Annotated in this window: 49 protein-coding genes, 1 other RNA gene and 3 pseudogenes (2 of these 53 only partly in view); 18 read left to right on the top strand and 35 right to left on the bottom strand. The window is 34.8% G+C overall.

What is annotated here, in order from left to right; genetic code table 11:
• The 6 genes in view from AAGE00_RS01290 to AAGE00_RS01265 are tightly spaced (at most 20 nt apart) and all read right to left on the bottom strand, a layout consistent with a single transcriptional unit that may run on beyond the window.
• Positions 1 to 437, bottom strand: the 5' portion of a protein-coding gene (locus AAGE00_RS01290; RefSeq protein WP_265034253.1) for a hypothetical protein. It extends 1,003 nt beyond the left edge of the window; the window shows 437 of its 1,440 coding nt (coding positions 1-437); the start codon lies at positions 435 to 437; its stop codon lies off the left edge, out of view.
• Entirely contained in the window at positions 424 to 627 is a 204-nt protein-coding gene (locus AAGE00_RS01285; RefSeq protein ID WP_264687101.1) for a hypothetical protein, read from the bottom strand. Before AAGE00_RS01285 ends, AAGE00_RS01290 begins: the two co-directional genes overlap by 14 nt.
• A 7-nt stretch (positions 628 to 634) precedes the next feature.
• The gene (locus AAGE00_RS01280) at positions 635 to 1,825 is read right to left on the bottom strand and encodes a hypothetical protein (protein WP_265034254.1); all 1,191 of its coding nucleotides are present in this window, start codon (positions 1,823 to 1,825) and stop codon (positions 635 to 637) included.
• A gap of 7 nt (positions 1,826 to 1,832) precedes the next feature.
• Positions 1,833 to 3,761, bottom strand: coding sequence for a DUF4815 domain-containing protein (locus AAGE00_RS01275; protein ID WP_265034255.1), 1,929 nt, complete (start codon positions 3,759 to 3,761; stop codon positions 1,833 to 1,835).
• A 6-nt stretch (positions 3,762 to 3,767) separates the two neighbouring features.
• The gene (locus AAGE00_RS01270) at positions 3,768 to 4,454 is read right to left on the bottom strand and encodes a hypothetical protein (protein WP_264378050.1); all 687 of its coding nucleotides are present in this window, start codon (positions 4,452 to 4,454) and stop codon (positions 3,768 to 3,770) included.
• Between the two features lie 20 nt (positions 4,455 to 4,474).
• Positions 4,475 to 4,678 carry a hypothetical protein gene (locus tag AAGE00_RS01265; RefSeq protein WP_341815292.1) on the bottom strand — a complete coding sequence of 68 codons (204 nt, stop codon included), beginning with the start codon at positions 4,676 to 4,678 and terminating at the stop codon, positions 4,475 to 4,477.
• A gap of 424 nt (positions 4,679 to 5,102) precedes the next feature.
• On the opposite strand from AAGE00_RS01265, the pseudogene AAGE00_RS01260 reads away from it, so the two are divergent.
• A pseudogene (locus AAGE00_RS01260) lies at positions 5,103 to 6,047 on the top strand (IS110 family transposase).
• Positions 6,048 to 6,293: 246 nt separating this feature from the next.
• Here AAGE00_RS01260 and AAGE00_RS01255 read toward each other — a convergent pair.
• The 7 genes and pseudogenes from AAGE00_RS01255 to AAGE00_RS01225 form a co-directional block, all read right to left on the bottom strand.
• A pseudogene (locus tag AAGE00_RS01255) lies at positions 6,294 to 7,208 on the bottom strand (phage portal protein); the annotation flags it as partial.
• Positions 7,208 to 8,239, bottom strand: coding sequence for a YhcG family protein (locus AAGE00_RS01250; RefSeq protein WP_012482036.1), 1,032 nt, complete (start codon positions 8,237 to 8,239; stop codon positions 7,208 to 7,210). The gene AAGE00_RS01250 and the pseudogene AAGE00_RS01255, both read right to left, overlap by 1 nt.
• A 26-nt stretch (positions 8,240 to 8,265) precedes the next feature.
• Positions 8,266 to 8,490, bottom strand: a complete 225-nt coding sequence (locus AAGE00_RS01245) for a hypothetical protein (RefSeq protein WP_211908700.1) — start codon at positions 8,488 to 8,490, stop codon at positions 8,266 to 8,268.
• Position 8,491: 1 nt separating this feature from the next.
• Positions 8,492 to 10,324, bottom strand: coding sequence for a phage terminase large subunit family protein (locus tag AAGE00_RS01240; RefSeq protein ID WP_264376791.1), 1,833 nt, complete (start codon positions 10,322 to 10,324; stop codon positions 8,492 to 8,494).
• A complete protein-coding gene (locus tag AAGE00_RS01235) occupies positions 10,324 to 11,832 on the bottom strand; it encodes an ankyrin repeat domain-containing protein (protein ID WP_341815291.1) in 1,509 nt (502 codons plus the stop codon). The genes AAGE00_RS01240 and AAGE00_RS01235 overlap by 1 nt, the downstream gene beginning before the upstream one ends.
• 18 nt (positions 11,833 to 11,850) lie before the next feature.
• A complete protein-coding gene (locus AAGE00_RS01230) occupies positions 11,851 to 12,321 on the bottom strand; it encodes a hypothetical protein (protein ID WP_264376886.1) in 471 nt (156 codons plus the stop codon).
• A 131-nt stretch (positions 12,322 to 12,452) separates the two neighbouring features.
• Positions 12,453 to 12,923: a Holliday junction resolvase gene (locus AAGE00_RS01225; RefSeq protein WP_265015122.1), complete on the bottom strand. Its 471-nt coding sequence runs from the start codon at positions 12,921 to 12,923 to the stop codon at positions 12,453 to 12,455.
• A 762-nt stretch (positions 12,924 to 13,685) separates the two neighbouring features.
• Here AAGE00_RS01225 and AAGE00_RS01220 point away from each other — a divergent pair.
• The 5 genes from AAGE00_RS01220 to AAGE00_RS01200 are packed head-to-tail and all read left to right on the top strand — an operon-like array spanning position 13,686 to position 18,803.
• The gene (locus AAGE00_RS01220) at positions 13,686 to 14,177 is read left to right on the top strand and encodes a sigma-70 family RNA polymerase sigma factor (protein ID WP_341815290.1); all 492 of its coding nucleotides are present in this window, start codon (positions 13,686 to 13,688) and stop codon (positions 14,175 to 14,177) included.
• Positions 14,178 to 14,226: 49 nt separating this feature from the next.
• On the top strand, positions 14,227 to 15,024 hold the full coding sequence (locus AAGE00_RS01215; RefSeq protein WP_265015120.1) for an ATP-binding protein: 798 nt from the start codon (positions 14,227 to 14,229) through the stop codon (positions 15,022 to 15,024).
• 23 nt (positions 15,025 to 15,047) lie between these two features.
• Positions 15,048 to 15,536 (top strand): hypothetical protein, encoded by a 489-nt coding sequence (locus tag AAGE00_RS01210; protein ID WP_265015119.1) that lies wholly within the window; start codon positions 15,048 to 15,050, stop codon positions 15,534 to 15,536.
• Positions 15,533 to 16,765 (top strand): AAA family ATPase, encoded by a 1,233-nt coding sequence (locus AAGE00_RS01205; RefSeq protein ID WP_341815289.1) that lies wholly within the window; start codon positions 15,533 to 15,535, stop codon positions 16,763 to 16,765. The genes AAGE00_RS01210 and AAGE00_RS01205 overlap by 4 nt, the downstream gene beginning before the upstream one ends.
• Positions 16,766 to 16,787: 22 nt before the next feature.
• Entirely contained in the window at positions 16,788 to 18,803 is a 2,016-nt protein-coding gene (locus AAGE00_RS01200; RefSeq protein WP_341815288.1) for an AAA family ATPase, read from the top strand.
• A 12-nt stretch (positions 18,804 to 18,815) separates the two neighbouring features.
• Here the strand turns inward: AAGE00_RS01200 and AAGE00_RS01195 are convergent, their stop codons facing one another.
• Positions 18,816 to 19,925 carry a hypothetical protein gene (locus AAGE00_RS01195; protein WP_341815287.1) on the bottom strand — a complete coding sequence of 370 codons (1,110 nt, stop codon included), beginning with the start codon at positions 19,923 to 19,925 and terminating at the stop codon, positions 18,816 to 18,818.
• Positions 19,891 to 21,087 carry a hypothetical protein gene (locus AAGE00_RS01190; RefSeq protein ID WP_264377181.1) on the bottom strand — a complete coding sequence of 399 codons (1,197 nt, stop codon included), beginning with the start codon at positions 21,085 to 21,087 and terminating at the stop codon, positions 19,891 to 19,893. The genes AAGE00_RS01195 and AAGE00_RS01190 overlap by 35 nt, the downstream gene beginning before the upstream one ends.
• Positions 21,088 to 21,431: 344 nt before the next feature.
• Here AAGE00_RS01190 and AAGE00_RS01185 point away from each other — a divergent pair, with 344 nt between their 5' ends.
• The 7 genes from AAGE00_RS01185 to AAGE00_RS01155 all read left to right on the top strand — a co-directional run bounded on the left by AAGE00_RS01185 (position 21,432) and on the right by AAGE00_RS01155 (position 28,137).
• Positions 21,432 to 23,063, top strand: a complete 1,632-nt coding sequence (locus AAGE00_RS01185) for a recombinase family protein (protein ID WP_341815286.1) — start codon at positions 21,432 to 21,434, stop codon at positions 23,061 to 23,063.
• On the top strand, positions 22,993 to 24,450 hold the full coding sequence (locus AAGE00_RS01180) for a YifB family Mg chelatase-like AAA ATPase (protein WP_250147236.1): 1,458 nt from the start codon (positions 22,993 to 22,995) through the stop codon (positions 24,448 to 24,450). The genes AAGE00_RS01185 and AAGE00_RS01180 overlap by 71 nt, the downstream gene beginning before the upstream one ends.
• 76 nt (positions 24,451 to 24,526) lie before the next feature.
• A complete protein-coding gene (locus AAGE00_RS01175) occupies positions 24,527 to 25,015 on the top strand; it encodes a hypothetical protein (protein ID WP_341815285.1) in 489 nt (162 codons plus the stop codon).
• 244 nt (positions 25,016 to 25,259) lie between these two features.
• Positions 25,260 to 26,444 carry a cell division protein FtsZ gene (gene ftsZ, locus AAGE00_RS01170; RefSeq protein ID WP_213863995.1) on the top strand — a complete coding sequence of 395 codons (1,185 nt, stop codon included), beginning with the start codon at positions 25,260 to 25,262 and terminating at the stop codon, positions 26,442 to 26,444.
• Complete coding sequence (locus AAGE00_RS01165) at positions 26,444 to 26,842, top strand: EVE domain-containing protein (protein ID WP_007302007.1); 399 nt, start codon at positions 26,444 to 26,446, stop codon at positions 26,840 to 26,842. Before ftsZ ends, AAGE00_RS01165 begins: the two co-directional genes overlap by 1 nt.
• On the top strand, positions 26,836 to 27,294 hold the full coding sequence (gene ybeY / locus AAGE00_RS01160) for an rRNA maturation RNase YbeY (protein ID WP_007302008.1): 459 nt from the start codon (positions 26,836 to 26,838) through the stop codon (positions 27,292 to 27,294). Before AAGE00_RS01165 ends, ybeY begins: the two co-directional genes overlap by 7 nt.
• A 54-nt stretch (positions 27,295 to 27,348) precedes the next feature.
• Complete coding sequence (locus AAGE00_RS01155) at positions 27,349 to 28,137, top strand: succinate dehydrogenase iron-sulfur subunit (RefSeq protein WP_213863994.1); 789 nt, start codon at positions 27,349 to 27,351, stop codon at positions 28,135 to 28,137.
• Between the two features lie 3 nt (positions 28,138 to 28,140).
• Here the strand turns inward: AAGE00_RS01155 and AAGE00_RS01150 are convergent, their stop codons facing one another.
• From AAGE00_RS01150 to AAGE00_RS01135, 4 genes are read right to left on the bottom strand one after another with little or no spacing between them, the layout of a single operon-like run.
• On the bottom strand, positions 28,141 to 29,277 hold the full coding sequence (locus tag AAGE00_RS01150; protein ID WP_213863993.1) for a hypothetical protein: 1,137 nt from the start codon (positions 29,275 to 29,277) through the stop codon (positions 28,141 to 28,143).
• A 35-nt stretch (positions 29,278 to 29,312) separates the two neighbouring features.
• The gene (locus AAGE00_RS01145; RefSeq protein WP_019236659.1) at positions 29,313 to 30,104 is read right to left on the bottom strand and encodes a GNAT family N-acetyltransferase; all 792 of its coding nucleotides are present in this window, start codon (positions 30,102 to 30,104) and stop codon (positions 29,313 to 29,315) included.
• A complete protein-coding gene (locus AAGE00_RS01140; RefSeq protein WP_012481861.1) occupies positions 30,094 to 30,576 on the bottom strand; it encodes a phosphatidylglycerophosphatase A in 483 nt (160 codons plus the stop codon). Before AAGE00_RS01140 ends, AAGE00_RS01145 begins: the two co-directional genes overlap by 11 nt.
• Before the next feature lie 19 nt (positions 30,577 to 30,595).
• Entirely contained in the window at positions 30,596 to 31,573 is a 978-nt protein-coding gene (locus tag AAGE00_RS01135; protein WP_007302013.1) for an NAD(P)H-dependent glycerol-3-phosphate dehydrogenase, read from the bottom strand.
• A 323-nt stretch (positions 31,574 to 31,896) separates the two neighbouring features.
• Here AAGE00_RS01135 and AAGE00_RS01130 point away from each other — a divergent pair, with 323 nt between their 5' ends.
• Positions 31,897 to 32,667, top strand: a complete 771-nt coding sequence (locus AAGE00_RS01130) for a response regulator transcription factor (RefSeq protein WP_007302014.1) — start codon at positions 31,897 to 31,899, stop codon at positions 32,665 to 32,667.
• Between the two features lie 293 nt (positions 32,668 to 32,960).
• On the opposite strand, the pseudogene tnpA reads toward AAGE00_RS01130, so the two are convergent.
• The 6 genes and pseudogenes from tnpA to AAGE00_RS01100 form a co-directional block, all read right to left on the bottom strand.
• Positions 32,961 to 33,379, bottom strand: a pseudogene (tnpA, locus tag AAGE00_RS01125) (IS200/IS605 family transposase).
• Between the two features lie 194 nt (positions 33,380 to 33,573).
• An RNA gene (gene rnpB / locus AAGE00_RS01120) (RNase P RNA component class A) lies at positions 33,574 to 33,922 on the bottom strand.
• 157 nt (positions 33,923 to 34,079) lie between these two features.
• Positions 34,080 to 35,645 (bottom strand): hypothetical protein, encoded by a 1,566-nt coding sequence (locus AAGE00_RS01115; RefSeq protein WP_341815284.1) that lies wholly within the window; start codon positions 35,643 to 35,645, stop codon positions 34,080 to 34,082.
• Between the two features lie 398 nt (positions 35,646 to 36,043).
• The gene (locus AAGE00_RS01110; RefSeq protein ID WP_265015457.1) at positions 36,044 to 36,526 is read right to left on the bottom strand and encodes an IS630 family transposase; all 483 of its coding nucleotides are present in this window, start codon (positions 36,524 to 36,526) and stop codon (positions 36,044 to 36,046) included.
• Positions 36,527 to 36,554: 28 nt separating this feature from the next.
• On the bottom strand, positions 36,555 to 36,890 hold the full coding sequence (locus AAGE00_RS01105; RefSeq protein ID WP_341813349.1) for an IS630 transposase-related protein: 336 nt from the start codon (positions 36,888 to 36,890) through the stop codon (positions 36,555 to 36,557).
• A gap of 60 nt (positions 36,891 to 36,950) precedes the next feature.
• The gene (locus tag AAGE00_RS01100) at positions 36,951 to 37,229 is read right to left on the bottom strand and encodes a hypothetical protein (RefSeq protein ID WP_341815283.1); all 279 of its coding nucleotides are present in this window, start codon (positions 37,227 to 37,229) and stop codon (positions 36,951 to 36,953) included.
• A 255-nt stretch (positions 37,230 to 37,484) separates the two neighbouring features.
• On the opposite strand from AAGE00_RS01100, the gene nuoE reads away from it, so the two are divergent.
• The 3 genes from nuoE to AAGE00_RS01085 all read left to right on the top strand — a co-directional run bounded on the left by nuoE (position 37,485) and on the right by AAGE00_RS01085 (position 39,618).
• Positions 37,485 to 37,985, top strand: coding sequence for an NADH-quinone oxidoreductase subunit NuoE (nuoE, locus tag AAGE00_RS01095; protein ID WP_007302017.1), 501 nt, complete (start codon positions 37,485 to 37,487; stop codon positions 37,983 to 37,985).
• Positions 37,986 to 39,197: a tRNA guanosine(34) transglycosylase Tgt gene (gene tgt, locus AAGE00_RS01090; RefSeq protein ID WP_213863991.1), complete on the top strand. Its 1,212-nt coding sequence runs from the start codon at positions 37,986 to 37,988 to the stop codon at positions 39,195 to 39,197.
• 103 nt (positions 39,198 to 39,300) lie between these two features.
• Positions 39,301 to 39,618: a hypothetical protein gene (locus tag AAGE00_RS01085; protein ID WP_019236662.1), complete on the top strand. Its 318-nt coding sequence runs from the start codon at positions 39,301 to 39,303 to the stop codon at positions 39,616 to 39,618.
• Here the strand turns inward: AAGE00_RS01085 and AAGE00_RS01080 are convergent.
• Together AAGE00_RS01080 and AAGE00_RS01075 are read right to left on the bottom strand one after the other, a co-directional pair.
• Positions 39,615 to 40,889 carry a M16 family metallopeptidase gene (locus AAGE00_RS01080; RefSeq protein WP_213863990.1) on the bottom strand — a complete coding sequence of 425 codons (1,275 nt, stop codon included), beginning with the start codon at positions 40,887 to 40,889 and terminating at the stop codon, positions 39,615 to 39,617. The two genes, AAGE00_RS01085 and AAGE00_RS01080, sit on opposite strands and share 4 nt — an antisense overlap.
• Position 40,890: 1 nt before the next feature.
• A complete protein-coding gene (locus AAGE00_RS01075) occupies positions 40,891 to 41,499 on the bottom strand; it encodes a superoxide dismutase (RefSeq protein ID WP_213863989.1) in 609 nt (202 codons plus the stop codon).
• A 135-nt stretch (positions 41,500 to 41,634) separates the two neighbouring features.
• Between AAGE00_RS01075 and AAGE00_RS01070 the strand changes: the two genes are divergently transcribed.
• Positions 41,635 to 42,165 carry a hypothetical protein gene (locus AAGE00_RS01070; protein WP_213863988.1) on the top strand — a complete coding sequence of 177 codons (531 nt, stop codon included), beginning with the start codon at positions 41,635 to 41,637 and terminating at the stop codon, positions 42,163 to 42,165.
• Positions 42,166 to 42,649: 484 nt separating this feature from the next.
• Here AAGE00_RS01070 and AAGE00_RS01065 read toward each other — a convergent pair whose 3' ends face one another.
• The 8 genes from AAGE00_RS01065 to AAGE00_RS01030 all read right to left on the bottom strand — a co-directional run.
• Positions 42,650 to 42,796: a hypothetical protein gene (locus AAGE00_RS01065; protein WP_164819305.1), complete on the bottom strand. Its 147-nt coding sequence runs from the start codon at positions 42,794 to 42,796 to the stop codon at positions 42,650 to 42,652.
• An 87-nt stretch (positions 42,797 to 42,883) separates the two neighbouring features.
• Complete coding sequence (gene rsmD / locus AAGE00_RS01060) at positions 42,884 to 43,432, bottom strand: 16S rRNA (guanine(966)-N(2))-methyltransferase RsmD (RefSeq protein ID WP_007302024.1); 549 nt, start codon at positions 43,430 to 43,432, stop codon at positions 42,884 to 42,886.
• A gap of 104 nt (positions 43,433 to 43,536) precedes the next feature.
• On the bottom strand, positions 43,537 to 44,166 hold the full coding sequence (locus AAGE00_RS01055) for a hypothetical protein (RefSeq protein WP_019236666.1): 630 nt from the start codon (positions 44,164 to 44,166) through the stop codon (positions 43,537 to 43,539).
• Positions 44,150 to 47,836 carry a type IV secretion system protein gene (locus AAGE00_RS01050; protein WP_213863987.1) on the bottom strand — a complete coding sequence of 1,229 codons (3,687 nt, stop codon included), beginning with the start codon at positions 47,834 to 47,836 and terminating at the stop codon, positions 44,150 to 44,152. Before AAGE00_RS01050 ends, AAGE00_RS01055 begins: the two co-directional genes overlap by 17 nt.
• Before the next feature lie 81 nt (positions 47,837 to 47,917).
• The gene (locus AAGE00_RS01045; RefSeq protein ID WP_341815282.1) at positions 47,918 to 50,818 is read right to left on the bottom strand and encodes a type IV secretion system protein; all 2,901 of its coding nucleotides are present in this window, start codon (positions 50,816 to 50,818) and stop codon (positions 47,918 to 47,920) included.
• Positions 50,815 to 53,187, bottom strand: coding sequence for a type IV secretion system protein (locus AAGE00_RS01040; RefSeq protein WP_213863985.1), 2,373 nt, complete (start codon positions 53,185 to 53,187; stop codon positions 50,815 to 50,817). Before AAGE00_RS01040 ends, AAGE00_RS01045 begins: the two co-directional genes overlap by 4 nt.
• A gap of 17 nt (positions 53,188 to 53,204) precedes the next feature.
• Positions 53,205 to 55,781: a type IV secretion system protein gene (locus tag AAGE00_RS01035; RefSeq protein ID WP_007302029.1), complete on the bottom strand. Its 2,577-nt coding sequence runs from the start codon at positions 55,779 to 55,781 to the stop codon at positions 53,205 to 53,207.
• Positions 55,774 to 57,671, bottom strand: partial view of a VirB4 family type IV secretion/conjugal transfer ATPase gene (locus tag AAGE00_RS01030; protein ID WP_007302030.1) — the 3' portion only. The gene runs 508 nt beyond the window's last position; the window shows 1,898 of its 2,406 coding nt (coding positions 509-2,406); its start codon lies beyond the right edge, outside the window; its stop codon occupies positions 55,774 to 55,776. Before AAGE00_RS01030 ends, AAGE00_RS01035 begins: the two co-directional genes overlap by 8 nt.

The following is a 57,671-nucleotide window of genomic DNA, read 5'->3' as shown; positions in this document are numbered from 1 at the left end:
AAATTTGTTGTTCCTTTTTCATCAATTCTCTTTAATAACTGCTTCTCTGATTCAGAGATCACTGCTAAAGAACTAGCTTTTTTATTATCCAGATCAGTTAAGTGTTTTTTTGCACTATCAAGAAGTTCTTTTAGCTTACCATCTGTCATCTGCACAATTTCAGAAACCGCACTTTTGTCGATTATTGATTCCAGTGCTTTAGCAAGATATGCTAATTGATCTGGTGTACTATTTGCTGCTAAATCCTTAAGCCTTTCTTGTAGTGCATCAATTATTTCTTTTACTTTAGTCATTTGCGCAATATCAGAAATAGCTTTTTTACCTATCATCGATTCCAATGATTTAGCAAGGTACGCTAATTGATCAGGTGTGCTATTTGCTGCTAAATCTTTAATTCTTTGATGCAATGCATCTATGGCTTCGTTAGCAATGGTCATTCCAAAAATTCAAAAAAGTCTCAAAATTCAGTCGTTCAAATGCTTTTTTAAGCTGATTGTGCTCATTTTCTCTTTTAGCGATATCTTCATCTATTTTCTTAATTGTGGTACGGATACGAACAACATCTTCTACTGCAATATTTTCTGGATGTGGCAATGGATATCCTCGTTTGGTTTGATCAAAAGTCATTTAAATTTTATGTTACTATTACTCTGAGATTTTTGACTTTAGGACGATAAACAACCGTTCCACTTAAAACTAATTTTACTCTAGTCTCATTAGCATTAAAATTTGATAGCACATGAGTTCTCTCCACCCAATTTTCCCCTATTGGTTTTCCTGATGTTAAATTGACTAATTGCCATTCTCCCATGTTTTTCTCTACATAAGTTTTAATGTCTGCAGTGCCAGGTATCAGCGCATCATAGGTAATTGTTATCTTAGTGTTAGAACCTGCTGTAATACTTCTTGTAACATAATCTCCGAACTCTGAAAGATTACCCATAACTAGCTGTAACCCAGGATAGAGAACAGGACTTTTTTCTCGCCCTCCTTTTAGGCTTGCTTTTACCGTTAGCTCTCCAGATAATCTTTCACGCAATGCAAGTGGCAAATTATCAGACAAAAAGTTTTCTCTTCCCTCTTCATCTGTTAAGATAAATTCTACATTAGTATCAAATGCTACTTTTTCGACGTTCGTCAAAACAATTAAATCTGAAGTATTGGTTGCTGTAACTTTGCCAAGATCAATAACATGAGAATTTTCGCTAAATTTTGCAGCTAGTAGTCGAAACGTTAAATCTAAATTTTGATGTGGAGTCCACGTACTTGCATTGCTTGATGACAGTAATACTCCTACTTGATATGGCTGGCTTGTTACCCAACGGCTATTTACCGCATCATATTTGCCAAGTTCTGCTATTTTTACTGCAGTACCAGGATCATCAGTAAGTAGCACTATTGCATACTCTTGTTCTGCATGGCAAAACACTGGTGACCACTCTATACGTGTTGCTGTGCCATCTACTTTTATATCTTTCGGCTCAATATAGCTTTCAGCAATAACAGTCTGCGATGGCATTCCCACTGCTGTTTCTCTAATCTGCACAACAACACGTTTTTTGCCTTTATTTATGAACCATAGCTCTACACCTCCTATGTGTCTGCTTTCATTTAGAGTAAATGTTTGGGCTAAAGGGTCAACTCGTCTTGCTGCGATAACTCTTCTTCTTTCTTCTATGGTAATTGTTTTTTTACCAGTATAAGTTGCTTCTCCATAGCTTCCTTTATTCCCATAAAATTGCACTAATTTAGTACCGGCTGGAATGTTTGCTGGTACTTTCACCTTTCCCTTTAATTTTCCCTGGTTGTTAGCTCTTTTTTCCACTTGCCTTCTATGCTATTGGTTGAATACTTAGGCCATCAAATTTTACTTCCTTAAGCTTTTCATCTGGTTCAAAACCTTCGATCTCAAAATTCTGTATTGCTTCTCTCATAAATTCAGTTTCGTATGAAGTACTTGACAGCAGCTCTGTCGTTTCTTTAACATTAAATACTCTTGTTACTGGACTTTTCCAATTCGTGGTAACCTCTGTCCAGTGGTCAATGTTTTTATTTAGAGTAATTTGTGCCGGTACTGGATCAAAAGCTTGGTATGGATTGATCTTTTCTCCTTTAGTCTGTAAAAGCTGCTCCAGTACCGGTTCAAGTTCATACGGCAAAAGATATCTTTCCCCACCTTTTTCAATATCTGCAACTTCTACATCTATTGGCAGAACTAGCTCTCTATTTACTATTGCTGCAGACTGCGAAATTCCTTGATCACGCATATCATCATCAAAGAATGGGTCAACAAATACTCCTTTTTTGGTAGTAGGTTCTCTTGAATTTGCATCACTGCGTAGACGTTCCTCTGCAATAAGTAGCATAAGATCATTTATTCCCCTTTTCATTGCTTCAAGCTCATTCATTGGTACAGCATGAATAGCATTATTCACTATTTTCACCCCTTCTCCGTTTTTCCATGTTTGGTGAATGTAGCAGAGCAAAAGTTGTCCAGAGGGTGCTTTAGGCATTGACGGTCTCCAGGGATGGGCAATTCCCTTGATTCTTCTCACCACTCCTTTTGCATCTATAGTGATTAAATCATAGCGGGGCATTTTCCAGGTGTAATCAACCAGAACCAAGCTATTATCAACTGCTCCTTTTACTTTGCATCCCTCTTCACTTATATCTTCAGGGCTTACGTGGGTACGGCAACGATAGGTTATTTGATAACTACTTCCAGGAGCTGGCTCTTTACCTGGTAACGACCAATCAACATTTCCTGCGTTTAGTTTGTAATCTGTACTATTTTCATAGATAACATTACCTTGTTTAACTTGAATAATCTCAAGTACCGCAGAGTCAGGTATTGGATCAACAGCTCCTGAATATGAACCATGAGTAATGGTAACGGTTTTTTGAACAGTTATATCTACTTTTTTGATTTCACTTATTGGAAAATCATTAACCTTCAGTTCCATTACCCTTTGGCTATTTGGCTGAAAAGTATGTGGTTCTGATTCAACTGATTTTATATCCGGATCTTCATCAAAAGAAACACGAATACTGTGAGGAAGTTCAATCTCATAGCCATCAACATGAGCTTTGCCCTCATTAATCACAAATATTTTTTTTCCTCTTTCTCCCTCTTCCTTTTGCAGGAACATTACTTCAAGACCATTTACGACGTAGGAACCATTTGCTTCTTTGTCATAACGAGCAAGAGCAGTAGTTACTATATTTGCTTGTGGTGGCGGTGAATGTTCTATCAATACTCCATTTTCAATATGGTAAATTGGGTAAAATTCGCCATTTGTAGAGTTAACAGTAACACTTTCTATTTGGTATCCCCAAATGGTGGAAACTTTAAGCCTTGCAGCCCCTACTTCTTGATAATTTCTTGTACCAACAGCAGGATCACGAAGATCCTCATCCTCAAGTTCTGTAATAGTAGATAGGGTGAAAAAAACACCTATACGAACTGTGGTACTCAGTGGAATAATAAATTCTTCTTTTTCGACTTTTCTAACTGCTCCACGAAGATAGATTTTTCCTGATTCAAGCGTAACTTTACCAGTTTCTCTATCTATAATACAATTGCTTCCTGTTATAACATCACCATCACGAAATATTGCATCACCTATGTCTTTAAGCTTAGAAAGAGCATACTCCTGAGTCTCGTTTAATTCTGCAGATTGCAAACCTCTTCCTGCAAGAAATAAGCTTTTCTCATATTCTTTGTCAGGATTAAAGCGGTTATAATAACTATTTAAGGTCATTTTGTTTCAAAAAGTTACAACAAATGAAAAAGTTTCCCGAGTTGCAGATGTTCTGATAAGTGGCACGGTGTGTTCTAAAACTAACAAAATTCCAGGATTTTCCACGTCTTTTGGCTCAAAATATCTCTGCCCAGATGACACTTTTTCCTTTACCTTTGTACCAACCATAACCCCGAGCTCCCTTATTACTTGATTTGCTGCGTCCGTGAAATCGAAAGTAAATTTAAGATAGAGATTATTAGTTGGTACATTAGAGGGTTTAAACCTACCTGTGGGAGTTAGAAGCTCTCCATCATCATCACCAGTACAAAAGAGTATCTCATCAACAACACGACGTCCAACTTCCTTAATTAATGTTGCAGAAGTAATTAGTTCCGGTGGTGTGTCTTGAGTGTACTCTATAGTGATTACGCTATCTGCTATAATTGCACCATTTTCTACACGCTCAATAGTGCCTGAGCTACTATCAACTATATAATCTATGCTTGACTGATAAATTGTTTGCCCTGTATAAACTTTTACATCTTTAATAGTGTGGTGATCTAAACTTATCTTGCCGCCTGCTGCAAAAGTTTTTTCAACTTTGTAGCTGCTTTCCCAGGTAGAATCTCCAGATCCCCAAGCAAGATGTATCGGTTGCTCTTTTATGCTCGCAGCAATAGCTGCTCTGCCTGATTGTGTGAGTACTGACATAGTTGATTGTGCAGTTGATATTATGTATATACAAGATCCGTAGAAAAAACGTCCAATTTTTTTGCAATAATAGGATCAAAATCTTTCCAAGGGCGATTTAAGTGGCGATGTTCATGCCAAGTAACCATACCTAGATAGAATGCTGCTACGTAATTTTCTAGCTCATGAATGGGATCTTTCTGTTTTGAATCTGAATCATTTTTACAATCAACGTGATATTCCACTAAATTAGACTCTATTATTTTTTGATCAGTAAAATTCTTCGCTTCATAGTAATAAGTTATACTAAATCGCTCTAAAATTGGTGTACGTTGAAAATTCCAAATCTGCTCAGAAAGTTTATCTTCACTTAAGTGAAGTGTATGCTCTATTTCTTCATAAGTAGTTGATGCAAAACAAGCATTTATATCCCCTAAGTTCCAACTATTGTAAGTTAAAAATATGATATAAAGGAGATAAGAGGGAGATAACCCTACTCACTATAGGAATAGAGTTATCACGGGCGTGTGCGACCGACCAACTGTTGGTATTATAACCGTTCGGATCAAGGTACACTAGCCCATCTCTCGATACGTTTGAATAGTTGCATGGGACATATGTATGCACCCGTTTACAATCTTAAATTAATTAAAACTAATCGAGGTTATTATGATTACATCTTATCAAAATTTTATTGGCATTGATATTGGAAAATTTAAAAATGTTGTTGCAGTTCACAAACAGAAGAACGCTGTCGAATTCGACAATGATACTGCTGGCTGGCAACAATTGTTTCAAGATTTTTCAAATATCTTACCTAATTCTTTAGTAACTCTGGAAAACACTGGAAAATATGAGCTTGGCTTAGCACATTTTCTTGTTGATAAAGATATTGCTGTACATCGAGCTAATACTCGCAAAGTAAAAAGCTTTGTTCTATCTCATGGAACTTTAGCAAAGTCTGATCAATCAGATGCAAGAGCCCTTGCTCAGTAAGGGTTTGAACGCTATAGTACTCTATCTCTATTTGCACCTATGTCAAAAGAACAAACAACCTTAGTTGCACTTTGTCAACGTCGTGATGACATTACAAAAATGAGAGCTCAAGAGAAATCTAGGCTTGCAGCACCTGAAAACGACCATATAAAAGAAAGCTGTCAGAAAACTATTGAATTCTTTAATAGCCAGATAGATGAGCTCAACAATACCATACAAAAAATTATTGATGAGAATCCAGAGTTACAAAAGCGCCAAAAAATCCTTAAAACAGTTCCAGGAATAGGTGCAAAATTATCTCAAGATTTTCTGTGTCTAATGCCAGAACTTGGTTATGTAAGTAGGGGAGAAATTGCAAGTCTTGCTGGAGTTGCACCTCATCCGAAAGAAAGTGGTAAAACTATTGGTTATCGCAGAATAAGTGGTGGCAGAAGCAACGTTCGTGAAAAGCTTTTTACAGCTGCGATGTCTGCTTCAAGGTCTAAGTCTGCGCTTGGTGCCTTCTATTCAAGGCTTGTTGGTAAAGGTAAAAAGAAGATGGTGGCTATGACAGCTCTAATGCGTAAAATCATAGTAATTTCCAATGCGAGGCTTAAAGAAGCAGTCAATGTGAATTAAAAAAATCTGCATAGAAAATAGGTTAACGAATATGTGGATAAATACGTCTACACACATTTAAAGTATTTATACACATATTCGTTAACCATAAGATCTAAGCAGTAACTGTTGTTTGATACAAAATTTTTCTATGATTAAGTTAGGGTTTTTATTGTCAAAAATGCACTTTTTACTCGAATAAAAAACAAAATTACAAACAAAAGTTGTAATGAAACTAAATTCAAAAAATTTTAAAAAACATAGTTGATCTGACGGTTCTGAAAATTTTATGTCTTCTCCTGGGTCTAAAAGCTGCATTGTTCCTGGCTCTAAACCTGATAGTGCCACTCCTTGCTCATTACTTTCACTTTCTCCCATGATATTTGCTTCTGGATCGAGTCTCGTAATAAATCCAGCAAACATTGCTGCAGTTTTCTTTCTCACCAGCTCTGCATCATCATATTGATCAAGTTCGTAGAGCTTTAGCAGTATATTAGAAAGCCAAGGCTCCCCTCTGATTTGCCCAGGTCTTAATGGTCTATAAATATGTAAAACATCATTTGCTGGCACTCTCACTGATTCTCCAAACATACTTTCACCAGGGTGTTCTTTAAATAGGTAGTATGCTTCTCTTTGCCCAAGCCTGTTAAACTCAATCCCGTTTCTTATTACATTACCATTTCCTAAAGTTTGATTTGTTTTATTATCTAAATGTTCAGACTCAAGTACTTGTAGTTGTAATGGTACAGAAAATCTATCTTCCAGCTTTCTCGTTCTTAAACGTACAAAACATTCTCCTCCCTCTATCATACTTCTGCACACTAGAGCTTGTAATCCATAAAAATCACTTACTCCGTTACTGTCTGCTTCATCTGTCCATTTTAGCCATAATTCTTGCACCTTCTTTCGAAATTCTCCATCTCTTGCTTTTGATTGTGGTTTTATTCCTGTTCCAATAGAGTTACTTACTATCGTATCAATTATATTTGCAGCGTAAGGATTTTTTCTCACCATATCACGTGATCTACTACGTAAAGTTTCAAGGCTTTGAGACAGCAAATTGTTTATACTTCCTAACTCTGGTTGAAAGTGAAAAAATCTTCTTCCTGATCCTGCTGCATCCCAGGCTGAGCTTTTGATTTTTGGCTTACTAAATAGTTGTTTGAATGATTTGAGTAGCATTACTTCTCTTTATCTGAAACTTTAGATAACTCAGCTTCTAATTCCTCTATCGTTGGTAAAGCTGTCTTTATATTCTCTGGTAGACTTTCAGTTATTCGATATTCTGCTAGTCCTATTGGTTTTGTCATATCTTTTAGAGTGTATTTTGCTAGTACATCATTTTTAGATTTACATAAAATCAACCCTACAGATGGTTGATCTGTCTCGTGTTTTAGCAAGTCATCTACTGCTGAAAGGTAGAAATTCATTTTACCGGCGTATTCTGGTTTAAACTTATTATCTTTCAATTCAATTACTATAAAACAACGTAATTTTAGATGGTAGAATAATAGATCGACAAAGAAGTCTTCATCACCAACATCTAAATGAAATTGTCTACCTACAAATGCAAAGCCTTCACCAAGTTCTAACAAAAACTTCTCCATATGTCCTACAAGACCTTTTTCTACTTCTCTTTCATGAGCATCCTTTCCTATACTTAAAAAATCAAAAATATATGGATCTTTTAACGTGTAATGCGCTAGATCTGATTGAGGTGAAGGTAACTTCTCTTTAAAATTAGTGATAGCCTTTCCTTGACGTTTATGTAACCCAAGTTCAATCTGCATTACCATGATGTTTCTTGACCAGCCATGTTCTATAGCTTCTTTTATGTAGAATAGCCTCGCTTCTTTGTCCCGAACTAAGTCCATCAGAAATACATTATGTCCCCATGGCAATTGGGCAACAAGTTGTTGCACAAATTCAATATCTTGATATTCCCCTGCAAACTGCCTCATATATTTTAGATTTCTTGTGCTAAAACCTTTCATTTCTGGAAACTCAGCCTTTAAGTCTCTACTTAACTGCTCAATTACTTTGGATCCCCAACCTTGGCTCTTTTGTTTTTCTAGAATCTGTGTTCCAATATAATGATAAAGTAGTAGTAGCTCTTTATTTACTGTTCTTGCTGCTTTATAACGACTAATAGCAATCTGTTCTTTCAGCTGCTCTAAAAATTCTGTATATTCTTTTGCTATAATTTTTGTCATACGGTTCCTTTCAACGATTTTCATCATTATATGATCCCCTTACTCGTTGAAAAAACAATTTTCCTCTTTGGCTTCATGCCCGCAACTTTTAACCCCGCTTTTATTCGTTGCCTGAGCTCCAATAAATCCTTTATTTGAACTTCCCCGTACCGTACAATATGGTCACCATATGCAATTGATACTACTCTCTCTCCATTTTGTAGTTTCTTTATCGCTTCTTCGACTTGAATTAAATATTCTTCGTTATACATTTCACTTCTCATTCAACCATTGGCTTTGCCTTACTTTTTTAGGCTTTTTGCTTTCCATTTTTCCACTCAAACTATTCCATTTACTCTCTGGCCAACGATCGATTCCAAGCGCAATAGATGCTGCTCTCGCATAAATTCGGCAATCTAGTACTTCATTTCTTTCTCTTACCTTTTGCCACTCTTGTTTGGTGTATCCTTTTACTACTTTGCTGACTAATTGCTCTGCTGTTAGCTGCTTAAAATACTCAGGTGCATACTCGGGAAAATGACAATACCCTGCTGGCACTTCTTCTTTTTCCCCGTTTTTTAAAACATTAAGTAGCTGAAAAAGCTCTGATTTTAATATCGATACTCCCACTGGCCAGAGCTTTATTCCTCTTTTCAGCTTTTGACCACCAACTGTTATATCTACTCTGCTTGGACTGCTAAGTGGTACTAGAGCTTTATTTACACCTTTGACTGCCATTACTCTTCCACAGCCTTGATGACCTCTTATCCAATTGTATACTTCTTGCGTTGCATATCCAGCATCTACTGCCATCATACTTATCATATATTCAAGCCCATTTTCACCGATAAAATGATGATTTAACAGCTCTGAAAGCTTTTTCCATACTTCTCCACTTCCTGTATCTCCTTCAAATACTCGGTAGTCTATTGACCAATTTTCTCTGCCTTTTCCCCAGGCTACAACTTCTACTTCCAAGCGATCTTTTTGAACATCTACTCCTGCTGTGAGAACTACTTCGCCTTTTGGTACTGTGCCAATCTGAAAAAATTCTCTCCTGTTAAATAATTGCTTCCAGTCCGGTACTTCTCCTTTATCTACCCAGGTTTCTCCAAGCGTGGTATTTATCCAAACTTTCAGTAATTGTTCACTTTCCTTTGCATGGAGAAAGTCCTCTACTGCTTGTTGCCAACTATACCAGCCAACTGGACTATAAAGACTTGAAAGATGAAATCCTTTTTTCTCACCTTCTTTTGCCTCTGTAGCTCTCCATTCTCCACGTTCTAGCATCTCTGTCTTTTGATGATTTTCTATTTTGCCGCTACATTCAGTGCAGACATAATGTGCTGTTCTTGAGTCGTTATTTTCCCATTTTATTTGTGACCATTTTAGAACTTGATAGTAATTACAATGCGGACATGGTACAAAAAAATATCTCTTATCTGTTGCTTCAAACTCCTTCTCAATTCTGCTTATTCCATGAATCGTTGGTGTTGATACTAAAAAAATCTTTCGACGTGCAAATGTATTAGTTCGAGCAATACTGAGCAGTACTGGATCACCTTCTCCTCCTGAATCTCCTGGATAGGCATCTATTTCATCAAGAAAGAGATATTTTACTGGCATGGATCTAAGTCCTACACTGCTGTTTGCTCCGGTTATTACTACTATTCCACCTGGAAATTCCTTACTTTGTACAGTATTGCCTGAATCTCTTGATCTTGGGTCTTTTACTTTACTTTTTAAACATGGTGTACTTTCAATCAGTGGCGCAAATCTTCCTTTTGACCAACGCTTTCCCATTTCAACTGTTGGCTGTACTACTAGCATTGGTCCTGGTGTTTGATCGATGATATAGCCAATCCAATTGTTGCCAGCTTCTGTTCCTCCAATCTGCGCTCCCTTCATAAATACTACTTTTTCTGCTGGTGAGGACGGAGAAAGTGAATCCATGATTTCTTTTAAATAAGGAGTTCTTTCCGTTCTCCACTTTCCTGGCTCTGATGCTGCAGTTGGTGCTAGAACTCGATACTCATTCGCCCACTCTGATACTTTAAGCTGGGGATCTGGCTTTAATCCTGAACAAAAACTGGCACTGTAGATCATTATGCTCCACTCAAACAACTGTTGTGTAAACTTTCTACTTCAACACTATCAATTTCTGATCTGACACTTTCTGTGCCTCTTTGCCCTTCTAATTCCATAAACATCTTTTTCTGAAATTCCTTTTCTATATATCTTTTGCTCATCTCACTTATAATTATTGCTACAACAAGCGCAAATATCCCTGTTATTGTTGCAAAAATGATCGCACTGCTTATTGTTGTTGTTATCAACCCTATATATACTGCTACTGCTATTGCGCTGACTGTAGTATAGATGCAGATAATATTATTATGTTTTTTCGTCCTTTTGTCTGCTATTTCTCTTTGTGCTATATATTTATTATGAAGGATTGGAAAATTAACAACGGTATCTCTGCAGAGCAATGCCCCATTTTTTTCAGTAAATAAAACTTTAAGTAACTCCAAATTATTTGATTTGATTGCTAAGTGCAAAACAGGTGTATAATTTGCTCCTTTTTTCAGCAATAACTTTACTACATGTAAATGCCCTTTTTCCGCAGCAAGGTAAATCGGTGATAAACCTTTATTATTTACAATATCAATATCGATTTCTTCCTTTAAAATTGCATCTACAAGCTCAATTTCTCCCGTTTGTGCAGCTAAATGGAGTAGACTATTCTTTTCAGAACCGTATTTATTACTCATCAAAGCCTTCTTTATCTCAGGTTTAGCGTAATCAAATGGTGTCTTGCCGCTATCGTCTCTTACCAGAGGGTCTATATCTTCTCGCGTTAGTAAAACTTCTATTGTTTTCAGTCTTTCAGCATAATGTAGTGGTGTTTTATTTTCATAGTCTTGCAAATTGACTTGAGCATTAGGCTCCTTTATTAAGGATTTGAGGATATCAAGACATAAGTCTCTTTCATCGTAATTAGTATTACTTACAGCTATATGCACAGGTGACAATTTCATTGAGTTTTGTCCCATGCGTGCACTATTCACATCTGCTCCAAGCTTCAGCAGTAACTTTACTATCTCCAACTTTTTATTATTAACTGCATAGTGCATTGGTGTCTGATTTCGTGCATCAAAGACATCTATTTCAGCTTTTCCTTCTCTTATCAAAATCTTTACAACTTCTGCATGTCCTATCCCTGCCGCTAGATGTAATGGAGTATGATGCAAAGCATTTCGTACATTAACGTCAATACCTTTTCTGATCAAATATCTCACTGCATTAATTTCACCTATCATTGCAGCTAAATGAAGTAAACTATCTTGTTCTGACCCGTATTTGTTATTAATTAGCGCTTGTAATATCTCTGCTTTTTTCCCTTCTTTGGCGTAATCAAGAGATGTTTTACCATCATTATCTTCTACAAAAGGATTGATATTCTTTTTTGTGAGTAGCAGATCTACCATGCTTAATTCGTCAAACTCTATAGCGCAATGTAGTGGTGTCTTTCCATTTAATCCTCTAACATTAACATCTAATCCAGGTTGATTGATGAGACACTTTATTAACTCTAAACTTAAGTTATCAGTCATTTTATATTCAAAATCTTTTTATATTTGAAATTTAGTGTTAGATAATTCTTCGAGTGAGTTTGTAATCTCTTCAGTTAGCGCCATATGAATCTTTTCAGTGTCACTCAGTGATGCAAGCAGCGCTGAAACTCTATTTGGAATATTAAGCAAATTATTACGAACAACTCTAGCGACGTTAAATGCTTCAGTTTTTACCTCTTCAATTGACACAAATTTGCCTACTTCAGCTTTCACTTTAGCTTCCAAAAGTTTACCACGCTCGGTTTCATTTTTTATTCGCGTTTTTAGCAATATCGTTGAAAGTGTTTCTCCGCGCTCTTTTCTCCTCAGTGGTTGACTTGGATCTCTTATTGCTGCTACCGCTTCATTTGCTTGTTCTCGGTCAATAAGTCCATCTTCCAGCTCAACTATTCCTTTTTTTACTAAAGAACAGACATATTGCCTCGAAAACCCTTTTTCCCTTGCCCATTCTGCTTGCGTAATTCTCACTTTTTTTCTCCTTTTTAGCACTGCTCAGCTATAATTTCGTAAGTAGTTAACATTTGAAATATGTCTAACGCTAAAGAAGGCCCGAGGTCGGGACCACCAAATCCTTCAGCCTGGCCGAAAGGACCCACTTTTTATGATACTTTTAATGTATTAAAATCTTTACTGAAATTCATAACATAGAACATTAAAGCTAAAGAATCTGCTTCATTATCATCTGTTGGACAGAAACCCTTTTCCTGTACTGCTTCAATTACATCAGCTTTACTTGCATTGCCTTTGCCTGTTATAAAGCGTTTGATAGTTTTCACAGATACACCTTTGTATGGCATATGATGTTCTTCACACCAAGCAGAAAGATGTGCTAAAAACCCTCCATAGATATGTGAAGCATCAGTTCCCAAGTGTCTTCTCACTTCTTCAAAGTACACAACTTCAATACCTGGAAATTTATACTTAAGTGCATTAAGCCAATTACGAAAATTTAAAAACTGCATTCCACCACCACTAAACCTGCTAACATGAAAACTCTTACTTCCACTTTGTACTATTCCATCATGTAAAATAGTCCAACCAGTTTGTTTGCCAAGATCTAGGGTGAGCATTTCCTTTCAATTGCTGAGTACATATATATACAAGATTTGGAAAATTTTCGTCCAAAAAATCTTCAATTTTTGAAAAATTTTTTATAATTAACTCTTTCTTGAAGATGTTTATTTAAAAACCTTACTTACCCTAAATATGATTTTTCTACTTTTAGAGTTTTTTTTATTATTCTAAATCTTATATTTTATATGTTTTTATATATGTGTATATTTTTATATATGTATTATATATATATTATATATAAGGGTTTTAGGAAGCTGGAACCCTCCATATTGGCGGACTTCAGATATGCCGTTCCTAGGAACGGTTTTAGGAACGCATGGTGAAAACCCACCATACAGGCTAATTCTAGATTCCTAATTCCTGATTTAGGAAGCCAGTAATTAGGAACGGAACTTAAGGTTATAGAGAGCATACTTTTCAAGTATTTTCCTCTTAAAAATTTAAGCTATTCTTTTAATAGCGAAATCCACATTTTTAGCTCTTTAGGTGATATTGAATTTCAAAATATGAAATTCTTATATATTTTTAATATAATTTTAGGAAGTCTGAGCTACCCATTCTTTGAAATCCATTCAAAATAGGTTCCAAAAACCTGAACTGTATTATTTTAAATTGCACCGGTATTATTCTCAAAAAAAAATAACAGAATATCAATAGATTAAAAATCGCATCAGTATTATTTATTTTTGCTCCTGTCCTACATAACGGCATTAATAACTCTCATCCTTAAAAGCATCAATTTGTTTTTAAGGAAAGTTATGAAATTACAAAACTACCATATAGTTATTAAAAATGTAAAATATCAAGCTTATAGACTGAAACTTGCTAAGTGCTTTATTAATGAAGCTCACGAAGATCTTGAGCAAGAACTCTTCTGTGAAATTTGGCCATGTCTTGATCAATATGATGAAGATAAAAGTAGCTTTAACACTTTCGTAGCAAGATTAACTGAAAACAAAGCTATTAACTTGCTAAAGAAACAGCGATGTGCAAAACGCGATATCAATAACTATATTAGTATCGATGTAACAGAGCTACTTGAGAGTGAAATAACAAAACGCATTGATGTAGACTATATGATCTCGGTTTTACCAAAGGAATGGCAAAATATATGTGAGCAACTTAAATTTTTCAACTTACATGAAGTTGCCAAAATGAACAACGTTTCAAGAACCACTTTAAACAATATTATCAAGAAGATACGTGCCAAACTTTCTTCTATTTACTACGAAGGCAAAAAGAAAAATTGAACAAAATTTTTGCCTTTCTTGTATATATACATCGTAGCATGGATAAATAATGATTCTTAAAATTTTGAATAATAATGAAAGATTGCAAACAATATCAAGTGTAAAGATGGTCATCTTTGGTCCTTATGGTATTGGTAAAACAAGTCTACTAAAGACTATAGATGAACCAACACTTTGCCTTGATTTTGAAGCAGGGCTTCTTGCTGTTCAAGATTGGCAGGGAGATTCAATTAGTCTTCGCACTTGGAATGAAGCTAGAGATATTGCTTGTCTTATAGGGGGATCTAATCCTGCGCTGAAGTCTGATCAAGCATATAGCCAAAGACACCATGAACATGTATCTCGTAAGTACAAAGATCTTTTTTCTGAGTTTTCTAAATACCGATGCATTTTTGTAGATAGTATAACCGTTGCTTCACGTTTATGTCTTTTATGGGCAAAAATGCAACCTGAAGCTTTTTCTGAGAGATCAGGAAAACAGGACATGAGAGCTGCCTATGGATTACTTGCTCAGGAGATGATGGCTTGGCTCAATCAGTTTCAACACATCAGAGACAAAGACATCATCATAGTTGGCACTTTAGGTCAATATCTCGATGACTGCAATCGTCCAACTTGGCTACCTCAATGCGAAGGGGCTAAAACTGCTAGTGAAATTCCTGGAATAGTTGACGAAGTAATCAGTATGGTTGGAATCAAGAAAGATGATGGAACGGAGAAACGCTCTTTTGTTTGCCACACTTTAAACCCTTGGGGATACCCAGCTAAAGACCGTAGTGGACGCCTGAGTATGGTTGAAGAACCGCATTTAGGCAAGCTGCTTACAAAGATTAAAAGCAAGTTTTAAAATTTAAACATGGAGAGTGATATATGTTACAAAACCTATTAACTGATTTTAACACTGTAAAACCGCAAAGTAGACTAATACCTAAAGGTACAATAGTAAAGGTAAAAATGACAATCAAGCCTGGAGGTTATGAGCATTGGTTTACTAAAAGCCCTACTACCGGTAGCATTTATTTAAATACAGAATTTACCGTTATTGAAGGTCTATATGAAAAGCACAAGATTTACCAAATAATTGGTATTAAAAGTAATAAAGCAGAAGATACTTGGGGAGAAATGGGTCGCTCTATGCTTCGCAGTATCTTGGAATCAGCACGTGACATTCATCCACATGATAACTCAGAAGGTGCAATCCTTGCTCGTAAGCTAAATTCAGTTGCAGAATTAAATGGGTTAGAGTTTACAGTAAAGGTAGGTGTTATAACTGATGAATATGGAGAAAAGAACAAAATTGCTTCAATAGTTACTCCGGAATACCGTAAAAATTATGAAATTGACAGAATACCATTTTGAAGTACGACGAGGAAAAGCTTTGGTCTGCTGTCGTTACTAGAGGTATTCAGGACGCAGTAGGAAAAAACCCAAAGCTAAGAGAAGAAGCAATTAATTGGCTGAATTCAAAATCTTTTGAAACTGTTTGTGAGCTAGCTAATCTCAACTTTACACGTATGGAAAATATGTATGGGAGTTTTATGTCTAAAAAGCAAGAAAAGATAAAAGCATTATTAATTGATAATATCAAGGAGTGCCTTTCTTACCTACTTCCAAATGGTGAGTTTTACCGAGAAAAAACTTATATTGGAGACTTAAATGGAAATACAATTACAGTTAAAATAGTAGGTAAGGAAGCTGGTGATTGGCGTAATTTTACTGAAGGAACTGGTGGTGATATTATTGATCTTTGGATTTTAATTAAGGGTGATATATATTCTGCTAGAAAGTGGCTCAATAAAAAATCAAAGAGTGGAGAAAAAAAAGGGGGGAAAAGAGAAGAAAAAATATTTTCTGTAAAGCAGTACTTAAATGATCAATCACCAATACCAGAAGATATAATAGCTCCACGAATTCTCACTCCAGGTGGTCTTTTAGTCATTGGTGGTACTCCAAAGGTTGGCAAAAGTTATTTTCTTCTCTCTTTGCTTGCACATCTTGCAGCAGGAGTGTCGTTTCTTAAGATGAAGTCAGCAAGGCCACTAAAAATAGTCTATCTGCAAAATGAGATGGAGTACAATTATATCAGGGAACGCATACAACAAATCATAACTAATCAAAGACTGCCAAATCTAGCAGAAGAAAACTTGATTATTACTACAAAGATGAGATTAATTTTAAATGATGAAGGTATAGAGAAAATAAAAGATATTATAAAAGAAAAGTTTGATATCAAAATGATAGACCTTATCGTTTTGGATTCTCTTGACTATGAAAATATATTTTCTGGCCTGCAAAGCAGAATAGAAAAATTACGTTCTATAATTAATCCTATGGCTGGAATAATTATTACACGTCATACCAGAAAAGTATCCACAGCTACACTCGCAAAAAGTCCTTTTCAAGCTTTAATTGGTGCTAATGCTTTAAGAAGTTTTTATACATCTGGTATGGTAATGTTTCAACCAAATAAACGTGCAAATATCTTGCAAGTAGTATATGAGCTAAGAAACGGTAAATCAATACCAGCAAAATTCATTAGCAGAGTAAATGGGCGTTGGCAGAACTCTAAAATTATAGCTACGGCTTAATTTATCCACAAAAACCGACACTATGCTAGAGCTAAAAACTCAGCTTTTGCAAAACATCAGATCTTGTCTTTTTCATCTTTTACCAAGAGGGACATTTCGTGGTGATAAGTTTTATGTAGGTGATGTACAGGGTAACAAGGGCAAAAGTACTGTAATAGAGTTAACAGGCGAAAGAGCCGGATTATGGAAAGATTTTGCAACGGGAGAAGGTGGTGACATTATTGATCTTTGGGCAACGGTACACGGGAAGAATGCGAGAATAGAGTTTCCTGAAGTAATGCTCTCAATAAGTGAATGGCTTGGAAAAACCAACTTCAAAGAACAGAGAAATTTAGAACAGTACTTAACTTGTAGTTGGAACTACTACGATGAAAATAACCAATTGATTGTAATAGTCTATCGTTATGATCCTCCTTTAGAGAAAAAACAATTTAAACCATTTGATGTTAAAAAACAAAGGTTCAAAGAGCCAGAAATAAGGCCACTATACAACATTCCAGGTATTTTAAGGTCCGATAAAGTTGTTCTGGTTGAAGGAGAAAAATGCGCAGAAGCACTTATAGAGAAAGGAATAACTGCAACAACAGCAATGTTTGGAGCAAATGCGCCTATTGATAGAACAGATTGGACTCCGCTTAGAGGTAAACATGTTATCATTTGGCCAGACAACGATGAAGCAGGTAATAAATATACCAAAAACGCTGAAAAGAGACTTTTAGAACTTGGTGTTGCATCACTTGCTACGCTTAAGATTCCACCGGATAAGCCAAGGAGTTGGGATGCTGCTGATGCTGTACAAGAGAATATAGATATTTTTGACTTCATAGAAAAAAACTCAAGAAAAATAATTATTAAACCACCGCTCGATATTTTCAGCTGGAGTGTAGAGCGTTTTGTAGGTCCAGTACCAAAGCAAAGATTTCTTGTTGAAGGGTTATTTCCTTTGGGTGTAACATCTATTTTGGCTGCAATGGGTGATACTGGTAAAGGTATGCTACTTCTTGACCTAGCCCTCAAGGTTGCGGGTAGCATAGATCAGGTATGCGGATTTGGTCCACTTGTTACTGAACATGGATCTGTGGTGGTATTTTCTGCAGAAGATGATACAAATGAAATACATCGTCGCTTAGAACGACTTGATCCCAAATGTGAAAGATTAAAATATAAAGATAGGCTATTTATTGTACCACTGCCAAATATAGGAGGATCTTTTGCCATACTTAAGAATGTTCGCGGTAAAGTTGTAGAAATATCTCCAGAATTTGAGTCTGTAATGAAGCAGCTGAGCAGGATAAAGGATTTAAAGCTCATTATATTTGATCCCCTTGCTTCTTTCATTCATGCAGATTTAAATGCTGACCCAGCAGTAGGGGATTATCTCATGTGTTTATTATCTGATTTAGCATGTAGCACTGGAGCTTCAATAATTACTGCACATCATATGAGAAAGCTGAAGGGAGAAAAGCCTATATCAACAGTAGAGCAAGCACGAGATGCTATTCGAGGTACTTCTGCTCTCGTAAATGGAGTCAGGTGTTCTTTTGCTTTTTGGCCTGTTGAGGATATAACTAAACCGATGATTTTTAGGTCAATTGGAAAAATCCCAAGACAAAATGCACTATTTTATGGAGCAGTTGTTAAAGCAAATGGCCTTGCTGATCGTACCATACGCACTTACCTAAGAAATGAAGAAACAGGACTATTGGAAGACATTACTGAACAATTAAAAGCTCAAAATACTAGTAATAAGGATCTTAAAATATATCTTATTGATTCAATTGCGCGAGCTGCTATTTCAGGACATCCATTTACTCATACAGGAAGTGCAGGAATACATAAACAACGGCATAGACTGCCTGAAGTTTTTCATAGTATGGGAAGGGATAGACTAGAGCGTATAGTTCAAGAGCTTTTACAAGCAAAGCAAATAGTTAAAGGAATGGCTAATGGTTCAAAAGAAGATAAATGGCTTGATGTAAAAACAGGACCATTTGCACGTGGAGTTGGAAAATTTACTCATGGAGCTGAAAATTTTTAAAATCAGGAAATTCTATTTTTTTATAGTCAAAGTAAAAGGGTTAATACGATAACCATATGATGATCTTTGCCAACCAAGGGTTTGTATTACATCATCACGTTCAATACTTAATCCTAATTTCTCAGCAAGCGTAGCTTTGATTGTTCTTTGCATTTTATTTAATGGTTTTCTGATTTGATGTTCTAAATCTGCTTCTAAACTAAGTCCCAAGAGTTTTTCTAACTGATTAATATTGAGAAGTGTATGTTTTTCAGGTGGTAATTCTTTCTCACAGTCATGTAAAAATTGCCTAAATAATATTCGAAAAATATTAAGACATGATGCAGCTTTTTTATTTATAACTTCAATACTATTAACATATACCATACCTTTAACTACCTGTAACTCCAAAAGCTTTGTTGGTATAATTGGTTCAACACGTTTAAGCGAAATATATGAAGCTGGTAAAACTTGCAAAGAAGTATTTTCTACTACCTTTGCTACTCCTCTTTTAGCTGCCTCTCGGAATATCTCAGTTACAGTCTTAAGCTGACAAAACAGTTTCACCATTGGCACTACATATAGATTCAGTAATAGATTTGGTATATCTTTTTTTAGAGTGATGAGAACTGTAGGGTGGACTCTAAGTTTATCTATAGTTAAAAATATCGCATCAGTACAAAAATCAAGGATTATTAGATTTACAATACGACCTTGATTACAAATATAATAAACTCCTTGTTCCACTTTTTCCCACATAAGTCTTGAATCATTCAACTTTGTTTCAAACCAGTCTATGACCTTTTCTGTATTTAAGTATATGGATAAGAGATGAAATCTCTGTTTTTGATAAGTGTTAGGTAAAATATGACGAGAACAGTTTTCACAAATAGCGTCATCACATGCTTCATCAAAGTCTGAATCAATAAAAATCTCATTACTACAACTTGGATCAACTACATTTGGCCAATCAAGACGATCTTCCTCACGAGAACAAACAATATAATACCTTTCTTGCATTTTTATCCATCCAAGATCAAATAAGTATCTTGCTGCTTTAATATGATTTTGGCTTGGATTTACCCAAGAACTATTTGAACTTAAAAGATCAGCAATTTGCTCGTGAAAGAATTTTAAGACCATAAGATTGTTCCATATGTTTCTTCAGGTCCTCTCTTTCTTTTTTATTGAGTGGATGCTCTGAATAATAAACTTCCCCACTTATTTTGAAAGAAAATGTTACCTTTTTGTTTTGGAACATTACTTTAGCTGATTGAATAGATTGTAGTATGTTGCCAATAGCTGGCTTTAAAATATGTAACTCTGGTGCAATAGGATCATATGGCTTTACACTCAAAGTAAGATATGTATTACTATTTTTAAAATAATCTGACTTAAAATTTAACTCAAATATACAAATGTCAGAGTCAGAACCATCTATACATGCTTGAAGAAATTTGTTCACTTGTAATGGAAAGTTCTTATCTTGTATACTTACAAAAGTACATTCGCAGTCAAAATACCCACTTACAATGCTATTTGCTATTTCCACAGCCTTGTTAGTATTTTTAGCACAGAGATTAACCTGAGTGCCATCAAGAGAAAAGTCTAAAATCATCCACTCAGGTTTATGACCATGAACAACTTTGTTTGAATTAAGCAGTAAATCCATGTCACTTCCTCGACGTACAAACATATATATTCGATCTTGATGATGGAAAAAACCCTGCAACTGGTCATCATCCTTAAGTATCTGCTCTACGGCTTCTCGTGACATAAATTCCTTAAATGAAGTATGTATTTGTCTTGGTGATTTCTGTAAAGCAAATGATACGAAACCTTTCTTTTGTACTTTATCAAAATGATAGACAGATTTTAGAAGTTCACAATTTATGTGAAATAGTAAAAACAATAAGGATCTTTTATCATACTTGGTATTGTTTTTTACCAGGTACGATCTCATTAACTTCTCAGTCAGAGCAAATCTTGCTACTTCACTAACTGTAGCCTCAAGTTTTGTACGATCAAAGTAGCTAATGAGATAATAGTCAAAAAGAGAGTCAGAGTAACTGGTAAGTATCTTACGTTTTTGTTGAGTGGATCTATCGTCATAATTTCCGTCCTGAAAAAGTTGCCCATTTAAATGATTTTTAAAGCAATGCTGAAAAATGATGCTAAGTTGTTTACCAGAAAGGGAATCTAACCAAGATTGACGTACATTAGAATCCTGAAAACGTTCTAGTAAGAGGTTAACAGGAACTTCTAAATCACTCTCCCAGAATTCATTACTTGGATAAACATTCATGATACTTTAAATAAGCTATATCATAATATATAATATGATAATTTAAGCAAAGATTTTTTGGACATAATTTTTTCAAATCTTGTATATTTATTAGGGAGAATTTGTGTGAACTAGACAGCTACCTTGAATAAGGTATCCATTGGTTTAGTCTAAAATGGTAAAAGTTTTCTTTTAGCTGTTGATAAGAATTCTCCCAACCTATTGGAAAATTCACAGGAAGAAAAACATGCAAAAAGGGGATTTAACTATTTATTGCCGTTATGAACCTCATAGGTTAGCGGGTACATATTTGGCAGATGCTTATGAACAATTATTGAAATATAGAACTAAGGAGGTGAAAGAAAATGACAACCGTAAGCTTGTATGCAAGAGTTTCATCAAGACAACAAGCACAAGAGAATACGATAGAGAGTCAGATTGTAGAATTGGAGCGTCGCATTAGTAGCGATGGACATGAGTTATTAGATGAGCATAGGTTCATCGATAATGGCTACAGTGGATCAAACTTAGAACGTCCTGGCTTAGAGAGTTTACGTGATAGAGTAGCAGAAGGTAAGATTGATAAGATATACATTCATTCACCTGATCGGCTATCACGTAAATTTTCATATCAAATGATCTTACTCGAAGAGTTTAAAAAGGCTGGATCTGAAATAGTATTTTTGAATCATAAGTTTGATGATAATCCTGATTCCCATTTATTTCTACAGATTCAGGGAGCAATAGCAGAGTATGAACGTGCAAAGATTATGGAACGAAACCGTAGAGGTAAACTTCATGCGGCCAAAGCTGGGTGTATAAGTGTGATGGGTAGGGCGCCTTACGGTTATCGCTACATAGCAAAACACGTAGGTGAAGGAAGTGCTAAATTTGAGGTTGATGAAGAAGAGGCAAATATAGTGCGTAAAATATTTAGTTGGGTTGGCCAAGAAAGAGCAAGTATAGGAGAAGTTGTACATAAACTGAATAAGATACCGGTAATAACACGAACAGGAAAAAGGTATTGGAAAAGGAGCACTATTTGGAACATGTTAAAAAATCCTGCTTATATAGGACAAGCAGCTTATGGTAAAACTAGGACATGCTCAAAACCACAAGTAAAAAAGTCAAAAAAAGGAACTTGTGGTAAACTTAAAAGTGGTCGCTTTAACAGTGATAAAGAGAATTGGACTTATATTCCAGTACCAAAAATAATCAATGAAAATTTATTTGATTCAGTGCAAACACAATTAGCTGAAAATAGACAAAGAGCAAGAGTAAGGCAAAGAAGAGAAACATATTTATTACAAGGTTTAATGGTATGCCAACGTTGTCAATATACTTATTGTGGTACAAACCACGTTCATAAAAAGTCGACATATTATTACTATCGTTGCTCTGGTACAAACTCTAGCAAATTCAATGGCAATAAAATCTGCGATAATAAATCAATACGCACTGATGTATTAGATGGAGTTATATGGGAAGAAGTCAAGAGTATCTTGAAAGAGCCAGATAGGATTGCAAATGAATATCAACGTAGATTGTCAGAGAACAAAAAACCTTTACATAATCAAACACGTGAAAAGCAAGAAAGTAAGCTAAGATTAAGTATCAAAAAATTTATTGATAGCTATGCCAAAGGGTTTATAAGCCAAGAAGAATTTGAACCAAGAATCACAACAATGAAACAACATTTGAAAGAAATTGAAGAAGAGAAAGAAAGAACACTCGATCAAAAGAAGTTACAACAAGAATTGAGCCTTGTTACAGATAGCTTGAAAAACTTTTCCTCAAGCGTTGAGTCAAAACTTGATCTGGTAGATTGGCAGACTAAGCAAAATATTATTAGAATGTTAATTCATCAAATTGAAATCAACCACAATCACCTATATATAGTATTTCGCATAAAAAATCTTGCAAATTTTGATCAAAATAGCCATAATAGAATTATGCAATGTTGTACTAGCAGTCAATATTGTTGGACTGCCGGATAAAACTGTTGCAGAATCCAGAGAGCGTATCAGAGCAGCGTTAAATTCAATCAATCTTCTGTTACCTCCAAAAAGGATTACGGTTAATCTTTCCCCTGCGGATTTGCTTAAAGAAGGTAGTCATTATGACTTAGCTATTGCTGTTGGATTACTTGTTGTAATGAATGTGATACCAGTTGAAAAAGTTCAGTCTTATATAATCATGGGCGAGCTTGCACTAGACAGCAGAGTCATACCAATCTCAGGAGTACTTCCAACAGCAATCAATGCAAAACAGGTAAATAAAGGAGTAATTTGCCCAAGGGGAAATGGAGTAGAAGCTTCATGGGTAAAGAATGTTTCTATTCTGGCTATAGAGAAATTAACCGATATTATCAGACATTTTAAGGGTGAGCAGTTAATTCAGCCGGTAACTTTTAACTATAGCGCTGCGCCCAAAGAAAAAAATTCAGTTCCAGATATAAAGGATATTAAAGGTCAAGTTGTTGCAAAAAGAGCAGCTGAAATTGCAGCAGCAGGTGGACACAATATGCTTCTTGTTGGACCTCCTGGTACTGGAAAGTCAATGCTTGCTAAGCGATTTATAGGGCTATTACCCGATTTGACTGAACAAGAGATGATTGATGTTAATATTATCTCTAGCATAACAAAAGCCAGTAACGAAACATTTAAAGTAACTCGTCCCTTTCGTGAACCTCATCACTCATGTTCCATGCCAGCGATGATAGGAGGAGGAAAAAATGCAAAGCCTGGGGAAATTACCATGGCTCACAATGGTGTGTTATTTCTTGACGAGCTACCTGAATTTCCAAGGCTTGTGCTTGATTCTCTACGCCAACCACTTGAAGATAGAAAAGTCACTATCGCAAGGGCAAATGCTCACATTACTTATCCAGCTAATTTTCAACTTATAGCTGCAATGAATCCCTGCAGGTGCGGTTACTTAGGTGATGCAAGTAGATCGTGCAACAAAGCTCCAAAATGCGGCACAGATTATAGAAATAAAATATCAGGACCTTTGCTTGATAGAATAGACATATGCATTGAAATGCCAAACGTTAGTATACTCTCTCCTGAAATTTCTTCAGAAGGAGAAAGCACTGAAAATATTAGAAAAAGAGTGATAGCAGCGAGGAAAATTCAAGCTGAGCGTTATAGTAAATTGAATATTTATTGTAATGCAGAAGTAAGTGGTGAAGCATTAACTAAGCCAGACGAGGAAGGATTAGAATTACTAAAATACGTACTGAAAGAAAATTACATTTCCAATCGAGGCTACATACGCATATTAAGAGTTGCAAGAACCATTGCAGATCTTGCAAAAAGTGAGGAAATAAAAAGAGCACATATTGCAGAAGCACTAAATTACAGAATAAGAATGTATAAATAAGTTAATTTACTTGACAGGAAACTTTTTTTGCCATATACTACCCTTAGTGAAATTTTAATATTTTTGGAGTATAGTTATGGGAAAACTTGAAGCAATAAAAAATAAATATAGAGACGAAGGACTTTGGTCAGCAGCTAAAGAAGTGCCTGTGCAAGGTTGGGATCTCGTAAAAGAACATAAAGGCAAGACAATTGGTATTTCTTTAGCAGTTATAGCAGTAGCTTCACTTACAGCTGCTTATTTTTTAAGTCCAGCTTATGCAACCTTTGTTGGTACAGTTGGAACAAAAGCTGCAACACTTGTTAGTCCTGCTATTACTGCAATGTCTGCATTTGCAGTTGCTCATCCGCTCATTGCTAGTTTGGTAATTGTTGCTGCAGTAGCAGCTTTAATAACTGCACCTGTGCTTGCATATAAAAACAGTGGTAAATCAGAGGAAATTAAAGCCCTCAATGGCGACATCGACGAAATATCAGCAATAGTAAAAGACGATGTTAAAAAACCAGAAACTAAGATTGATGAACTTAAAGAAATGCCTTGCTCGGTGAAGGCCCTCTCTGTATAAATTATGCTTTCAACAAAAAGGACAGGCTTCTGTCCTTTTTTACTTACAAGTACTTTCTGTTTTTTTGCATCTTAAATAGTGTTGTTTGAAGGTCTGCAATTATTATACCTACTGATTAACAATGTTAAGAATAAGTAAATCTTGTTTACTGTTTGCGTATGTCAAAATGAAAAATGTTTGCATATTGTTAAAAAAGCAGTAACTTGTTATCAAGTGAATTCACTAATATTTGAGTAAAATTTAAATGTCAATCGACCTTAGTTTACCAGAGCTACCTGTATTACACCCAAGGATTACCGTTGTGGGAGTGGGTGGTGCTGGTGGAAATGCTGTGAACAACATGATTCAATCCAATTTACAAGGGGTAAATTTTGTTGTAGCAAATACCGATGCTCAAGCGTTAGAGAAGTCATTATGTGATAAAAAAATTCAGCTTGGTATTAACTTAACTAAGGGCCTTGGTGCTGGTGCTTTGCCTGATGTTGGTAAAGGTGCAGCAGAAGAATCAATTGATGAGATTATGGAGCATATAAAAGATAGCCACATGCTCTTTATCACAGCAGGTATGGGTGGTGGTACTGGAACAGGTGCTGCACCGGTAATTGCAAAAGCAGCAAGAGAAGCAAGAGCGGTAGTTAAAGATAAAGGAGCAAAAGAAAAAAAGATACTGACTGTTGGAGTTGTAACTAAGCCGTTCGGTTTTGAAGGTGTGCGACGTATGCGCATTGCAGAGCTTGGACTTGAAGAGTTGCAAAAATACGTAGATACACTTATTGTCATTCCCAATCAAAATTTATTTAGAATTGCTAACGAGAAAACTACATTTGCTGACGCATTTCAACTCGCCGATAATGTTCTACATATTGGCATAAGAGGAGTAACTGATTTGATGATCATGCCAGGACTGATTAATCTTGATTTTGCTGATATAGAAACAGTAATGAGTGAGATGGGTAAAGCAATGATTGGTACTGGAGAGGCAGAAGGAGAAGATAGGGCAATTAGTGCTGCAGAGGCTGCGATATCTAATCCATTGCTTGACAATGTATCAATGAAAGGTGCGCAAGGAATATTGATTAATATTACTGGTGGTGGAGACATGACTCTATTTGAAGTTGATTCTGCAGCCAATAGAGTGCGTGAAGAAGTGGATGAAAATGCAAATATAATATTTGGTGCCACTTTTGATCAGGCGATGGAGGGAAGAGTTAGAGTTTCTGTTCTTGCAACTGGCATTGATAGCTGTAACGACAATTCATCTGTTAATCAAAACAAGATCCCAGCAGAGGAAAAAATTTTTAAATGGCCTTATAATCAAATTCCAATATCAGAAACAAAAGAATATGCTTCAACTGAGCAAACAAATGAAAGAGTTAAGTGGGGCAGCAATGTTTATGATATACCAGCTTATTTAAGAAGAAAAAAATAATGCAATTTTGGCTACTAAAGTCAGAACCAAGCGAATACTCCTGGCAAAAAATGGAAAAGGAGCAGGTGACGCAGTGGAATGGTGTATGCAATTATCAAGCTCAAAATTACATGAGAGCTATGAAATTAGGCGATCTTGCATTTTTTTATCATACAGGTAAAGAGAGAGTTATACTTGGAATAGTTGAAGTATTAAAGGAGTATTATCATGTTTATAATTCCAAATTTGGACTAGTGAATGTAAAATTTTTGAAACCTTTAAGTAACCAAGTGACGTTAAACAGTATAAAACAAAACCCACTTTTGAAAAATATGGTTATATTAAAACAATCACGTTTATCAGTTTCTCCAGTTTTAGAGACTGAGTGGAATGAAATAATAAGGATGAGCGAATGTTAGAAGTGAGCATTCTTGATAAGAGGTGGCATAGTATTACGAAGGACCCACAGAGTTTTGTATTAAATATTATTAATGCTTCTCTAAAAGAATTAAAAATAGATCATTATAAACCAAATATATCAATAGCTCTCGCTGATGATAACTTGCTACATCAACTTAATCTTAAGTTTAGAGAAATAGATAAGCCAACTAATGTACTATCATTTCCATGCGAACAGTTATCTAGTGAATGTGATCTAGGAGACATAGCAATTGCAGTAGATACAATAGAAAGAGAGTCTCATGAGTACTGTATATCTATCCTCACTCACACTGCACACATGTTAGTTCATGGATTGCTGCATTTACTTGGCTATGATCATCAAAAAGAAGATGAAGAAATTATAATGAAAAGTTTAGAGAGCAAGATTTTAGCTTTGCTTGAATTTGAAAAGGAAAAGTATGGTAGATAATACCAAAATATGTTATTTACAAAAAAGGGGTTTTAGCTGTAAAAGGTAAGCAATATGGTTCAGTTTTCTTTACCAAAAAATTCTAAAGTTAATAAAAAGGGCAAGGTTTATCCTACTCCTACTGGAGCAAAAAATATTAGAAGATTTCAAATTTATCGTTGGTCTGCTGATGATGATAAAAATCCAAGAATAGACACATTTTTTATCGATATGGATAATTGTGGCCCTATGGTACTTGATGCATTAATAAAAATAAAGGATGAAATAGATTCAACCTTAACTTTTAGACGCTCTTGCAGAGAAGGAATATGCGGATCTTGTGCAATGAATATTGATGGTACCAACACTCTCGCATGCACTAAATCTATACATGATATAAAAGGTGAAGTAAAAATATATCCACTACCTCATATGTATATAGTAAAGGATCTAGTTCCAGATCTAAGCCAATTTTATGAGCAATACAAATCGATTAAACCTTGGTTACAAACAGATAAATCTGCCTTACAAAATAAAGAATACTTTCAATCTCCTGAAGATAGAAAAAAATTGGATGGTCTGTCTGATTGTATACTATGTGCTTGCTGTTCGACTGGTTGCCCAAGCTATTGGTGGAATGGTGATAAATTTTTAGGGCCAGCGGTATTACTGCAAGCTTATAGATGGATTGCTGACAGTCGTGATAATAAGAAAGAAGAAAGACTTGCTTCTTTAAACGACCCATTTAAGTTGTATCGTTGTCATACAATAATGAATTGTACAAAAACCTGCCCGAAAGGTCTTAACCCAGCAAAAGCGATAGCGAAAGTAAAACAGCTTATGGTAGAGAGAGGAGGAATTTGAGTGTTATTTCTGGCACTCTTCGTAAGAAAATAGTAGACCCTCTGAAGCATAGGGTATTGTTAATACTCTAAACGTTCTTCCGTTCATGAAATGTATTGTTTCACCATATGATTCCAGTAATCTTTTGAACAACTCATGTCTTTGATTATTAATAGTTTGAAAATCATTTTTTCCTAAAAGCTTTTTAGATTCAAATAGGTGAAGCATAATCTCGTGATAAGTTGGATAAGACTCCAAAAATTTTGGATCAAACTGAAAAGTTTTTATAAAAGCATTATTATAAAATTTTAGCTTTTGATTCTTACTATATATCGCTACAGCAATCGATAGCTTCTCAAGCAAACTTTCTTGTGCAGCTAAACAATTGCTTAGCTCAGTATGTAATTTTTTTTCATCACTAATATCTTTTCCATACATTACTATGCTATTAGAATTTTGCACTGGAACTTCAACAAAATTAAAAACCTTAGGTTCGTTCTTGTAAGTTATTACACACTCTCCTGGTTTTACGTTATAGGAGCCACTCGCAACAGTAAATTTTTTAGAGCTGCCTATATATTTATCATAAAATAAGTTATAAAACCTTACTTTTTTATTCTTATTGTGCTTCAGTATTGGAAATGGTAAAGAGTCAAAAATTTTTTTATAGTTCTCCAATTCTCGCATAAGCTTACTATTTTCTAACTCAAGTTCATTAGCTTTTATCTTATAATCGGAGATATTCCTTATCCATAACAACACACCAATCACATTATTAGAATAATCTATTATGCTTTTACCATAACATGTGCAATAAACCTCACTGTCTTTTGACTTTAAATCTAGAGTAAAAGATTTATTTATTTCCTTTGCCTCAGCAAAACTTTTAATTAAGCTTTCTGATTGCTCAAAAAAATTTACAAACTCATTAAATGAATAAAAAACAGTATTAAGCAAAATTAGTAAATTGGGAGAAAATTTTTCTATACGTTTTTTTGCGTCCCAAATATAAAATCCATCATTCACAGTATCTATTAAATTATTTATGATAACATTTTGATGTTGTAAGTCCTTAATTTTATTACTAATTTTTAATTTAGAATATGAGAAAAAGAAGAATACTAGAATTAGTAGTAAAACTATTTCATACAAAAAAAACATGGCATTCCAAAACAAATATAAAAATTTGTAACCTCTCAGCAAAGAGATTGTACTGAAGAGGTATATAAGTGAAGATTGCCAAATACCCTAAAGCCTAATCTCTTATAAAGGTTTACAGAAGATTTCATGCAATGTGCTACTATGTATTTGCATTCAAATTGCCTAGCTATCTTTATTCTTTCTAGAACCATTTGAGTTCCTATTCCACGACCCCTGTAAATTGGTAAAACTCCATCGCTATAAAAACCAGCTATGCTGTCTTGAATATAAAGACCGCATGTTCCAACAATTTCGTTATTTAGCATTACAAGAAAAAATCTTAACCTTGAGCTCTTATCATCATAATTCGATAATTGGCGAAAAAACGTGCTAACAATACTAATTCTATGATAAAAAATTTTAGAAGTGTGTAAATCTAATTGCTCTAAGAGCTCACTACTATTTACAACATTGAACTTCAAATTTGGAACAGCATCATCAGGCAAAAAATAATCTTTTATATTGAGTAAAACTTTTTTTGGTGCGTTAACGTGTTTTATTTCGCATTTTTCTAAAATACCCCCTATTTTTATACGTGGACTTATTATCCATGTTGCTTCTATATTTCGTGCTTTGAGATAATCTAGAGTTCTGCATATGGAAAGCTCAGTACATTGATCTTCACAAAACACAAAATTAAATAACGATTCTCTGGTACCATTTACTGTAAATATAACATTATCAAATTCGTCATGTATTTCCCACTTGGACAAATTCGTTGCATAAAGTATATAATCCTTTAGGTTCTGAATAATTAAGCTTGAATAACAAATTTTTTTATTCTGCATAAATCAACAATAAACAATAAAAGGCTCCTATAAAAACAAAGGCTAAAATTGCAGCTACAACATCATCTAGCATAATACCTAAAGGACCTTTTGTATTTTTATCAATCAAATTTATAGGCCACACTTTTATTATATCAAAAAACCTAAAGGAGAAAAAGCACACCAACAATACAGAGCTATTCATTTCTTGTTCTAATAATATTGAAACTAGAAGTACTGTCAGCAATTGACCAACTACTTCATCAATTACTACCTCTTTTGGATCATGCGGAGCTTTGTAATGTTGTATATAATTGCCTGTAGACCATAATCCAACTAAGAATAAAAAAAAAATAATTGCTGTACCTAAAATTCTGTCATTGAGTAATATAGGAACAATTGGGTAAGCAGCCAAGCTGCCTATAGTACCTGGCATGTGTTTTACCGTGCCAGATAGCCACCATGTTGATATTAATTTATATAAAAATTTCACAATATACCGAAATATAAAACTAATTTACAAGAACAGAAATAGTATCTTCTATAGAAGTATTTTCATATAGCAATCTATAGATCGCTTCACATATGGGCATTTTTATCTTTAGCTTTTCTGCTAAATCAAATGCAGACTTAGCAGTGTTAAAACCTTCAATTACCGACTTACCTTCTGATAAAATCTGCTGAGCACTAGAACCATTACTATTAGCTACTTTAGATCCAAAAGATAGATTTCTTGAATTTAATGATGTGCATGTCACAACCAAATCGCCTAAGCATGCTGGTCCAAGTAGTGTATTTATATCTACATTGCCGTCACCAACTTTTGCTGAGTATAAAGCCTTAATTTCACTCATACTTTTCGTAATTAATGCTGCATGAGCATTAAACCCAAACCTACCTAGAACAACCCCACATGCTATAGCAAAAACATTCTTTAACGCTGCACAAACCTGTATTCCTATAACATCGCTACTAAGGTACAATTTAATATTTTCTTGCTGTAGCTCTGATACTAATTTTAAACCTAATACTTCATTTTGACATGCAAGAACCATCGAATATGGTAATTTTCTTGCAACTTCTATAGCAAAGCTAGGACCAGAAAAAACAGCAAGAGGATTATTAGGTAAAACTTCATTGACTACTTCACTAGGTAATTTTAATGTAGATTTTTCTATTCCCTTACAAGCCAAAATTATTGCTACATTTTTTTTTAGGTTACAATCATTCAATTGATGACATATCTCCCTTAGAGACTGAGTGGGAACAGCTAGAATTATTACTGAAGCATTCACTGCATCTTCAATAGCTAATTTTACTGATACATTATCAGAAATTGGACAATCAGGTAGCTTGTCACTTTCTCTTTTCTCTTTAATTGATTCAAATATGGCCTTATTGCGAGTCCACAAAATTACATTTTTCTTACCACTTAATGAAATCGCAATTGCTGTACCCCATGCGCCAGCACCTAAAACTGATATTACCACTCAATATTCCTGAAAGTATTACTTATAATTTAAAACTGTAGAATAAGTAAATTAAAAATATAACATAAAAGTATAAAATAGTTTAAATATCTATTAACCTAAGTATTCTTTTAATAAAAATAGCTTCTATTCAATATTTACTAAAAATAGTATTATTATAGTATATCTATTGTATTTTAGATCTATTTGTATAATTTTGGAACGACACATTAACTATTAATTAATAAGTGTAATTTCTATTATTCATTAATAAAAATTTGATTTGTTACTTTCCTTGGTTATATATATTACTAAAATTATAAATTATTTATGGGGTGTAAAATATGCGTATATTATTAATTGAAGATGATCAAGTAAGTGCAAGGACTGTAGTTAATGCCTTAACTTCTGATGGACATTTTTGCGACGTTGTTACTTCTGCACAAGATTATAACAATAATATGGTTTCCTCGGGTGGAGACTGTTACGATCTAGTTATTCTAGATATACACCTGCCTGGTGATATTGATGGATATGATATACTGTTAAGATTAAGAAGTGCAAAAATCAAAGTTCCTGTTTTAATACTTTCGTGTATCTCCGCTGCCAACCATAAAGCTAAAGGACTTGGGTATGGTGCCGACGATTACTTAACCAAGCCATTTCACAAGAGCGAATTATTAGCTCGAATTAAGGCCATAGTCCGACGTACTAAAGGCCATCCCGAATCAGTGATAAAGATTGGTAATATGAATATCAATTTTGATCACAGGATTGTTGAGGTAAAAGGCAAAACAGTTCACCTTACTAACAAAGAGTATTCCATGATAGAATTGCTGGCATTGCGTAAAGGAGCAGTGTTGACAAAAGAAATGTTTTTAAACCATCTTTACAATGGCTTGGACGAACCTTCAGACAACAAAATAGTTGATGTTTTTATGTGTAAATTACGTAAAAAACTTGAAAGTGCAAATGACGGAATAAGCCACATAGAAACCGTTTGGGGTAGAGGATATGTTCTAAAAGAGTATGTTGACGATGAAGAATACTCTAGTGTTAATATAAGCGAAAGCAGTAGTGACTATCAAGCAGAACAAGTCAAGGACAGCGCATGAAATGCTTTATTTACTTGTTGATTGAAGAAGCGAAAAGGTAGATTTAGTAAGATAAAAACTAATCCTAAAAGTGAGGTAACGTGGTCAGTCTTTTAGAACTTTACAAAGATTTGCAACAAAAGATAGAAAAGTTGGAAGCGGAGCTAAAAAGTTATAGGTAAGAAAGTAAGGCTTTAGAGATAGAGAATGACTAGTTAAAGGAAAAGCTCGGTTAAAATTCAAGCTTTGTTAAGTTCAAAAGGAATTCAACCACTATGGATTAAAATCCAAAGATTGAGAGAGAGCATAGAATGCTAACTTTCGACTTGAAAGTCACCAAATTTATCTTCTTTTTTAGAGTGATTTTCAATATAATTTTTTATCATTTCGTCAGTTACATTTCCGCTAGTCCTGACAAACTAGCCTACTGCCCACAACCCAATATCTCTTTTTTAGCTCTGGAAAGTTTTGCTGGATTTTTCTGGAACTTTTTCCTTTTATTAACTGCACTAACTTACTAATACTTAAGTATGGGGGTACAGAAACGTATACGTGTACATGACTTGACGCAACTCTACCTCTGATAATTTCTACTTGATTATTTGCACATACTTCTTGTACAACTTCTTTAGCTTTCTGTCCAATATCTCCAACTAGTACTGGATATCGATATTTTGTTATCCACACTATGTGATATATATACAGAGTGACTGCTTTTTCTATAATATTCCACATTCTTTCAGATTTTTCACCTTAAAATTATATTCTTAAAAGGATGGACTTCAAGTCCAGGGTTTTTCTCCCAAATTTGGGACAATAAAATAAAGAGATAAGCCAAGAAGTAAAAGGAATATAGGTGGTCAAATTGAGCGTACAGGGTATGTGAAATGTTTGATACATTTACATAGTATGGCTGACATTCATGCATTGCCTAGGTGAAATATAAGCCGAGTTCTGTTTATGTAGCTATTTATCTGGAGTAAATGTTACCATTTACTTCGTGCGATTTACCCGAGTAGATATGAGAAAAACATAAAATCTACTTCTATTTAATCTTGCTCCTAGTGTTGGTTACTTGACTACCAATGTTGCCATTGTTATGGTGTGCTCTTACCACACCTTTTCACCCTTACCTAATAATATTTAGGCGGTAATTTTCTGTAGCCCTATAACTGGAGTTACCTCCGGCGGGCGTTACCCGTCACTACCTTTTCTTGGAGCTCGGACTTTCCTCTGCTGTGTTTATCACACAACAGCAGCTACTTATTGCACCTAGGAATTATACTTTAACATTAAAATCATAAAAGCAAAAGAAAATTTCCTAACAGTCTACATACTAAAAACATTCAGACAAATAGCTAAAGGTGATATTCCGGTACATCATCGCTATCCCAAGATAAGCTTTTTTCACTTTTAGACTCTAGCTCAGTCAGTCAAGATCCTGGTCCACCGCTTGAAGACGATGAGCTACTTCTTGACCGACTACTACTCTCCACCGATATACTGTTTAGCACTGTTTCAGATTGATCCATAGTTCGCATAGATATATGTCTCATTCTGTTATTAGCGATAAAAATTTCTTCATCGCTATTGCCACTTGAAGATGATCGCCTTCTATCATTGAAATTAGTTAGTTCTAACACAGGGGCAGAATTACGACCCTTAACATATTTGTATGTTATGAATCCTATAATTCCAGCAATACTTATTATCGCTCCAACCAAAGACCCACCTATCATTCCTGCCCTATTAGACTCTATAGCAAGCTGAGCGGGCTGTGGTGAAGGAGTAGTTTGAGGAAGTAAAGTTGTAGTGAACAAAGGAGTTGTTACCTTTGTTCCAGTATTTGATATAGTGGACACTGTTTGTATAGTTGCCTCTGAGTTTGTTGTTGTCACATTAGTTGGCATTGTAGTAATCATAGTCGCTTGTGAGGTCGCAATAGTTTCAGCTACTGTTGTTGGTTCTGATGACGTACTCATCTTAGTTGTTAATTCTGTTAAAGGCTTACTCATCGTAGTACTGCTTGCTGTAAAAGTTGACTCAACAGTCGCTGCTGTAGATTTTACAGTACTTGTCTCAGTTTCCGAAGGCACACTAGTTGACGTTGTAGCAACTGTGGTCGCTTGTGGAGTAGTAGTTGTTTTTGCTACTGTTGTTGGCCCCACTGTTACTGTACTTGTTTGAATTGTTGACTCTGTTGAAGGCCTACTCGTTGTAGAAGTAGGTGCAGTGGTAGTTGATGCTACTGTTGTTGACTCCACTGTTACTGTACTTGCCTGAGTTGTTGACTCTGTTGAAGATTTACTCATTGTGGAAGTTGGTACAATGATAGTTGATGCTTCTGTTGTTAATTTGGTAGTCTTTACAGTGTCGGTTTCTGTTGTGCTAGTAATTGCAGCAGTCGTCGTTTTCTTAGAAGTCACAACCGTCTCTGTAACAGTTATAGGAGCCACAGTACTGCTGGAAATAATACTAGGCATCAATTGGCCGTTAATGATATTAACAAAATCACTGAGAGCTTTGATACTGCTTGTCGGTATTATCGTTGCTTCAGAAGATTTTCCAGAGCTCTCTCTATTAAAAGTTATAATACTCTCTCCACTTACCGCAGTGACGATAAAACCTCCTTGACCATTGTCTTTAACATACAATTGTTCTATAGGATCTTCACATTCACAAACAGTAAAATTTGATTTTGGTCCTCTCTTAGCAAGCCTTGCTAAATGCAATTCTTGCGTATTAGAAGATTGTTTTTTCGCAAGAAAAGCAACTAAATCATCACCTTCAGTTCGTCTTACATACTGTAAAAAGTTTATTTTTCCTGGATTATAGATAGTAGATGATGCTTTATCTATTTGACAATTTTTCTTAAGCAAACATTCATCTTCTTTTCTATCTTTCAGCTTCTGAGCCACGTCAATCAAGTCGAATTTAAAGATATTTGTTCTTACTTCTGGCTTCCCAATAATCTCTTTGCTCATCTGTGCATAAAGCATCGTATTTTCATCTAGTACTAATTGCCCTGGATTATCAAATTTGAATAATTTTCTTTCTGTAAGACCGTTTTTTTCACGCAGAATCTTAAATTTTCCATTCGTGTCTGATTGTAAATACCAAGAAACTAAAGCTTGATCCTTTAAGTTATGAGCAATTACAACAATATTACCATGATCAACTTTTACTGCTTTTGGTTGAAAGTAACTATTGTCTTCATTTGCAAGATTATTTATATCAATGTTCTTGTATAATTTTACTTTTCCTACGTATTCAACTAAGGGAGCATTAGTTGAATGCTTGATTTCGTAAGTGTTGAATGTTAAGCCTTTGATGCACTTTCTTTCTTTGTTAGTTTCTTCTGTAGGAAAAATAACTCCAACTTTATCTATAGTATTTTCTAAAATGGATGATAAAGTTCCATTATGGTATTACCAACCAAAAGCTGTAAGTCTGTATATTTATACATGAGAGGTCTGAGGCGGCTTTTGATGGTATGCCAACAGTATTCTATAGGATTCAAATCTGGTGAATATGTTGGAAGATACAGCAAATGACAGCCAAAAGACTCTATTAATGATTTTGTTTTAGTGGTCTTATGAAATGTAGCATTATCCATAACTATAGTTGTGCCAAGTGGCAATGTAGGTAATAACATCTTCTCCAACCATGTATTGAATACCTCTTTGTCACACCCACCTTTGAAAGTCATTGGTGCAATAAATCTCTTTCCAATCCACCCGGCTACTATACTGATTCTCTCTCGAGTTCTCCCTGGAATATCTGCATAAATTTTCTTTCCTCTTGGAGCGCGTCCATATTCTCGGTATAACTTATTATCAACTCCTGCTTCATCTATATATAAGATGCTGGAATGGTCTATTTTTGAGATTTTATCAATAAATTGCTCCCTATCTTCTTGATTGCGCTCTTGATATAGTGTGACTTTTTTTTAAAGTAATTTTTAGCTGTTTTAGTCTATACCAAATTGAGTTTATTCCAAATCCAAGATTTTGTTTCATCTCTGCCAGAGTATGATCTGGATTCTTTGTAACATATTCTTCGAGTATTTTGGGGTCTATTTTTCGAATAAAGCTACCGTTTTTAGATGGCTTGAGGCTTTCACCAGCAGCTTTCTTTTTTAACCAACGGTACAGAGTTGCTATTCCTATCTCCATAAGCTCTGCTACCTCAACCTTTGTCTTACCTTTTTCTATCATCAATACTGCCTTTTCCCTTAAATCCACACTATATGCCATTATAACTCAAATACTTTATTATACCTTTATCATTTACTTTAGGAAATACTATACTTCAGCTGAATTTTCTATTAGTGTGGGAGATAATTGGCCCTTGAATTCATTTGCTACGTTGACACATGTATCACACTCGTATGTTTTCGATTGATATAATGGACTAATAAGTAACTTTACTCTACTGCTTCCATTGCCGTTATCTTGATAGCTGAGTCCATAAGTAACTCCATTTCCTTCAATCAACCCTACGTTTACTGGGTTAAAACCTATCGCTTCTTTAACTTTCAGTGTAGTTGTATTAACTCTAAATAATCTACTTAATATAGACATAATTATATTTAAAATTTTAATAAAACGCTATTATGATTATTTCTATATGTAACGTCAATAAAATTTTAACTAAAATTAAGAAATTAATACCTTTATAATCTGCAAAGCGAAATATGGAAAATGAGTAGCAGTAAAGAATTCACAAATTGAATGCGCCCACTCTACAGATATAATATTGTAGAGCTCAAAAAACCAACAATTGCAATTGTTAACTCTTCAAGTATAATTTGTTGAGATTTACACGAACTTTATTAGATGAAAGAGAAAGAAGAGCAGTTTAGTTTTACATCAGACAACCTCAGAAAAGCGAAAAAGTCTATAGAGATGTATCCTAAAGGTAGAGAAGGTAGTGCCGTCATGCCTTTACTATACCTGGTTCAAGAACAATGCGGATGGGTTCCTGAATCTGCCATGCGCTACGTTGCTGACATGCTTCATATTCCACATATTCGCGTGTATGAAGTGGCAAATTTTTATACCATGTATAATTTAAAACCAGTAGGTAAATATCTCATACAAATTTGTAGAACAACTCCTTGCTGGTTGTGCAATAGCGAAGAAGTGTTAAATACCTTTAAAAAGAAACTAGGAATCAATATCGGTGAAACTACTAAAGATAATCTATTTACTTTAAAGGAAGTTGAATGTCTTGGTGCATGCGTTAATGCCCCTGTGGTGCAGATCAATAATGACTTTTATGAAAACCTCACTCCTGAAAAAGTGGAAAATATCATAGCAGAACTTTCAAGTAAATAGATGGAAAAGTTCTCGTTTAGGATAACTAAGCAATCAGGTTCTGCAAGAGTTGGAACGATCAAAACTCCAAATGGAAGTATAGAAACACCAGCATTTATATTTTGTGCAACCAAAGCTGCTATTAAAGCTGCAGATATCGAGAGAATCAGAGAAGCAGGTACTCAGATAATACTTTCCAACACCTATCACCTAATGCTCCAACCGGGAGAGGATACTGTGGCAAAGCTTGGTGGCTTGCACAAGATGATGGGATGGAGTGGGCCAATGCTCACTGATTCTGGTGGATACCAGATATTTAGTTTAGGGCACGGGTCAGTTTCGGAAGAAATAAAGGGAATAAGACAGAAGCAAAAAACTCTGATCAAAATTAACGAGGATGGGGCAATTTTTCGTTCTTACATAAATGGTAAAACTTATTGTCTAACTCCTGAAAAGTCGATACAAATTCAACAAAAATTAGGTGCAGATTTAATCCTAGTTTTAGATGAATGTACTCCATTCCATGTCAGTAAAGAATACACAAGAAAATCAATGCTCATGAGCCATAGATGGGCTGAACGTTCTTTAAATAAGTTTGAAAAAAATAATGATGGCAAACAGGCGCTTTATGGAATTAGTCAAGGCGGAGTGTATCAAGATTTGCGTAGAGAAAGTTGTGATTTTATCAACGATTTGCCATTTTTTGGTCAAGCAATAGGTGGATCACTTGGTCAAAGTAAAGAGCAGATGTATGATGTAGTTTCCTTTACTATGGAACATTTAAAAAAAGATAGGCCTACTCATTTGCTTGGTATTGGTGGAATTGTAGACATTTTTCGTGGAGTAGAGCTTGGAGTTGATACATTTGATTGCGTGCATCCAACTCGCCTCGCAAGACATGGTGGCGCGCTTGTTAAAGTAAAAAATAGAGATTCTATTTCTTCAAAGTGCAAAGAGCATATTAATTTGCGAAATCAACGATTCGAACTAGATGATAACCCAATTGAAAATGACTGTTTGTGCTTTACTTGCAGAAAACATTCAAGAGCCTATATACACCATCTACTGAAAGCTAAAGAGTTGCTGGCTTATACACTCGTTACCATTCACAATGTTTTCTTCATGAATAAGTTGATGGAATCAATAAGACAAGCAATATTGAATGATAGGCTAGATCAGGAAAAAAATAATTGGATTAGTGAAATACCGCTGCATTGTGAACTATATACCTAGTTCATATTTTGTACATGTGCGTTGCATTTTTTAATCTTCTTTAAAAACTTGACAGTACCGTATATATACGGGTATACTAAAAATATAATTTTGTGAGGCATTTATGGTTAAAAATAAAGAAAAACATCAAATAGCGTTTTGCGTTTCAGCCTTTACACTCTTAGCTGGTTTATCATTAATCGCAACTGGAATTGCAGTGGGTACTGTACCTGCTATAGCTTCTTGTTTAGTGATAGGAGGAGTTTTAACTGCCTTGTCTATTGTGCAATCAGTAGAAAGCTATTTATTTTTACAAAACAGCGAAAAAGCTTTCAATAAAATAATTAGTGGTATACGCGATGAACCAGAAAGGAAACTTTTTATAGAAAGGATTTTGCAACCATTCATTGAACTTTTTAGTGAGCATAAGCAACATAATTAAAGTACACTAAGCATAGAAACAACTTTATCGTAACTTGGCAGTGACTTAATTTCTCCAATCGCAGCTAAAGTAATTCTCTCATGCTGAGATAGCAATTCTTCTGCTGCTTTTTTTATATCGTAAATAGTAACAGCACTAATTTTTTCTATTAATTCATTTTTACTGATGTATTTATTATAGTTACCGTAGTAGTGTCCTAATGTTTCAGCACGTGAGCTAACACTTTCGCGTGACATTAAAATTTGAGATTTTACTCGTTCTTTTACTCTATTTACTTCTTCTTCCTTTAAATCATCTGTAGACAATTTCTTTAGCTCTGTCGTTATGGATTTTAAAAGCTTATCTAGATTACTACTATCTGTACCAGCAAAAATCGAAAGCATTCCCGTATCAGCATAGCTAGAGTTGAATGAGTAAATGGAGTAAGCAAGACCCTGCTTTTCTCTTACTTCCTGAAACAGGCGTGATGACATGCCACTTCCCAGTATAGAATCAAGCACTTTAAATGTGTGATATTTATTATCATCACGAGAAACACTAGGTAGCCCAATTAACAAGTGCACCTGATCTAATTTACGATGCTCTCGATACTCACCACTGGTATAACCTGCATTCTGGCTTTTTTTCAGCTCTTTTGAATGAATCTTTGAGAGAAAGTCTTTGATTAATTGAACAACTTCCTCATGCTCAACATTTCCTGCAGCAGCAAATATCATATTTCCGCCAAAGTAATGCTCATTTATATAGTTATCTAGATTAGCTCGAGTAAAAGATTTGACAGTATCTTGCGTACCCAAGATTGATCTACCAAATGGTTGATCTTTATAAGCTGCTTCAAAATACTTATCAAAAATGATATCACTTGGTGAATCATTGGTTTGAAAAATCTCTTGTATTACAACACCCTTTTCGCGTTCCAATTCATCCTCTGGAAATGTAGAATTCATTAATATATCTATTAATATATCAATGCCAGTTTTTATATCTTTTTTAAGAACCTTTGCATAATAACTGGTGCTTTCTCTACCGGTGCAGGCATTGAAGGCTCCACCTATATCGTCAAAAGCTTTTGCAATTTCAAAAGCAGTTCTTGTCTTTGTTCCTTTGAAAGCCATGTGCTCTAGGAAATGAGATATTCCATTTTGACTTGCACTTTCAGCTCTACTGCCAACACCAACTCGTATATTTAAAGCTACGGAATCAACTTCATGCACTCTCTCAGTTATTATGCGCAGACCATTATCTAGTTTTGTTACTTGTGGTATATTCATCTTATATATTCTTCTTTAAATTCTCTTCTACAAAATCCCAATTGATCAAATGATCAAGAAAAACTTTTATGTAGTCAATTCTGCGATTTTGGCAATCCAAATAGTATGCATGCTCCCATACATCCATAGTAAGTAGTGGCACCTGGCCATAAATTAGCGGTAGATCCGCATTTGGAGTTTTAGTGATTTTGAGTTTTCCTTTTTCAAGCACTAACCACACCCATCCACTACCAAATTGGCTTACTCCATAATTTGAAAATTCTTCACAAAATTTGTCAAAGCCACCAATATCATCTTGAATTTTTTTTGCTAGAAGACCATCATCTTTAGGTTTACCACCACCATTTTTTTTCATTGAATTCCAATAAAAAGTGTGATTCCAAACTTGTGCTGCATTGTTAAAAATAGGAACTGTATTATTATTTCCATGAACTTTCGTTACTAATTCCTCAATTTCCATATGTTGATAATCTGTGTTTTCAACCAGTTCGTTGAGTTTATTTAAATATCCCTTATGGTGCTTATCATAATGAAAATTCAATGTATTTGCAGATATGTAAGGTTCTAAAGCTGCTTTATCATATGGCAGCTCAGGTAAAGTAAAACTCATGCTGACCTCTTTATTTTCGATGGTATGGTAATATGTGCTTTTGCGCAACAGATAATTTAGTTAGGTAGTGATTGCATTTATTCTAAAATTATCTATACTGATAAGATAATTATGTTTTTATTTTAGAGGGGTAATATGTCAAGTTTATTTAAGAATTTTAATAGATATGCTAAATATGGAACTGTTCCTGCTGCAAAAAATAACAGTGAAGTTCCACAAAATAGTTTCTATAAATCTGTTCATTATATTAATAGTGTTATTGGGCCAGTGAAAAATGTAGCTCTTGGTAGTTACAAAAAAAATCCTTCTATGATTGGGATTATTACTTTTGCGTTAGCTAATGTCGTTCTGCAACCTTTATATCTAGCATTGGCGTATCTATCATATTGGCCGGCAAAAGGATTGGCGAAAGTAGTAGGTAGCTATGATTTTGCAGAAAATACAAAATCATTGATAGATTATTCATCCATGTTGTCACTTAAGGCATGGAACCATAGTGGAGCATTATCTGAATTTGTTAATGCAGTTTTGGATTATGCTGTTAGTGCTGTTATCTGGGCTGCTGCGCTCGTTGTTACACCACTCGTTTGGACTATTGATAAAGTGGCAAGTAAATTTAGTGATGCAAACGCTGAAGGTGTTGGTGGTCCTTCTTTTTCAAAATAGATAAACTATCAGGTTTATGTGAAACCATTGTATCTGTGTGGCAAAATAAAGTAGACGAGATAAAGACACCTATAGAAGCAAGAGGATGTCATGCAAGTAGCTGACACTGGCATCCCGATACAATGTTGAACACTTTTTTTTGCCTTTCGAGAGTAAGTTCTTTCAATCGAAACACTATATGTACGTTATCATCGTCAATTTCAATGCGTTGAACTAACTTTCTTATTATATCAAGTTTAGTTTCATAGTCTGCTTGATTAAGCTCTCTCAGAGGAAAAACTTTCTACACTGTTTGTGATAAAATCTAATTCTCTCTGTAGACTCTTTTCATCGATAGCTTCTTCCCTTTGATCTCTGATTCCTTTAACTCCTTTTCCATGCTCTCAACTTCTAAGTCATACTTTTCCTTCGTTATATGACCCCTTGCATATACATAAGCTAATTTTTCTATACCTTGTTCTATTTTACTTGCACGCTTTTCAAGTTAATCCTTTGCTTGCGTACTTTCATGTTTTACGAGTCTGAGCTGATATTCCTTAGTCATTGCCTCTGGTTCTTTGAGTACCATCTTCATTTCTTTCCATACTGCTTCTTCTAGTATATCAACTCGTATTGATTTGCTGTTACACACCGTATTCCCACCAAAACGAATTGATTTTTTCTTTCAGTCCTCGGAAAAATCTTACTTAGCTTAGCTATAGATGTTTACAAAAGAAATTCAAGTGAGTGAAGAAAGAAAAATTATTTTTGCAATACCGTAGGTACGCTCCACAATTATATTGAAGTTTTTATTGCACTCAAAACCTTCATTTTTCCTCATTTCTAGAATTATTAACGCATTATCATTTAACCAGCCTGAGTGAGCTAACTCGTCTAAAGTTGAGTTAACCAGATTGATATTATAAGGTGGGTCCATAAAAACTATATCGCACTTTGAAATAGGTCTTGGTAATCCGTTAGCATTGCAACAAATTAACGTGATATCGTTCGTAATTCCAAAATCTTCTGCTGTTTTTTTAGGCAGTTGCAAATTGTAATAATCTGAATCTACCATGAATGCATGTTTAGCACCTCGAGAAAGTGCTTCAAATGAAAAAGAGCCACTTCCGCAGAATAAATCAAGTACATTTAGGTTATAAATAGGTTTTCTTGAAGAAAGTATACTAAATATTGCTTCTCGGACACTACTCATAGTGGGCCGTGCAGCTAAATTCTTGCCTGTAGTTATTTTTCTTCCACGATATTTACCCGCAATAACACGTAACATATAAAACAAGTTCGAAGTTAACTAATTATTTATAATACACATTTAATGTCAACATAGCTTCAGCAGTCTAATAGAAAGAAGGTTGCTTGTGGAGGAACGCAAGATCAATCGCTTTTCTTTGATTTATTCTCTATACTGATTGCACGACCAATCTCGTCTTGTAAATCATCATGGTTGTTTTTTTCATCATGACCCATCCCTTCAATTCTACTTTCTAACTCTAACTTAATTAAAGTATTGATTTTCTCTATACTATCGAGGAAATTGTGACACTCTTCATCACTATATTCCTCACCAGATGCTTTTTTTTCTATAAATAGACTTTTGAACCCTATTAGATCAGAACTCTGATCGGCATTCAACACAATATTTCTCTCTATAAAACTAAGATCTGATAGTAACAAACTAACCTCTAATAGATCTTCACTTTCAATGTTTGCAAGATTATCAAGATCGTCTAAAATAGAGAACATCTTAAGCTCCTTCTGTGCAATTTCTTTGTCTTCTTTGTCAAATTCTGACGATAGCCCTTTATCATCTATAAGTCTCTCATTCAGAGCTTTATTTAGCTTTGAAAGACTAACATCACCTTGCTTAGTGCTATCTAGTAACAAATCTACCCTCGCTCTGCGCGCATTTAAAACATCATTGTAATCGTTTAACTTGATATTACCATCTTCGTCTTGCTGAAGACCATAATAACTTAGTCCTTTAAAATTAAGATTCCTCGTCATTATCACCTCTGCTATCAGCTCTTTCACTACCCTCACGTTCTCTGTCTTCTCCAAAAAGTGATGAGGTATCATAACTTTTGTCTTCCTGATCTCTTTCTTCTTTTCTTCTAGCTCTTTCAGCACGTTTTTCTATCGCTTCTGAAGTATTCATCTCAAAAAGTGATAAAGGACTGTAAACCTCATTTTGCTTTCTTCTTCCTTCTCTTTCAGTACGCTTTTCCATACCTTCAAAAACAGACCCAAAATCATCAACATCATTCTGATCTCTTTCTTCTTTTTTTCTAGCTCTTTCGGCACGTCTTTCTATAGCTTCTGTAGTGTTTTTTAAATTTTCTGGTTCCGTGCCTAAATTTCGTGTCACTTCATTTGATTGATCAGGCTTATCTTCTTCTGTTGGCTGATCATGCTGTAGTTGATTAGGCTTGTCTTCTTGTTCTGTGCTTAGTTCTCGTACTACCTTATCTGGCTGACCTCCCCCTCGTAGTCGAAGAGGGTCGCCTTCTTCTAGTGGCTGATCATGGTTATCTCTTACTAGTTCCGTGCCTAACTCTCGTTCTACCTTATTTGATTGATCAGGATTGTCTTTTTCTGGTTCTCTCTTACGGCCGATAGTGTAATCATGAAGCTTCTCAAGAAATTCCCGTCTATATGTTTTTGCTCTATAGAGTAGATTATGCTGGTAACCATCCTTTTCTCCTGTAGCAGGGTTAATTCCTATAGAGTCGAGACCATGTTCCCAAGTAAACTTCATAGCATCTTCTATTGTATAGCCCAAATGTGATCCTACATATCCTTTATAATATTCTAAATATTTATCAATTCTTCTATGTGCAATATCTTCTTTATCAATTCCAAACGCCCTGTAGATTTTTTCCTCAAGCTTATCAACATCATTTTTAGGTGATGTTGCAAATTTTGTTGCTTCAATAGTAGCACCTACAAGCTTACGTGGCACATTAATAGCATATTTCAGCACACCCCCAACTCCTGGTATTCTACCTAGCAAATTAGCTGTACCTCCAGCTAATCTGTCCGGTACATGAGTAGCCCAATTACCTAAAGACTCTAGCCCTCCACCAATTTTATCTTGCATCTGTTGTTTTAATCCCTGCATTAAACCAGTCACAGGTGATGCTTGATACATACTAGATATATTGTAAACACCAAACCCACCACCGGCAATGCTTGAGCCCATCTGTTGTACAAACTCCTTCAAAGAAAACATCAAAAACGAAAGCAAGAACAATACAAAGATCTCTCCTGCGTTGATTAAATAACCTCTCTGTATGTCTTGCACCCTTTGGTAATCACTATTTTCTTTATAATTTTTGCAATCCTCACAATCTTTACATTTCTGACAGTATTCACTGTTGGGATCCTTATATAAATCATGAAGTTTCAGTATTCTACAACCTTGTTTTTTTATCGCACTCCGCACTAAAGATCTTATTTCATTAATTATTTCCCTATAACTATTGCATTTATTTATATCTTGACAGTAGCGTTTTATTATTTCACTAACATCACCTATCCTTTTCTCTATATTGTTGATCAGTAATATAATGTCAGCCCTCTCTGATGCATGAGATAAACTATTTGTTAAGCGTACTAGATCTTTTGCACTACAGCCATTACTAACTATCATATCACTTTCCGCAATATAGTGGTCTGCTGGATTATCTTTAGTTCCAGGAATTGGATTAAAGAAAGGATAATCTATATAACGAAAACCTTTATTAATGTAATCTGGTGGAAGAGGGATATATCCAGCGCCACCAGTAAACTTTACTGTACCACCTATTCTGCTTAGTTTTTCTATACCTTCTATATTCTTATCTACGTTCAATGTAGAAGCCTCTCCAATAGCATAAGGTACAAAAATTTGCCCTGGAGTCCAGCTAAAGTATTCTTTATCAATTATACAAAAACCACCAAATACCCATTTTGGAGCACATAACTTTATTTCAAGCCATTTATTATAGCACACAGTAAAGCCTAACTGTTTATAAAAGGTATTCATTATCATCGCAGCAAGTAATGACAGCAGGGTAAATATCATAATTGATTGCAAACAGAAACTAATACAGAATTTTATCCAACCCTCAAATAGACTTTTCAGTGGTGAAAATAAAATAGAGATTAGGAATAGCGGCATTATAGCTACAAGAAAAGCTATACCCATAAAACCAGAAAGGAATATTATGTAAGCATACATACACAGCAGGAAATATAAGACAATCCCTATAAAAATTGCCGGTATCATAAGGAGACTTGCCCACATTTGATAATGTAAAAATGCTGCAAACTTTTTCCAAACAGAGTAAGCAAAAAACTTATTAAACATATCCTCCATGAAGCTAAACAATTTAGCTTCATTTCCTTGAGCAACGTTTGAATTACCTCCGGTGTTCATGTTGGGAGCAAAATTAGTAATTATGCTTATCAATTGTTCAAGACCTTTAACAAATAAAACAAGAAAATGATCATAGAAAAATCTAAAACTTCCAGGAGATATAAGCACTATTACTAGAGTGATTTTCATCATTCTGATGAGCATATCATGCTTAGTTTCTCTTATCATTCCAAAAAGATAAAGAAGCGATGAAATCACTATAAATAGAACAAGCAAGGAAAGAACAAAATTGTGAAAGCTCGTACTTTTTTCAGCTATATTTTCGAACATCGCCTGTGCAGCTGCAGGATCATTGCTATCAAAATGCTTTTTACAATTTTCGTTAATCAATAATACACATTTTAGATAGTTATAAATGTAATCAAAAAATCCAAAGTTACTTGGTTTCTGCACTCCGCTCAAAAATTCAAAAGAGTAGCCACCTGCATTATCTAGATAATATCTATCTAATATCTTTACATATATTTTCCATCCTTTTTCTAACCTCACCGTATTACAACTCCTGTCCTGTAATGTGGTGTTATCTCTGTCTAAAGTAAAAAGCCCACTTCCATCTTCCGCTACGGAATTGTAACCTAGATGTACAGTAGGAGACTCAGGGTTACGCATGGATTTTAAATTTTCGTTAGGACTAGAATCGCTAGGCCTTTTAAATAAAAGATAAGCACCATGGCCGTTAGTAAACCAACATGGAGCACCACGTGATACTGTATTTGCGCTATCATCTTCATTAATGCACTTGCACTTTACAGTGCAACTTTCTTTAGGCTTACTTGAAAATTTTTGTATGCTAGGTTTATAATCATTACAAACTAAGTGAAAGTCAGGCAGACTGTTGTCACCTTTCCCTCTTTCAAATTTGGTTGCATATTTTAACTGCTCCAAACTTTCCAAACTATAACTACTTTGAGATTTCTTCTTATTACTATTGCTCCAAGATGTCCATGCACCATTTACTCGTACTACTAAACTATCTCCATTGGTTTCAAGGCCGGTATCCTTCCACTTCACTACTTGATTAGGGTGAAAACCATAATTGATTTCTCCGGTTTCAGGATCTATAATTTCCTGATCTTCCGGAATAAAAGCATCGTGATCTTTTGAAAAATGAGCACCAACTGCAACTGGTTCAGGACCAAAATAATCAGCAGATATGCACCTTGGAAAAGGCATATCATTCTTACTACAACCTGTAACCAGAACACAGATTACCAAAATTAATAACCTAAACCAACATTTGCCTAAGCGTGATTGCATACCTAAACTTTTTCCAATACAGAATAAATTTCTAAAACCTTACTTCAAATATCTTTTTAATTAGTTACTCCATATATCTCATCAATCTTCCTTGACTTGTCCTTTTGTTTTATCAGAATCCTTTTGCTTATCTGGCTGGCTTAGTGTTTCAGATTTGCTCATTTCTTTGCCAGAACTCCCTTTTTCATCTGCTTGCTTTGGTGTATCAGGCAATTTAGCTTCAATTTTGCTACGATCTTTACTCATTCCCTGCTTGATGTTATGTATCATATTTTGGGTTCTATCATCAAGGCCAACAGTTGACAGCATAGCTTGTGATGCGCTCCTAGAAATATGACTAACACTTTGAGCAACTCCATAACCAGAGCTGAACAACGCCTGCGCCATAGTTTCTGATATAGAAACAAAAGCTTCCATTGCACTAGCAATGATGAGATATATAAATGCCTGGATTAGATCTATAGGTAATGCTGCAAAGTGCCCACCAGCCCTTTCTCCAGTACTGAGCGCAACATCAACACTAGTACCAGGACTATACCCAAGAGGTAATATTGATTTCATAAGACACAGATCATACGATAAAAAATTTACACTAATTAAGCATTGATAGCATGCAGAAAAATTTGTGAGGTTGTATAGAACTGAATACATTAACTGGTTTAAAAGAGACAAGGATGAAAATAAAATGACTGGTTGCAATGAAACATGAGCCAGCGTTTTTATCCAATTATCAAATAATGTTTTAGTTTGTTGAAATAGAATAAATACGATAAATAAAGGTGCCAATGACAATAAAAATGCCACTAAAATAGTAGATATTACATACTTAAACGTAGCACTAATAATGCATCTTAAAAACACAAAAGTAGCATAAAGTATTGCCAAAAATGCAATAAAGCCAAAAGGTCCTGATAGCATTAAAGATAAAAATTTCAGCCATGTTTCTCCTGTAAATAATACTCCGGCTGTTAAATCTAAGAATGCAAATTTTTTACCTCCTTCTCCTATATAGCCAGAAAAACTATCAACTAAATAAATGCTACCCTCAACAAAAAGCCCAGACAAAGTTGTACCAAAGAATTCCCAACTTCTATCACTAAAAGCAAAAGCTATAAATGCTATTTTGAATATTCTTATAATAAAATCGAATTTACTTAATTGTATTGTTCCAAGCATATAGCCAACAACAGTAAATATAACGTATAGAATAAGCAAAGCTCTTATTCCTTGTAGAAGCCCCTTTCTATATCCTTCATATGGAATTTTAATTCCGTCTTCACTCCCGTCTGTTATGAAATCAAAAATCTTGTTTACAGTTGATGAAATCAAATCGTTTATTTTTCTTTTTAAAAATAAATTTACTGTGTATTTGTTATCTTCATAATATTTGCTATCTTTGTCCGTAATATCATCTTTCTCTACGTTTTCTACATTAATACCAAAATATATTTTCTTAGACTCTTCATTTACCAAATGACTTCCATCTATTATGTAATAGTCTACATTATCCTCTGTTATTTTATCCAACCTCTTTACTTTTTTGAAATCATTAGTCTTTCGAGCAGATGGATCCCTTGGCGGATTATCACCTAAGTACACATACAATTTTTTACCACCATCAAAGTTACATGATCTAGTTACTTCAACATGATATCCACCTCTATGAAGTTGGTAGTTGCCATTACTTGCTATAGCAAGCATCACACTACTACCAGGTGTTATACCTTTTATTTTATAATCATGATTTAATCTCAGAGAGTAATCTTCAAATTTATAATTAATCTGTGAACATACATTATCTCCTTTCGCACCTTTCTCATTTGGAAAACATTGAATACCTTTAGCAGTATCCTGATCATCAAAATCGCCAATTTTTGCAACAAGAGCTTCGGCCCAAGAAATATCTCCTCTGTCCTCTTTGAAGTTTAATTTAGAATTTGATATTAAATTAATGTCAATCTGCTTAGAATCCCTCTTATTTTCTTCAATCTTTTTTAGTTCATCCTCAATACGTTTAAGGTGAGAATACATGTCACATGTATTTCCTTTATCATACTTCTCATACCTTATAGAAGAGACGCAATTCTCCCCTATACCTTTTGCGTTGTAACATATATTCGGATAGTAACAATTAAGTTCATAAGAACTGTATTTGTTCAGCTCATTAAAATCACACCTTTTCCCATTACATAATTCATTCAGTCCTATTTTAGTTCGTCGTAGATCTAACAACGCACCATTTATCCATGAATTTTGAATATAATCCTTATTAAAATGTACCTTATTATCATATGGAGTGTAGCCATTGCCAACTAGCACTCTTCTTTTATTCATTTCTTCTTTATTCAGCGGCGGAAATTCTACTACAGTTCTTTTACCACTTTCTCCACAAAAGAACTTTCCTCCGTTTAGCATGTCTCTTATTGTAGCTCTATCTTTTTCATCCCCTTTTTCAGTTCTATAGCAATTATCATCAAAACTGATACCTTTTCCTTGTGGATTGTCATAATCAATCGTTATCTCTCTGGGAACTAAGCTAAAGCTTAACTTATCACCAGGATTTGCTTTAATTCCAGTATCTACATAACGTCTATTGCTATAGAATTCATTATTTCCAAAGCCTATATCCCCACATATTTCTCGTTCATCAAGACTAGCATTATCAGTTAACTTATTACTGTAATTTGGTATTAAACCATTAGCACAAAATACAGCGGGCACAAGTACTCTCTTTGGATTTTTCCCTTCTTTAAGAGGACAAAAATTTACTGACCCACCAAGAGTAAATTTGATTTTCTCATCCTTGCTAATTACTTGACCAGAATCAACCCAATGAATTTTAACTCCTTCGCCAGCTTCACGAACTGGAACATCTATACTGACACTAGTATTTCTGCTCTGCAGCCCAGGTTCAACACAATCCATTGTGCAGCCAGTAATTACAAGACATAGTATCAATAATAATGATTTTCTGCTCATCATTGATTTCCTGTGTTTGTCGGTATTTTAGGTGCTGATCTTTGAGCTGATTGTGGTATTTGAGGTCTTCGACTTGGTGTACCAGATTGCTGACCTGCTCTTCTTTGGATACTTTGTTCATCTAAACCTACTGTTCCCATTAAGCTTTGCTGATATTGCCTTCCTGGTTCGCTTGCCACATAAACACCAAACAACGAATCAGATATTGTTGAAGATGCCTCAACTAAAGCTTTCATAGCATGTCCCAAAATCACAAAAGCCATCATAGCGGTGATATTAGGTGCATGTTTGGAAGCATAACCATAAATAATACAAGGATTAAAAATCTTTAAGTTAAGATTAAGTATACATGTAGGACAGACCTCAAAATTAAAGACCGAATACACAATATAATCCATAACCTGGCTTATTAATGATATAAAAATTAAAAGCACTACCGGATGAATTGCAAATCTTGCTAAATTTTTGACCCAATTGTGAAACATCTGTCTAGTATATCCAAATAGAAGGCAAATAATAAAAAGAGGCGCCAAGGAAAGCAATAATGCAACTATTGCTATAGATGTGATAAAAGAAAATAAGGCGTTAAACATCGATAAGCTCACTGTTATCAAACCCCAAATCACCAAGCAAAACGATACAATACCCAAAGGACCGGAGAATATAAGAGATACTATTAGTAACACTGAGTGTGCTGATAAAAACCTATTGAGCGGTAAATCAAGAAATTCAAAAACATTTGATGTTGTACCTCTGAAATTTGCTATTTCTATTAACTGTTTTGGAGCATTAACAAAAATAGAAAATGCATTGTTATAAAAAAAACTCCAACTGTTATCGTTCAGCAATTGGGTAATAACTCCTATCTTTACACATATAATTAAAAATTCATATATAGAAGCATGAGACAATCCAAAAAAGTAATAAAGGGTGTATAAAACTATATATAATACTAATAACGACACTATTGTAGATCTGATGGTATTTGTTCTATTTGATGCTACAAAACTTTGATAAAGAGACTTCACAGGGCTAGTATCAGAGTGAATCGCGTTAGTGTCTTTGTAGCTAGAACCGAAAAATGCAGTTTTTACTTTTTCATCAAAAAAATTATATATCGCACTAAAAGTTCTTACAGGTGGCTCTTTAGTTGTAAGGTTAATACTAAATTGACCCTCATTTTTCTTATAATCACAGCCATGATCTCTTATTCCGTAATATATAGTGCCACTCTTGTCTTTTAGCTTTTCTTTTAATCTTTCCATATACTCAGTATTATGAACTTCACTGATATCCACAGGTATATCCCCCAGAATTTCACCAGGATTGTGCTCAGGAAACTTATCAGAAACATGTATATATAAGTTGTTTTTTAGACTATGGTTCTTCGTTACTCTTATATTGAAACCACCCTTGCCCTTACCATCACCTAAACTAAAAGTTAACTCTGGTTTTGGATGGTTACGATCTATCTTATGATCACAGTTAATACATATACCGCCTCCTGGAATGTGTTCAAATTCCTCATTATCCATGTGAACACGTAATAGTGTAATGTCAGTTTTTACCCGTTTTTCCTTTAATACGTTATCAATAATTTCAGCAATAACAGATTCACCTCTAGAATTTAAAGTATTGAATATCTCACCTTCTATACTATTGTATTCAATATATACGCAACCTTTTTCTCCGCTGCCGAAAGAAAATTTACATATACGTCCACAGAGTAAATTTAAAATGCGCGTATCTATCTTACTTGCACTGCTCTCTGAAAGCTTGCTACAGTCTACATTTTCCCCTTGCTGTTTTATAGAGTCGATGACATTTCTAATTTCCTCTCTTTCACTTTGATCTAATTCTGAAGACCAGTACTCTTTTCCATTTAACCATTGTGCATTGCCTATTTCATATTTATTAGGACATATTTCACCTTGACACTTCTCTTGATTTAAAACATGTGAAAAATACTCCTTTTCCCCTTCACTGCAATTTTCGTCAATTTTTTTGCAGGTGACCATGCCATTATTGTTTTTACACATTTTACTTCCAACAACACTAAAGCTTATCGCATCGCCAGCTTTAAGCGCAAACGGTAATGTAACGTTTCTTACTCCAGGTTCAATTGCAAAATCTTGATATTGCGAACAAAAATTAACCTTATTAGGTACTATATTAATCTCTGTTACTTTTATTTTATCCGAAATATAGACTCCAGAATCAACCCATTTCTGCTCTGTTGAAACTATATCCAATTTCTCACGCAAGCCTGATGAATCTTCTGGCTTAATACACCCGCACCCAGATAATAAAAAGAGTATCACAAAACTTATGCATAGCTTAACCAAATTTTGGTTGCTCAAATGTTCAAACATCTGTTACTCACCTGCGCTCACTCTCCACCTGATTTTATAGATTCACTAGAGGAAGATCCCGATCCCTTATTATCATCTCCACCTCCTCCAATAGCCCCTCTTGCCTTATTTACAGCCGCAGCAGCAACTTGACCAGCACCTCCAGCAGCAGCTTTGGCAGCAGATAAAGCTTTATTCACCATTTGTGCAGGAGTGCTACCTGAACCAAGTGCTGCTCTGTGATTACCAGCAAGCTCAGCAGCCATGCCGGGAAGAACGTTTAAAAAGTGGTAAAAGAGGAATAATACTAAACACAATTTTAATAATTCTCCGATTAGAGAGCTGCCAAACTCCATGTATCTAAAGTCGAATAGACCAAGTATGCTGCTCTTTTTAAAGCTATAATTTTGCATCATACATGCGAGAGTAGTTTCATTTTTATCACATTCCCCATCTTTCAATTTAAACCACTGTTTTTTCTTACTATATGAGATTTCTGCTTGTTTCTTTTCATATGACTTGTCTGGTTGTTCATTTTTATATGACTCGTCCAGTTTAAAATTTAAATTTTTAAAATAGATTTTATCACATGCTATGAACATAAAAGATAGAAATGCAAAGAGGATAACTGGGTATAAACTGTAGGTAATTAACTCTTTTAGCCAACCATCAAAATATCCTTTAGTATGTTGAAACAAAACCATAGGAATGAATAAAGGCGATAAGATGATAATTACACTAAGCGCAACTAAAGATAAGATAAATACATAGCACATCCATAAAATAACCATCATCATCAAAATGGCCATAAATATACAGACAAGAGCTACTAAAATTTGTCCACCAGCGAAAATAATACCAATCACCGAACCTGCAACTAACAAGACAGGAGCAGCGCCAAGCAAGACCGCTAACGTTGCAACACCTCCAGTACCAATTTTGCCACCAATTCCATCTAAAGGGGCACCTAAATAAAATAAAATTCTGCAATCAAGCCTATCCCAAGGTGCAAGATAACTGTAGGATACCTTCTGCCCTGCACGATCGTATTCATAATCTTTACCTGCCTCATAATTACATATATTTTTACTCTCAGATGAAGCTTTAAGCACTATTTCTGATAAGCCGTTCGAAAGTTTTGTTAATTCCCCGTAATAATGAGACATAGTGCTACCTGTCGTAAAGTAAATCACTAAAGCGAATTTAATGATCAACATGTACATTTCTTGCGGACTACGCACTCCACCAGACATAACTTTTATAGAGAACAATATCAAAGCTAAAATTAAGATAGCAGTAACAGTGTTCTTCAGTCTTTTTTGTGCTACAGACAAAAAACTACCCTTAGCATGTCCATTTTTGTCTGTAAGTAAGTTACCACTTGAATCAATACCTGCCACTAAATTATCTAACGACTCCTTAATACATTGCACTATCATAGAAGTTATAGGAATAGGAGATAATGACTTACTTCCCGCTTGATTGTAGCAAGCTTCAGAGACATACTGGCTAAAACAACTGGCATTATTATAACCTACAAAAATTTTTCCCTCTCCTTTCTTTTCCCTTATAATAGTTTTGTAATCTTTGTCCTTATTTTTAGAATCATTAAGATCTTCCTCATATTCACCTGTACCATCTTTATTTTTGAATATCATCACAGATTTTTCACACATAGGAGCAAGTGGGTCAGGTGGCAATTCTGTGCATCCCATATCAACCCCTTGCGGCCAAGGAGTCATTTTGATACCAAGCATTCTCACACTTGCCAGCTCCACACACAATCTGTCCATTTTTTTTACTGCCTTGAATGTTGACCCATGTATGGTTTCGCTTTGTCCTGCTTTAAGAACTTTACATTCCAGATCACCATCAACTTTTGGAGACCATGACCCACCTTCATATCCAGTGTCCTTCTCTCTAACATCAAAGTCTGCTTTTATTGATGTATCTAACCAAAACAATCTGCTAAATGTTAAAGGATTTCTATGGCATACTTCTATATATTCACTGTATTGCACACCGTTTTTTGGCCAGTAATAACCACCAGTATTTTGGTCAGGTATGGAGTTTAAAATGCCCTTCTCTATTTTTCTACCTACTTCTATTGATCCATTTGCCCCATCAAAACATTTAAAATATTCATCTTCCTTTTGATAATTCTTATTTGTGCAATCTGAATATTTTGAGTATTCTGATTTTGAGAATTCGAAATCTTTATACTTTCCATCATGATCACGTGCAACTGGGTGTTTAACAAAACTATGCTCACAAACAACAAGTCCTCCTATCGCCTTCCAAACCCCAACAATTGCAGCTATCATTCCAACGATAACAAGAGCAGTAAATAAACCAGCAGAAGAGACAATCAAAACAATACCAGTAAATATTGCACCAATAGCAATTGCTATCCCAGCAACTGCTGCAGCTGTTTCAAACGCCTTACAGTCAGGATTAGAAGCACGACTAAAGCTGCCAGTAGAATTAAATCTGCTAACAAATTCCGTTTTGTCAGTACCACTTACTGTATCTGCAAACACTGGATACGAGAGCAAAAAATCTATATTTAACAAAAATATCGCAACTAACAGTAATGACAGTTTAGTTTTAAACATTTTTCACCTTTTGATAAAACACAGGCAACCACATCTTTGGATCATCTCCGACTTCTTTCAGTATATCATATAACAATAGAACACTTTCCGCACGTCCAGATAACACGTTGACCACATCATCCAAATCTTTCAGATCTATTCTAGCTACTACAGCATTAACTCCCTGCTTTACTAAAAAGAATCTAGTACTTGGATCTGTGTGTTTGATCAGTATGTACTCACGTTCAGTTAACATAAAAACATCTCGATAGACACTAGTAGCTTTCAGATTTGGCAAAAAAATTTGTGTTGCTGTCTGCTGTACAAGCGTATCACTAATAGCACTTTTACTTGCATCTTCAACACTCTGAGTAGCAAAAACCACAAAAGCATTTAACTTTCTCAGCACTTTCAACCAGTCTTTTATCTTAGGTGCAAAAACTGGATTATCTATTAACGCCCATGCTTCATCAAGAACAATAATGGATGGAGTGCCATCAAGCGATATACTAATCCTATGAAACAAATAAATCAAGACCGGCCCAAGAGCAACAGGATCTTTTAGCAAGCTAGCCATTTCAAAGCCAAACACTCTTGCTTTTGAAAAATCTAGCAAATCTTCTTTATTGTCAAATATTGCAGAATGAGAGCCATCATCATGCCACATAGATATTGCTCCAGCTAGAGTATCAGGGCCCGCAAGTCCTAAAAATGGTACAAGATTTCTCAAAAATCTGTCTTCTTTTTTTAATTTAAAATTTCCCTCAATTGCATCATTAATTCTAGCAATATCTTCTGAAGTGAATTTATCGTTGTACACTAAAATTAAAGATTTTATCCATTCCATCAAAAATGTTTTATTATCAGGAGTATCGTCAAGTTGCAGAGGATTAAAATTTGTCTTAGTTCTTGGTTCTATTATAGTATAGATACCACCAAGTGCTCTTAAAAAAATTTCTGCACCGCGATCTTTATCAAAAAAGAATATTCTTGGAGAAAATTTCATTGCTTGAGCACATAAAAAATTCATTAAAACAGTTTTGCCAGCACCTGTTGGCCCAATTATCATAGTATGTCCAACATCCCTTATATGAAAGTTGAAGAAAAATGGAGTGCCAGATGTTGTATCAAAAACTGTAACAGCATCTCCCCAGTGGTTATTGAATTTTTTACCAGTAGGATAATTATGTTGAGATGCAAAACCGGCCAAATTAAGACTACTTATTGTACCTTTTCTTACTATATAATCAAAATTACCAGGAATTTGCGCCCAAAATGCTGGTTCTAAATTAACCCTCTCACGAACAGGATAAACACCACAATTAGAAAGCTCCGATTCAACCAATGATAAAGCATTGTCCAATGATTTAGGGCTTTTTTCTATACATAAGATAGTTAAATGGTGTTCACCAAACGCAATTTTACCACTCATTGCATCATCAAGCGCATGAGAAATTTCTGCTATTTGAGAAATAGCTTTATCTGCAGATTGTATCATACGATTTTGCTGTATCTGCATTTTCGCAATTGCCATTTGCCTATTTGTAAATTGAAAAGACTGCGTGATAATAAATTCATAAGGAAGTTGTAAAAAAGAATCAAGCATTCCTGCGGAAGTATTATTTCCATATTCTTTGATACTAACTATTCCAGCATATTTACTTTCATTATGAGTCACAACCTGTATCATCTTATGGCCAAAAAATAACCTATGAACTGGTAAGTATCTTGATATTTCAGTTTTTAGTGGAAAAAGCGTATTTGTAACAAAGCCACAATTTACAACTCTAGACAGAAACTCCATTATTTCACAAAACAGTCCGTTTGGAGTTTCTTTTACTCCAAGGACTTTAGGCGAATAATTCCTAAGGCTTGTTACTATACGATTTGTCGTTTCCTCTAAATCTTCAT

This window comes from Wolbachia endosymbiont (group B) of Aricia artaxerxes (assembly GCF_964026975.1).
Taxonomy (GTDB): domain Bacteria; phylum Pseudomonadota; class Alphaproteobacteria; order Rickettsiales; family Anaplasmataceae; genus Wolbachia.
This window is presented reverse-complemented; position numbering and strand designations above follow the sequence as displayed.

What these genes read in the sequence shown, in the direction of transcription:
- AAGE00_RS01195 (WP_341815287.1), bottom strand. Translation starts at nt 19,925, where the DNA reads ATGGTCTTAAAATTCTTTCACGAGCAAATTGCTGATCTTTTAAGTTCA.
- AAGE00_RS01145 (WP_019236659.1), bottom strand. Translation starts at nt 30,104, where the DNA reads ATGCAGAATAAAAAAATTTGTTATTCAAGCTTAATTATTCAGAACCTA.
- rsmD (WP_007302024.1), bottom strand. Translation starts at nt 43,432, where the DNA reads ATGTTACGTGTTATTGCGGGTAAATATCGTGGAAGAAAAATAACTACA.
- ybeY (WP_007302008.1), top strand. Translation starts at nt 26,836, where the DNA reads ATGTTAGAAGTGAGCATTCTTGATAAGAGGTGGCATAGTATTACGAAG.
- AAGE00_RS01275 (WP_265034255.1), bottom strand. Translation starts at nt 3,761, where the DNA reads ATGACCTTAAATAGTTATTATAACCGCTTTAATCCTGACAAAGAATAT.
- AAGE00_RS01165 (WP_007302007.1), top strand. Translation starts at nt 26,444, where the DNA reads ATGCAATTTTGGCTACTAAAGTCAGAACCAAGCGAATACTCCTGGCAA.
- AAGE00_RS01040 (WP_213863985.1), bottom strand. Translation starts at nt 53,187, where the DNA reads ATGTTTGAACATTTGAGCAACCAAAATTTGGTTAAGCTATGCATAAGT.
- AAGE00_RS01130 (WP_007302014.1), top strand. Translation starts at nt 31,897, where the DNA reads ATGCGTATATTATTAATTGAAGATGATCAAGTAAGTGCAAGGACTGTA.
- AAGE00_RS01085 (WP_019236662.1), top strand. Translation starts at nt 39,301, where the DNA reads ATGGTTAAAAATAAAGAAAAACATCAAATAGCGTTTTGCGTTTCAGCC.
- AAGE00_RS01035 (WP_007302029.1), bottom strand. Translation starts at nt 55,781, where the DNA reads ATGTTTAAAACTAAACTGTCATTACTGTTAGTTGCGATATTTTTGTTA.
- AAGE00_RS01155 (WP_213863994.1), top strand. Translation starts at nt 27,349, where the DNA reads ATGGTTCAGTTTTCTTTACCAAAAAATTCTAAAGTTAATAAAAAGGGC.
- nuoE (WP_007302017.1), top strand. Translation starts at nt 37,485, where the DNA reads ATGAAAGAGAAAGAAGAGCAGTTTAGTTTTACATCAGACAACCTCAGA.
- AAGE00_RS01115 (WP_341815284.1), bottom strand. Translation starts at nt 35,645, where the DNA reads ATGCTTTATGCACAGATGAGCAAAGAGATTATTGGGAAGCCAGAAGTA.
- AAGE00_RS01075 (WP_213863989.1), bottom strand. Translation starts at nt 41,499, where the DNA reads ATGAGTTTTACTTTACCTGAGCTGCCATATGATAAAGCAGCTTTAGAA.
- AAGE00_RS01070 (WP_213863988.1), top strand. Translation starts at nt 41,635, where the DNA reads ATGTCAAGTTTATTTAAGAATTTTAATAGATATGCTAAATATGGAACT.
- AAGE00_RS01220 (WP_341815290.1), top strand. Translation starts at nt 13,686, where the DNA reads ATGAAATTACAAAACTACCATATAGTTATTAAAAATGTAAAATATCAA.
- AAGE00_RS01210 (WP_265015119.1), top strand. Translation starts at nt 15,048, where the DNA reads ATGTTACAAAACCTATTAACTGATTTTAACACTGTAAAACCGCAAAGT.
- AAGE00_RS01200 (WP_341815288.1), top strand. Translation starts at nt 16,788, where the DNA reads ATGCTAGAGCTAAAAACTCAGCTTTTGCAAAACATCAGATCTTGTCTT.
- AAGE00_RS01050 (WP_213863987.1), bottom strand. Translation starts at nt 47,836, where the DNA reads ATGCAATCACGCTTAGGCAAATGTTGGTTTAGGTTATTAATTTTGGTA.
- AAGE00_RS01045 (WP_341815282.1), bottom strand. Translation starts at nt 50,818, where the DNA reads ATGATGAGCAGAAAATCATTATTATTGATACTATGTCTTGTAATTACT.
- AAGE00_RS01245 (WP_211908700.1), bottom strand. Translation starts at nt 8,490, where the DNA reads ATGTATAACGAAGAATATTTAATTCAAGTCGAAGAAGCGATAAAGAAA.
- AAGE00_RS01235 (WP_341815291.1), bottom strand. Translation starts at nt 11,832, where the DNA reads ATGACTGATAACTTAAGTTTAGAGTTAATAAAGTGTCTCATCAATCAA.
- AAGE00_RS01055 (WP_019236666.1), bottom strand. Translation starts at nt 44,166, where the DNA reads ATGACGAGGAATCTTAATTTTAAAGGACTAAGTTATTATGGTCTTCAG.
- AAGE00_RS01190 (WP_264377181.1), bottom strand. Translation starts at nt 21,087, where the DNA reads ATGAATGTTTATCCAAGTAATGAATTCTGGGAGAGTGATTTAGAAGTT.
- AAGE00_RS01270 (WP_264378050.1), bottom strand. Translation starts at nt 4,454, where the DNA reads ATGTCAGTACTCACACAATCAGGCAGAGCAGCTATTGCTGCGAGCATA.
- tgt (WP_213863991.1), top strand. Translation starts at nt 37,986, where the DNA reads ATGGAAAAGTTCTCGTTTAGGATAACTAAGCAATCAGGTTCTGCAAGA.
- AAGE00_RS01080 (WP_213863990.1), bottom strand. Translation starts at nt 40,889, where the DNA reads ATGAATATACCACAAGTAACAAAACTAGATAATGGTCTGCGCATAATA.
- AAGE00_RS01225 (WP_265015122.1), bottom strand. Translation starts at nt 12,923, where the DNA reads ATGCTCACCCTAGATCTTGGCAAACAAACTGGTTGGACTATTTTACAT.
- AAGE00_RS01250 (WP_012482036.1), bottom strand. Translation starts at nt 8,239, where the DNA reads ATGACAAAAATTATAGCAAAAGAATATACAGAATTTTTAGAGCAGCTG.
- AAGE00_RS01240 (WP_264376791.1), bottom strand. Translation starts at nt 10,324, where the DNA reads ATGATCTACAGTGCCAGTTTTTGTTCAGGATTAAAGCCAGATCCCCAG.
- AAGE00_RS01100 (WP_341815283.1), bottom strand. Translation starts at nt 37,229, where the DNA reads ATGTCTATATTAAGTAGATTATTTAGAGTTAATACAACTACACTGAAA.
- AAGE00_RS01150 (WP_213863993.1), bottom strand. Translation starts at nt 29,277, where the DNA reads ATGTTTTTTTTGTATGAAATAGTTTTACTACTAATTCTAGTATTCTTC.
- AAGE00_RS01185 (WP_341815286.1), top strand. Translation starts at nt 21,432, where the DNA reads ATGACAACCGTAAGCTTGTATGCAAGAGTTTCATCAAGACAACAAGCA.
- ftsZ (WP_213863995.1), top strand. Translation starts at nt 25,260, where the DNA reads ATGTCAATCGACCTTAGTTTACCAGAGCTACCTGTATTACACCCAAGG.
- AAGE00_RS01175 (WP_341815285.1), top strand. Translation starts at nt 24,527, where the DNA reads ATGGGAAAACTTGAAGCAATAAAAAATAAATATAGAGACGAAGGACTT.
- AAGE00_RS01285 (WP_264687101.1), bottom strand. Translation starts at nt 627, where the DNA reads ATGACTTTTGATCAAACCAAACGAGGATATCCATTGCCACATCCAGAA.
- AAGE00_RS01215 (WP_265015120.1), top strand. Translation starts at nt 14,227, where the DNA reads ATGATTCTTAAAATTTTGAATAATAATGAAAGATTGCAAACAATATCA.